Source organism: Streptomyces tateyamensis (assembly GCF_003205575.1).
Classification (GTDB): domain Bacteria; phylum Actinomycetota; class Actinomycetes; order Streptomycetales; family Streptomycetaceae; genus Kitasatospora; species Kitasatospora tateyamensis.
Genome location: NZ_PYBW01000080.1, coordinates 1 through 55,656, shown reverse-complemented (window position 1 = coordinate 55,656; position 55,656 = coordinate 1). Strand labels below are relative to the sequence as shown.

The following is a 55,656-nucleotide window of genomic DNA, read 5'->3' as shown; positions in this document are numbered from 1 at the left end:
AGGACTCCGCCCAACGGCGGGTCGAGCTGCGCCTTCACCGTCTCGTACACAGCGACATGGCCACCCCTGCTCGTGGCACGGAGACCCTGGTTCATCAAGACCGCCGCAAGCGCCTTGCGCGCGGCGTCGTACGCGAGGCTGTACGCGCCGACCGGGTCGACGTCGAGGAGCAGCTTCGCAGAGGCCAGGTGCTGCCGCGCCTGAGTCAACTCCGCCTGGGCATGCTCCGCAGACGCCGGCACCCTCTCGACCTCACGTCGTTGGATCAGGTCGTCAACGGTCGCACGGCCCTGTTCCCAGCGGTTCACGCGCCATCCTCCTTGTGCAGCGTCAGGCGGACCAGCGGTCGCTCGCGAACCGAGGTGAGGAACGGTTCGGCGCTCTCCGAGGCCCAGGCCAGCGGGGAGATGCGGTGGACGTTGACCTCCCGGTGCAGCTCTCGCGACGCCTGCTCGGCGACGTCGAAAAGCTCGTCCGGGTCGGGCTGCCCGACGACCAGGACATCGACATCTCCTGGGATCGGACCGGGCTCCCCCTCGTAACGGGCCGCCCACGAACCGTAGATGTATGCCTCCTCGACTCCGTCGAGAGTCGAGAGGATCACCGTGAGTCGAGGTGGCGGAGCTGGCAAGCTCGCGCAGCGACCGGTCCCCCACCCGGCTGCCCCACGGGTCGCCGGCGAGATGCGCCTCCCGCACCTGCGCGAGTAACTGCTGTGGTCCGCCAACCCTGCCTTCGTCAGGGGCTGTGGCACAGCCCCCGCACCGATCAACCCGATCGAGCGTAGTACCCCTGATCCGCCGCCACTGTCCGGGGCGATGGCGATAGCCTGCCCCCGCAGTACACCGTCGTCTGTCTCCGCGAAGGTCCGCCATGTCACCCGTGTCCCGCAACCGCAGGTCGAACACCAAGAAGCAGCAGGGCAACAAGAAGCGTTCGGGCAACCCGGCGTCCCCGAAGAACATCCCCACCCCGCGCGAGCCGCTGGACCTGTCGGGCCTCCGCGCCGGCAACCCCTTCGGGGATCCATCCGGCCTGTCGTTCCTGCAGCGCCTCGCGGGCGCGGGGTCGGCACGACCTGACTGGTTCGGGCCGTCCATCGAAGGCATCCTCGACGAAGCCGAGGTGTTGCTCGACGCCCAGGGCCCGCGTCAGCTGGAGGACATGACGGCTCGCCTGCTGGGAGCTCACGTCCACAAGGCCGTCCAGGACGAGCACTCCCTCTTCCTCGGCAACTGGGTCGAGGAACTGATCGCCGTGGCGGAGCGACGGGCCCGGCTGCCGGTCGCCGGGGCGCCCGGCAGCCGGGCCGCCAACCTGCTCCTGCACGGCCTGACTTCGGTCGGCTCACCCGCGGTCGCGCACATGGCGGACGCAGCACTGTCCCGGCTGCAACCGGTCGTAAACGGCGCCGACAGCGGGGAGGACTGGCCGGACTGGCTCAACTCGGCAGCGAAGCCACTGATGACCGGAGACGTGTGGACGATGCGCGACGTGTACGGCTCACGGCTCGGCGTCATCGCGGCCACCAACTACCCGAACGGTGCCGACCCGGCTGTCTACCTCTTCGACATCGACGCCTGCGGCTTCGTCGTGCTCGCCGGAGGCGGCACCTTCGACGACGTGCAGCAGGCCGCCGCAGCCTGGCGCACCGCAGTCGGCGCGGCAGCCGCCGACTGCGTCCCGCAACCACTCGACAAGGCCCACACGGAAGCGCTGCGCTGCCTCATCGAGGTGGACCTGAGTGAGATCACCATCCGTGGGACGGAGTCGCGGGCGGTGTGGGACGAGTGGTTCCGTGCCCTGCGGCGCATCCACGACCTGTCCGACACCCTGCAGCGGCACGGCAGCTCACTGCCGACGCCCCTCAACCTCTACCAGGACATCGACGTCACGCCGACGGTGGAGGCGTTCTCCGCCTGGCTGCGGCAGGAGCACGGCGAGGAACCTGACCCGGAGGCCGTGGAAGCGCTGGTCGGCGAGTGGCTGGAGGGCGCCCTGCCCGACACCGCCGACTCGGTGTCACCACATCGGATCGAGCACCAGCTCGGGCTGATCAACGACTGGATCCCCGACCACCCGGCCACCATCGGGGCCAAGCGGCTGCTGCCGCACTGGGTGCGGTTCCTCGCGCAGCGGGCGAAACTCCCCGACACTGCGGCCGCCGCCGCCCTCGCGACGCTGGCCACCGTGTCCGGGGGCGGCCACCGGGCTGCCGAGCACTGCCGCGACGTCCACTGACCGCGCTGCCAACACAGGACGGGTCGAGCTGATCTGACACCTTCATCGCGTCTCCTCGGCCCCTACGTCGCGTTCTCGCAGGTCAGCATGTGATAGGTGAAAAAGGATTGACTGAGGTGACCAGCGCGCCCAGGCGGATCCGCTCAGTCGCCACCGCTGCGGCGGTCAGGGTCGGAACCGCCCCGAACCACGGCGCGTCCCGGAACGACCGCCAGGAGAGTCTGACCTTCGGCGCATATCGCAGTATGCTTATTTCATGCCCGCCACGACACGCATTACGGTCACCCTCCCCAGCGAGCAGGTGGCCGAGCTGAAGAAGCTCACGGACAACGTCTCCGGCTACGTCGCCGAGGCCGTGGCCCGCCAGATCCGGCACCAGCTACTAGGTGAGGAGCTGCGCCGCTACGAAGAGGAGCACGGGTCGTTCACCGAGGAGGAGCTGGCTGCGGCGAATGCCAGGATCTTCGGCTCGACCAACCACGACAGCTCAGCGAACGCCGCGTGAGCAACCGCATCGAGACCGTCGTGCTGGACTCTCAGGGGCTGTCCTCCTGGGTCTCGCAGGACCGTGGCACACTCGCGCTGATCCGATCCTTCCACTCGATGGCGGCTGATCTGGTGGTCGGCGCCAACACCATCGTCGAGGTGGTTCATGCGCGCGTGAACACTCCTCGGCTGAACTGGGTACTCTCGCAGGTCAAGGTCGAGGCAGTCACCGAACAGGCGGCGCGAGCCTCCGCCGAACTGCTGAAGCAGACCGGCGTGCATGGACACAAGTACGCGATCGACGCGACCGTCGCCGAGATGGCACTCCGTCAGCCAGGACCGGTGGCCATGCTCACCTCGGACGTCGATGACATGGCCAAACTCTGCGGCAGCCGCGTCCGGCTCATCGCCGTCTGAGCCCTGACGACATTTCCGCGGTCAGCTGCCGTCTCGGCGGTGGTCAGCCGGTCGTCGCACCCGCCTCCGTCGACGGACCGTCGAGCAGGTGGCTCATCGTCTCCGCGGCGTGCACTGCCGCTTCGCCACAGCAGTTGTTGAACAGGACGTGTACCTCGTCCGCCTGTTCGGCCATGGCGCGGATGGCCGGAGTCCAGGAGGTCAGCTCCTCGGGCGCGTACGTGTGGCGAAACCGCTCCTCCTTCGTGCCGGTCCCCCACGCGCGGTTGCGTCCGTGGAAGCGCACCACTGCCAACCGGGCGGAGGTGACCGGGGTGACCGGGGGTATGGAGGTGGGCAGCGACTGCACCGTGTCCACCGCCACGGCGGCCATCTCCAGCTCGGCCAACAGGCCGAAGGTCGCGGCGAAGTGCTCGCCCCGCCACCACCCGGGATGCCGGAACTCCACTGCCACCGGCCATCCCGCGGTGCGCTCCCGGCACTGGCGCAGAATCGATGCCGCCGCGGCGCCCGGCGCCAACCACGGGGGGAACTGGAAGAGCAGGGATCCCAGGCGTTCCGATCGGCGCAGCGGTTCAAGGGCTCCGCTGAAGCGGCTCCACACCTCGTCGAGCAGCCCGGGGTCCGCCTCCGGCCTGCCGCGCCTCTGGGCGAAGGCGGGTCGCAGATCGGCGGGCAGTGCGCCCGGGTGCGTCGGATGCCCGGTGAGCAACGAGAACGCCTTCACGTCGAAGCGGAAGCCCGCCGGTGTGCGCTCGGCCCAGAGGAGGCTGTTCCGGGTACTGGGCAACGCGTAGTAGGTGGCGTCCACTTCGACCAACGGGAACCGCGTGGCGTAGTACCGCAGTCTGGCTTCCGGGTTGCGGTGCCCCTCCGGATACCAGCCACTGCCCACAAGCTCTTTGTCCGTCCAGGAACACGCGCCGACGCGGATCTCTCCCATGCGCCTCGTCTGCCCCGACCCGAGCCGCCGACTCCGCGCGGACAAGGGTGATCCAGCTACGCCGGCGTTGTTGCCGCTCCTACCCACCCCGTTCCGGGGGGAGATGCCGGCCTGACTCGGTTCGGTGGCCGGGAATGCCCGTGCACCCGGGCGGGAGGGGCCGACCGGGTGCACGAGGTGAGGGGGTGTCAGTGCACGATGGCGTGCGAGATCTCGCAGCCGCCGGCGCCGTTGTTGTAGTCGTTGGCCCAGGTGCCCTGCATGGCGAAGGAGCCGGTGGCGAGGGCGACGTTCTGCGAGCCGCCGACGCCGCCAGTGCCCTTCCAGGCGCACTTGTCGGCGTTCTCCTGGCCCGAGGAGTCGGTCCAGCCGCCGGCCGGGTTCTGGTCGGTGACGGTCTCGGCGTACTCGTGGCCGAAGACCATGGTCACGCCGTCCAGGGTGCCCGCGCTGCCCGCGTTGACGTAGTTCTGGCCGCAGGAGGTGCCCATGTCGGTGACGTAGGGGTCGTTGGTGAACGCCACGTCGCCGTAGGGGGAGGAGGCCGCGCCGCCGCTCAGGGTGGTGTCGCCGTTGTAGTCGTGCCAGGCGCAGAACTGGCCGGTGGAGGTGTTGAAGCCGTCCGGGTGGGTGCCGGTCGGGGAGAGCACCACGTACTGGACGTTCCGGTTCGAGGCCGCGGTGGTGTTCCCGAAGTGGCCGGCCGCCTTGATGGCCTCCTGGGCCAGCTGGTTGCCGGTGGCCTGGCTGGGCGCCGCGGCCGACTCGTCGACCCAGAGGCCGGCCAGCGCGCCACCGGTCGGGTAGCCGACGTGGGTGCCGCTGGTCCCGCAGGAGGTGGCGCCCGTGGCCACGCCCTCGCAGTACTGGGTCATCACGCCGGACCAGGTCTCGCCGTTGGTGCCCAGGCCCTTGAAGAGCTGCTGGGCACGGACGCCCACGCCCATCGGGTCGCCGGACAGGGTGGTGTAGCCGTTGGCGTCGGTGCCCTGGGTGCCCCACTGGGTACCCATGAAGACCAGGTAGACCTTCGGCGCGCCGGTGGTCACGCCGATGCCGTCGACGCCGCCGCCGTACTTCAGGTTGCTGGTGCGCTTGCCCGCGGTGGCCGCGTTGGCGGCGCCCTTGGCGTTGACCACGCCGTGCCGGTACGGGTGGGAGTTGCCGGCGAACTCGTCGGTCGGCTGGTTGGCCTGGGCCGGGGCGGCGGCGAAGGCCGCGCCGGCCAGCATCAGGGAGGTGAGCCCGGTCAGGGCCTTGATCCGAGACTGGCGGTGCGTGGGGGAAGTGCCCATGGGTGAGGGTGCCTCTCTCCGGTCGGCCGCGCGCCGAAGGGGGATGCGGCGGCCGAGCATGGGGGTGACATGGCGCGGGCGGGCATTCGGGTCGGCCAGAGCCAGCCCGAACTGCCGGGCCGCCACAGGGAATTCGACGGCCCATCGCCCGATGGCCGGTAGCAAAGCAGAGCAGCTGAATTGCCGTCAACGGCCAGGTGCACGATCCCTGGGAATTGCGAAAGGAATCTGCGGAAATACCGGCCTTGAACCGAAGTTGATGCGCGTAGCGGGTATTCCATAAACAGCAAGGAGGAGCCGCTGAACTGTATGCGGGTCAGTCGCGGGCGTAGGCCCCGGCCAGCCGCAGCAGCCGGGCCGTCTCGGTGTCGAAGTCGAGCTCGGCGATCTCGGTGTCGCCCGCCGCGGCGGCCCGGTGGCCCGGGGCCTGGCCGCTGCGCCGACGGGTCGCGGCGGCGTGCAGCCAGCGGGCCTCGGCCGCGGGGTCCGCGTCCACCGGCAGCGGGGTCTCGGCGTAGCCGGCCAGCACCAGCGCGGCGTCCCGGATCTCGATCACCAGCCGGTGCAGCCGCACCCGGGGCGCCCGGCCCAGCCGCGCGGTGAGCACCACCTCCGGGACCGCCGCGGTCAGTGCCGCCCAGAGCGGGGCCAGCCGGCGCGCGGTGCGCCAGTCGCGCAGCGCGCGCAGCGCCACCCCGCCGGCCGGGATCACGCTGCCCAGCAGCACCAGGGCGATCGCCGCCCACTCGATGGAGTAGAGGGCGTCCTCGCCGAGGAACATCGGGCGTTCGAACAGCTGGGCCAGGATCTGGCAGACCCGCAGCACCGAGTAGCAGAAGCCGGCCGCGGTGCCCAGTGCCAGCACGGTGAGCCCGGCGCGCAGCGAGCGGGTGGCGGCCCGGCGCACGTTGCCGGCGAACAGCCAGCAGCCCAGCCCCATCGCGGTGCCCAGGTAGCCGGCCACGATCGCCGCGTAGCAGGCGGCCGGGACCGAGCCCGGGTAGCCCAGGTAGAAGTCGGCCGTCTCGCTGGGCTGGTCGACCAGGGAGAAGTTGACGGCCAGCGCGGCCCCGGCGGCGGCCAGCACCACCAGGGCCGGCCGGCGCAGCCGGCGGGCCAGCTCCGGGCGGGCGGTCTCGGCCACGAAGGTCAGCGAGGCCTGGCAGGCGACCAGGCCGATCAGGTGCTTGCCCAGGATCACCAGGTTGTGGATCCCGGTGCCGCCGTCGATCACCCGGGTGGGCAGCGGCAGGCCGAGGGTGACCAGCCCGGCGGCCCCGGCGAAGGCGGTCCACAGCGCCCGCTTGCGCGGCTCGCGCAGCGCGGTGGGCAGCCGCCACAGGGTGACCAGCCAGAGCAGCACCAGGATGGCCAGTTTGACGGCGGAGGGGTGCGGTGGCAGCTGGTCCCCCGGGTGGCCACCGGTCACGAGCGGCGCACCGGGTGGCCGAAGGCGTCGTCGAGGCGGGCCAGCACCTGGCCGGCCGGCGCATCGGCGCCGGCCCGGGTGGCCCGCTCCAGCAGCAGGGTGGCCAGCGACTCGGCGTCGGCCTCCTGGCGGCTGCTGTAGCCGCTGCGGGCCAGCAGGGCCAGCACCCGGTCGGTTCGCAGCCCGAGCTCCGCGTCGGTGGCGGCCCGGTCGGCCAGCGCCCGGGCGGCCGGCTCGGCCCGCTCGGCGGGGGTGGCGGCCTCGGGGGCGGTGTGGTCGAGCAGCATGTGGGAGATCTCGTGCAGCACGATCTGGGTCTTCAGGATCGGGGCGGCGCCGGCCTCGTAGAAGACCAGGTCGACCTCGTCCAGGCCGAGCCAGAGCCCGCACGGCAGGTCACGCCCGGCGGCGTTCGCCAGCGGGACCAGGCGCAGCGGGCGGCCCCGCTCGGCAGCCACCCCGGCGCAGAACTCGGCCAGTTGGAACGGCCGGGGCACCGCGATCCGCTCCACCAGGGCGGTCAGCTCGGACCTGGGGCGCTTGCGCCACCTCATGGCCGCCCTGCCCTCTTCACCGCTGCCACTGCCACTCCTGCCGACCCGGCGGTCGGACCGCCTCTCCCGACACGATCGAGCCAGAAGCATAAGCGCTCGGTCGAGTTGTGGTCACATGTGGTGCACAAGATCACCAGAAACGATCACGAGGTCAGCGCCGGGAGCCCCGACGGCCCACCTCGGGCAGCCCCTCCACCGCCCTGACCTGGTCGACGATGGCCCGCAGCCCCTTGAGCGCCCGCGGCGAGAGCCCGGCCAGCCGGAAGGCCACTGCCCGCACGTCCCGGTCGGCCAGCACCCCGGCCAGCTCCGCCTGCTCACCTTCGGGGGCGCCCGCGACCCGCTCCGCCTTGAGCTCGCGCACCCGGGCGTCCACCCGCTCGGCCACCGTGTCGTCCAGGAAGTAGGCGGCCGGCACCCCGAAGAAGGCGGCGATCGCCTCCAGGGTCCGGACCGTCGGGTTGGTCTTGGCGCCGGTGCGGATCTGCTGCAGGGTGCCGTGCGAGACGGTCGGGCCGTCCGCCCCGGCCTGCTCGCGGATCGCCTGCGCCACCTCGTGGTAGCTGAAGGGACCGCGCCCCGCGGGGTGGATCTCGCGGAACAGGTGGTCCAGCTTCTCGGCGATCGAGCGGCTCGGCGCCTGCCCACGCTTCGTCATCGCCGCTCCCTCGTCGGTGGGTTCCACGGTGTCGCCCCGCCCCCTTTGATACCAGTATCCACCGTAGTAGATGCACCAAACGACCGGATCGTCTCGTTCCGACCCGACCAATCACGGTTGACAGCCCAGGGAGGGTTCAGCGTATGTTCGACTGGCGATCGTCCAACAAAATAGACGGCCGCCAGGACGGCGCACGGTCACACGGGGGTTGACCGCGCGCCGTCACCTTTTTCCGGCGGGCTCCCCGGCGGCGCTCCCCGCCGGATTCAGGCCGGTGCGGGCCTGCTGCGAGGATGAACGGGTGACCCAGCCAGCCGTACGCCCCCGCCTGATCGCCACCGACCTCGACGGCACCCTGCTGTGCCAGGGCGGCTCGGTCTCCACCCGCACCGCGGCGGCGCTGCTGGCCGCCGAGCGGGCCGGCCTGCGGGTGGTCTTCGTCACCGGCCGCCCGCCGCGCTGGATGCAGCTGCTGCGCGAGCACATCGGCGGCCACGGGGTGGCGATCTGCTCCAACGGCGGCGCGGTCTACGACGTGCCCGGCGAGCGGCTGCTGGAGACCTTCCCGCTGGCTCCCGAGACCTCCCGGCAGCTGGTGCGCGAGCTGCGGGCGGCGCTGCCCGGCACCGCCTTCGCCTTCGAGTACCCGGGCGGCTTCGCCCGCGAGCCGCAGTACGAGGTGCGGATGTGGGGCGACGACGCACCGCACCTGATCGCCCCGGCCGAGCAGCTGCTGGAGCAGGCCGGCCCGCGGCAGTCCTACAAGATCCTCGCCAAACACCCGGAGCTGGCCCCGGACGAGTTCCTGGCCCGCGCCCGGGCGGCGGTGGGCGGCCTGGCCGAGCTGACCCGGTCCAGCCCGGTCGCGCTGCTGGAGATCAGTGCGCCGGGGGTGACCAAGGCCGCCACCCTGGCGCGCTGGTGCGCCGAGCTGGGCATCGACCGCAGCGAGGTGGTGGCCTTCGGCGACATGCCCAACGACCTGGAGATGCTGGCCTGGGCCGGCACCTCCTACGCGGTCGCCAACGCCCACCCGGACGTGCTGGCCGCAGTCGCCCAACACACCGTCAGCAACCAGGAGGACGGCGTCGCCCAGGTGCTGGAGGCGATCATCGCCGGACTGTGACCCGGGGATCGACAGCCTGACGACCTGACGACCTGACGGCCTGACGGCGGCTCAGCCGAAGCGCCCGTTCACGTAGTCGGCGGTGCGCTGGTCGACCGGGGCCGAGAAGAGCTGCTCGGTCGGCCCGGCCTCCACGATCCGGCCCGGCGTGTCGTGGCTGGCCAGGAAGAACGCGCAGGACTGGGAGATCCGCTGAGCCTGCTGCATGTTGTGGGTGACGATCACGATGGTCAGCCGGCCGCGCAGCTCCGCGATGGTCTCCTCGACCCGGCGGGTCGAGGTCGGGTCCAGCGCCGAGCACGGCTCGTCCATCAGCAGCACCTCCGGCTCCACCGCCAGCGAGCGGGCGATGCACAGCCGCTGCTGCTGGCCGCCGGAGAGCGCCCCGCCGGGCGTGCCGAGCCGGTTGCTCACCTCGTTCCACAGCCCGGCCCGGCGCAGGCTGTCCTCGATCAGGTGCTCGCGGTGGTCCCGGCCCACCTTGATCCCGGCCAGCTTGAGGCCGCTGGCCACGTTGTCCGCGATCGACATCGCGGGGAACGGGTTGGGCCGCTGGAAGACCATGCCGATCCGGCGGCGCACCTCGGCCGGGCGGCGCCCGTGGGCGTACACGTCCTCGCCGTTCAGCAGCACCTCACCGCCGAGCTGGGCGCCGCGGACCATCTCGTGCATCCGGTTGAGGGTGCGCAGGTAGGTGGACTTGCCGCAGCCGGAGGGGCCGATCAGCGCGGTCACCTGGCCGGCCGCCATCTCCAGCGAGACCCGCTCCAGCACCTTGTGCGCGCCGAACCAGGCGGACAGGTCGCGGGTCGCCAGGCCGGAGAGCCGGGTCGGCTCGGTCTCGCCGGCCTGGCGGGGGACGGTGGTGGTCATCGGGCGGGTCCTTCCCTAGGGAGCAGCGTCGACTGGGGCACCGGGCGCCTCAGTAGAGGTTGGGCAGCAGGGCGGCGGCGTTCTCGTAGCAGGCCCACAGCAGCGCGGCCAGCACCGGGGTGAAGGCCAGGTAGGCGGCCCGCCGGTGCCAGCGGCGCACCGCCAGGGTGGCCAGCAGCACGGCCCCGAGCAGCCCGGCCGACCAGAGCTGGAGCGCGGCCAGCGCCCCGGTGTCCTGGGCCAGCGCGTGGTCGGCGGCGAGCTGCGCCGGGCGGCCACGCTGACCGGGCTGCGGGGTACCGTCCAGGCGGGCGCCGATCAGCACGGTGCTGGTCGGGACCCAGCCGGAGTCGCTGGTCACCAGGACCAGCCGGGCCGGCGCCCCCGCGTCCAGGATCGGGTGCGCGCCGTCCCCGTAGGCGTTCACGGTGTAGCTGAACTGTCCCTGACCGGTGGTCACCTCGATCTTGTCGCCGACCCGCAGCTCGCTGATCCGCCCGAACGGCGAGCCGAACGAGGTGCCGCGGCCGAACAGCACCGCGGCACCGGACTGGCCGGGCAGCGCGGTGTCCCGCCGGTGGCCCGGACCGCGCATCAGGTCGCGCCCGGTAGTGCCCTCCACCACCACGGCCTGGTGCAGGCCGATCCGCGGGATGTCCAGCACCGCGACCGGGTCACCGTCCGGCGCCGGGCCGGTCGGGGCCAGGGCGTTCGCCAGCTGGTAGCGGAAGGTCTGGTACGAGGTGGACTGGTAGTGCCCCTCCTGCAGCGGCGAGAGCGCCAGCAGGTAGACCGCGAAGCCCAGCAGCAGGCCGGAGAGCAGGGTCGCGGCCCAGCCCGCCTGGGCCAGTCGCGGGCGCCCGCGGCCCGACGGTGCGTCAGGCGCACTGGGCGCGCCGGGCACCGCGGGCAGCACCAAGGTGTCGTCCTCGGCGGTCGGCCGGTCGACGGCGGGGGCGGTCATCGGTCGCTCCCGCTCGGCGCGGCGGCCCGGCGCCGGCGCAGCCAGCTGCCGAGGAACGGCGGGACCAGCACCACCGCGAGCAGCTCCAGCGCGGTCAGCGTGGTCAGCGTCCACTCCTGCGGCCGGCCGCCGACGTTGACCACGCTCGCGGCCGCCTGGGTGGTGCCGGAGCCCGAGCCGGACCCGTTGCCGACCACCTCGCCGGTCTGCGGGTCGACGGTGTCGCCGCCCGTACCGGCACCGGTGCCCCCGTCCCCGGCACCACCGGAGCCGCCGCCGCCCGAGCCGCCGCCGGAGCCGCCCGAGCCGCTGCCGGAGCCGCGGGTGCCCGAGCCGCCGGAGCCGCCGCCGGAGCCCGACCCGGATCCGCCGCTGCCCGCGGGGGTAGCCGAGGGGTGCTCGCGGTCGCAGGTCAGCGGCATGCCCACCGCGTCACAGCCGTTGGGCTGCGGCGCGTTGTCCAGGATGATCAGACGGCCGCTGCTGTCGAAGGTGGGGTTGGGGCAGTTGTTCAGCGTGTTGGGGTCGACGTTGCTGTTGTGCCCGGGGATGTGCAGCATCTGCAGCAGCCCGCCGCGGACCAGGCCGCGCGGGATCGGCGAGTAGCCGATCGAGTCGATGCCGCTCTTGCCGGTGGCCTGCCCGGCGCAGAGCACGTAGGAGAGGTACTGGCTGAGCGCCGCGCCCTTGTCGTTGTTCCAGCGCGGCAGTGGCAGCAGTGCGGAGTTGTCGCGCGGCACGATCAGGTAGCTGTAGCTGGAGACCGGGTAGGAGCGCGGATCGTTGTTGCTGTAGACCTCGTCCAGGTTCTGCTGGAGGTAGTCGGGGTCGTCCGGCGAGGTCGAGTCGTCCACCCCGCGGATCTTGGCCTTGGTCAGCGCGACCGCCACGTTGGAGGCGGTCGGCAGCACGTAGAAGCCGCCCGGGTTGCGGACCTTGACCACGGGCCAGCCCGCGGTCAGCGCGAAGGCGTACTCGTCGTAGCCGATCGCGCCGAGGCCGGCCGGCTGCATCACGTAGTGCGCCACCTGGTCGGAGCCGTTCTGCGCCAGCATCCGGCCGCCGGCCGGGAAGAACTCGGTGTAGTCGCCGCAGGGGACGCCGTTGACGCCGGAGCAGTAGGCGTCCCACTGGGCCTTGTGGGTGTGCTCCATCCACCGGGTGAACTGGGCCGTGGCGCCGGAGCCGTCGGAGCGGATCACCGGGGTGATCTGCAGGTGCGGCAGGGTGCGGCCGTACTCGGCGGTGATCTTGGGGTCGTCCCAGTAGGTGATCTTGCCGGTGAAGATGTCGACCAGGTTGTCCGGTGACAGCCGCAGGTCGGTCACCTGGGTGTTGCCGATCTTGAGGTTGTACATGAAGGCGGTGCCGCCCGCGGTGATCGGCACGTACGAGTAGCGGTAGACCGGGTTCTCCCGGTTGCCGGTGCCGCCCTTGTGCTGGTCCTGGCTGGCGCCGCCGTCGTCCGCGGTGCGGAACGGCACGTCCGAGGCGGTGAAGTCGTCCTGGCCGTTCTCCCACTGGTTGCGGCCCGCCGCCGAGCCGTTCGGGGTGAAGTTGATGGTGATCCCCCGGTCGGCGACATCGGTGCGCCACTTCTCGATCGCGGGGCCGGCCCAGCTGGAGCCGTCGGCGTTCAGCGAGGCGGCGGCGTGCGCGGGCGTGCTCTGCCCGACCGCCAGGCTCAGCGCGGTGAGGGCGAGGACCACCAGCAGCGCCGGGCCGCGGCCGGCGCCGCGCAGCAGCGCGGCCGTCCGGGCGGCGCGGGTCGGGCGGGCGGCGCGGGTCGGGCGGGCGGACGGGACCGAAGTGGGCTTGGCTGCCCGCGGCATGGCGAGTCCTCCGATGGGGGTGCGGGATGTGCGGTCCTGCCGGTCGGCCGACCGGCCGGCCAGTCGGCGCTGCTGACGTCGGCTCAGCTCGCCCGGGCGGCCGCCGCCGATCAGCCGGGCGGTGACGAAGAGCACCAGCACCAGCACCATCAGGGTGAGCGCCCCGGCGAAGCCGCGGGCCACCATGTCCGGGTACGGCTGGCGCACGTAGTTCCAGATGTAGAGCGGCAGGCTCACCTGGTGGCCCTCGAAGGCGTTCGCGTTCATCCCGGCCGTGAAGCCGGCGGTGAGCAGCACCGGCGAGGTCTCGCCGACCCCGCGGGCCATGCCGAGGATCACCGCGGTGGCGAGGCCGCGGCGGGCGGTCGGCAGCACCACGCTCCACACCGTGCGCCACTGGCTGCCGCCGAGCGCGTAGGAGGCCTCCCGCAGCGTGCCCGGGACCAGCCGGATCACCACCTCGGCGGCCCGGGTGACGATCGGCATCATCATCACGGTCAGCGCCAGCGAGGCGGCGAAGCCGCTGGCCTGCAGCCCCAGCGTGAGGATCACCACGCCCAGCACGAACAGGCCCGCCACGATGGACGGCAGCGCCGTCATCGCCTCGACCAGGGTGCGCACCGGGCCGGAGGCCCGCCCGCCGATCTCCGAGAGGTAGACGGCGGCGGCGATGCCCAGCGGCACCGCGAACAGGGTGGCCAGGCCCAGTTGCTCCAGCGACCCGACCACGGCGTGCAGCGCGCCGCCCGAGGTGATCGGCGAGACCGCGGAGGTGCGGCTCATGTCCTCGGTGAGGAAGTTGCCGTGCAGCAGGGCCGGCAGCCCGCGCAGCGCGATGAAGACCAGTTGCTCGACGATCAGCAGCACCAGCAGCACGCCCGCCGACCAGCAGACCAGCGTGACCAGCCGCTCGCGCACCACCAGCGGCGGCCACTGGACCAGGCCGATCAGCCAGCTGAAGCCGAGGAAGAAGACGTACCAGCAGCCCAGGAAGCCCTGGGCACCACTGAACGGCAGCACCCGCTCGTAGAGCAGCCAGTCCAGAGCCAGCGAGCCGCCGAGGGCGGCGAACAGGCTGAGCACCTCGGCCTGGGTGACGCCGCCGAGCCGGCGCCGCCGCTCGGGGCGCTCCGGGACCGGGGCGGGCGGGCCGGCCGTCTGCTGCCGGGGAACCAGGGTGTCGGTCATCGGCTCAGTCCGCCGTGACCGCGCCGGAGCGCGAACGGCTGACCAGTACCCCGGCCAGCAGGTTGACCAGCAGGGTGATGGCGAACAGCATCAGCCCGGCCGCCATCAGGGCGGACAGCGACTGGCCGTCCGACTCGCTGAACCGCAGCGCGATCAGCGCCGAGATCGAGTTCGCCCCGGCCTCCAGCACGTGACCGGTGAACTTGAACGAGGGCGAGATGATCAGTGCCACCGCGATGGTCTCCCCCATCGCCCGGCCGAAGCCCAGCATCACCGCGCCGATCACGCCGCCGCGCCCGAACGGGAGCACCACCGAGCGGACCATGCCCCAGCGGGTGCTGCCCAGCGCGTAGGCCGCCTCCCGCTCCCCCTGCGGAGCCTGGGAGAAGACCTCCCGGCTCAGCGCGGTCATGATCGGGACGATCATCAGCGACACGACCAGGCCCGCCATGAAGGTGGAGGAGGTGTAGGAGGTGCCGATGTCCCCGGTGCGCACCTTGAGGAACGGCAGCACCCCGCCCAGGTGCAGCGCCGCCCAGCGCACCAGTCCGAGCACCCGCGGCTGGAGGAAGTAGACGCCCCACAGGCCGTAGACGATGCTCGGCACCGCGGCCATCAGGTCGACCACCGAGACCAGCGCCCCGCGCAGCCGCACCGGGGCGTACTCGGCGATGAAGAGCGCGGCGACCAGCGACACCGGCACCGCCAGGACGAGCGCGACGACCGCGATCAGCACCCCGTCCGGCAGCACCGCGGCGATCCCGAAGACGTGCGCGGACGGGCTCCAGCGCTGCTGGGTCAGGAAGTGCCAGCCTGCCGTGCTCAGCGCGTCACCACCGCGCAGCAGCAGGAAGAAGGCGATCAGGCCCATCAGCAGGAAGACCGAGTACCCGGACACCTGGAGGCCCAGGCGGTAGATCCGGTCCGCCCGGCTGACCGGCGCGGTGATCACTCGTGGTTGATCGTGTTCGGGCGGTGGCGGGACGGACGGGGACAGCTGGGCGGTGGTCATCGCGGTTGGACTCTCCGGACTCCGGGGCGTGGTGGACGGGGCGGCGGGAGCCGCGGCGCGCGCGGGCTGCCGCGGCGGGCGGGTCAGCCGCCGATCAGCCGGCGCAGCCGGGTGAGCACCCGGCCGCCCGCGGCGGTGCCGGCGAGCAGCAGCGCGGCCGGACCGCCGACCAGCAGCACCCCGCCGGCGATCAGCACGGTCGGCAGCAGCATCCGGGCCAGGCCCGCCCGGTCGGGCGCGGGCGAACCGGCCGCGATCGGGGCGATCGAGGTGGTGCGGGAGGGCGAGGCGGCGGTGCTGGGCCGGGGCGTGGTGGCCGTGCCGCCGGTACTGCCGGTGCTACCCGTGCCGCCGCCCTGTTCCGCTCCGGTGCCCTGGCCGCCGGCGGAGCCGCCGCCGGTGCTGGTTCCGGTATCGGCGGCACTGGTCGGTGCGACCACGGTCGAGCCGTTGCCGGTGCCCGACTGCGGCGCCGGGGAAGCCGGCTTCTGGTTGCCGGGCAGCGCCCCGTCCTGCGCGGCCACGTGCGTCAACGCTGCCCGGGCGTCGGCCAGCTGACCGGCCGTCAGGCCCAGGTAGCCCGGCCCGAGCTTGCCGGGGTCGCGGCCGTAGAGCTGCCCGCCGCCCGGGTCGGTGACCTTCTGGAAGAACCGGCTGACGGTGAGCGCCTTGGCGTCGCCGAGGCCGCTGGTCGGCAGCATCGCGTACTGCACCGTGGTGAGCGGGTAGGCCGCCGCGTCCTTGGCGAAGCCGGTCTGCGGCACGCCGTAGGGCAGCAGCCGGGTACCGGTGGCCGGGTCGGTGGCCATGTCGTCGACGGCGGCCTGCATCGAGGTGGCGGTCGGGGCGACGAAGCCGCCGGCCGGGTTGCGCAGCTCCGCCTCGGGGAGGCTGAAGGCCTTGGCGTCAGCCGTGTCCAGCACCGCGATCAGCTGCCGGGTGCCGACCGTCGAGGCGGGGCAGCGCGGGTGCGACCCGCTGCCGTCCAGCACCGGGCTCAGGCAGGTCGGGGTCGCGGTGAGGAAGCGGCGGGCGGCGTCGTCCAGGCTGCCCAGCACCGGGCTCCACTCGTACTGCTTCTCGTGCTCGTCGATGGTCCGGCCGTTCTCGACCTTCTGGAAGCCGGTGTTGTCCTGCGGGATCAGCAGGTCGGTCGGGTAACCGGAGAAGGCCGGGCGCAGGTAGAAGGGGTCCACGTGCATCCCCCACTCGTCCACCTCGCCCTGCAGGAACCGCTGCGCGTCGTTGTCCGCGGCGATCCACGAGGTCAGCTGGTAGATCATGTCGCTGGACTGCCCGATCACGATGGGCAGGCTGCTGGGGTTGTGGATGTCGCAGCTGGGCCACTGGGCCGGGGCGATTGCGCTCGGCGGGTTCAGGGTCAGGAACTCCGGGTCCTCGAAGAGGCACCGCGGGTTGCCGGCGATCGAGGCCGCCTGCACGCTCGGCGCCACCTGGGCGTAGGACTGGGTGAGCTCCTTGGCCAGCAGCCGGGCGTCGAGCCGCAGGTGGGTGATCTGGCGGCCGGTGCCCGGGTCGTCGACCGCGAAGACCACCGAGATCCCGGAGTCGGCCAGCGGCGCGTAGACGTACGGCCGCGGCGCCGGGCCGGTGTCCGGCCGGGCGGTCAGCGCCACCTCGGCCCCGCCGCCCTGCAGGAAGGCGCCGCGGGCCTGCGGCTCGGCGAGCGCGGTGTAGCCGGCGTAGATCGGCGAGCCGCCCAGGCAGGCACCGGCCCGCCACTGCTGCAGCGCGCGCTGGGCCATCGGCAGGCCGGCCGTGGCGAAATCGGTGGTGGCGGCCTTGCAGCTGGACGCGGTGGGCGCGAAGGAGAGCGGGACCACGGCGCGTTCGTTCCAGGCGCAGGCCTCGCCGGTGGCCAGGCCGGTGGTGGCGTTGCTGCCGACCAGCATGCTGTCGGTGGCCAGCGAGACCGAGTCGGTGGTGTCGAAGCTGTGGTCGGCGCAGTTGATGGCCCCGGTCGGGTCGCCGTTGATCAGCGCGCCGATGCCCGCGGAGTCGCCGCCGTAGTTCGGCTCGACCACCAGCGAGCAGGCGTGGGCGGCGTCGCAGCCGAGCGAGCTGCTCTGCACGCTGGACCAGACCTCGATGTCGGCCGAACCGGTGCCGTCGGCGCCGGTCACCGCGATCGCCATGTTCGAGGGCAGGTCCGGGCTGGTGACGCCGGGCGCCGGGCGGTTCTGCTGGAAGCCCAGCGCGGGGTTGCCGCCGTAGACCGTGGAGCCGTAGCAGTCGGTCGGCTTCGGGTTCACGCCGCGGCACTGGTAGACCCGCACCTGGTACATCTTGTTGATGTCGAGCAGGCCGGGCACGGTGGTCGGGACGCCGTTCTGGACGGTGGTGGTGAACCCGGTCCAGCTGACGTGCACCACCTGGTCGACCAGGTTGTCCACCTGCGAGACCGTCACGCTGCCGTTGGGCCCGTACGTCTGGGTGTCCGGCTGCCAGCGGGCCGGCCCCTGCACCGTCTTCGCCCCGCTGTCCGCGTGCGCCTGCGGCACCGTGCCGGCCCCGGCCGGGAGCAGGGCCAGCACCGCGAGCAGCGACCAGGCCGCGGTGGCGGCCAGCCAGGCTCGGGACCACCAGCCGAGCCCTCGCGGACTCCGGTCTCGGACTCTCATCAGGACACCTCCGGCGGTGCGCGGTGCGGCTGCGCGAGGGGAACGGACATGCGAATGGACCCACAGATGCTGTGGGTCCATTCGCCCATTACGACATGACTGCTGATGCCGGTTCAGATGTACGGGGCCCCAACCGGGGCACAACCGGCCACCGCCGCAAGAGCGTTGGCGATTGCCCGGTCCGCCGGGTCAGCTGCCGGCGGTGAAGGTCAGGGTGGCGGTGCCGGTGTGCTGGCCGGCGGTGAAGAAGGCGGTGCCCAGCTTGGTGTCCGCGTACTGGGCGCCCGCGGCGTCGATCTCCAGGTCGTCGGCGGTCAGCAGCTGGACGCCCGCGTTCTTGGTCACCGTGGTGTTGCCGACCGGGTCGAGCAGGCTGACGGGAGCGCTCTCACCCAGCGGCACCCCGGTGACCGCCCAGTTGTCCGCGCTGAAGGCCAGGTTGTTGAAGACCGCGGCCTTGCCGGTGTGCAGGTTGACCAGCAGCAGGCCGCCGCCGAGCTGGATGTTGCCGTAGTACCCGCTCAGGTTCGCCGAGCCGCCGGTCACCGGGAAGCTGGCGGACAGGCCGGTGGCCGCGTCGTAGCCGGCGGTCGCGTTCGGCAGCGCCACGGCGATGATGCCGTTCGCAGCGGCCTGCTTGAGGAAGGTGCTGTCCTCCTGGATCACCAGGCTGCCGGTCGGCGCGGTGGTGGTGGTCGCGGCGAGGGCGGAGTCGCTCATCGCGGTGGCGGACAGGGCGGCGACGGCCACGGCGGCGACGGTGAGGCGGACGCTGGTGCGGGACATGATGATCTCCTTCGTGCACGGGCCTGGGCTGCGAACGGCCCGGCGGCCAGGGGGAGTCCCCTGGCCGCCGGCGGTTGAACTCGGTGCGGTACTGCGGGTGGTGCGACTGGAGCGGGAGGCTTCAGCTGCAGGTCACAGGTGGGTGACGCTGCCGCAGGCGCCCACGGCCAGGGTCTGGAAGCCGTAGCTCTGGATGTCGGCCTTGGCGGTGGCGTTGGTGCAGATCCAGCCGGTGGTGCCGAAGATGGCCTTCAGCGCCGGGTTGGCACCGGTGCCGGTCCACTCGCCGTCACGGACCACGTTGTAGACCACGCGGCCGTACGCGGTGGCGGTGTAGCTGGAGTTCAGGGTGTGGGTCCCGGTCACCGGGGCGACACCGTCGGTGTTGCGGACGGTCAGCGGGCCGGGGGCGTCGGTCGAGGTGGTGTGACCGCCGTAGACCTGGCCGATGTAGTGGGCCGCGGAGTAGGGGACCAGCGCGTTGGAGTCGGTGAACACCGAGTCGGTGCCCTCGTTCTCCTCCGGGGTGTACGACTGCACGCAGGCGCCCGGGGTGATCGCGGTGCCGCCGCCGACCGCCTTCAGGAAGAAGGAGCGGGTGCCGGAGTTGATCTGCGGCAGGTATGCCTTGATGGTGGCGTTCGGGCCGGTGTAGCCGGAGATGTCGGTGATCTGGTTCCAGTTGGTCTTGGAGCAGGTGTAGATCGCCGCCAGGTCCGCGGTGGTCAGGTTGGCCGGGGCGTTGCCCGCCGAGTTGGCCGCCCAGGAGACGCCGTCCTTGGCGAAGGCCACGAAGTCGTCGGTGGTCAGGTCACCGGTCTGCGGGGCACGCGAGGAGCGGGCGAAGTTCACCGTGGCGCTGGTGTTGGCGTTCAGCGCGGAGATGCCGGCGCCGGAGCCGTTCGGGCGGGTGATCGAGGTGGCGCCCGTCTTGGTGGTGATCGGGCTGCTGCCCGTGGCGTCCCAGCTGTACAGGCGCGGCGAGGTGGTGTCGCCCTTGCCGGTCAGGAAGGCGTTGTAGTCGGTGGAGAGCTGGCCCAGCACGGCCTGCGTGGTGTCCGAACCCACGCCCACGACGTCCGCGGCGTTCGGGGTGACGGACGGGTCGGCCAGGGCCGAACCGGCGGCCACGGTGGCCAGCGAGGTGGCGATCGCGAGGGTCGCGAACAGCTTGGCAGCGGTGTGACGCATGGTGCAATTCCTCCGGTGGGAGAGGGACGCATGGCGTTGTCGGGACCGGATCGGTCCCGCACCGGTGGGCCGCCGATCTCCCGGCCCGTCCGGCGGGACTGATCCTCATCCGTCGCCGTCCACCCCGGAAGCACCCCGGTCAGCTGGCCAAGTGCCGGTGAATTCAGAGGTTTTGTCGACTTGGAGGTTTAGTTGCTGGCCCCCTGCGGTGGTTCGTGCACCGGGCGACCGGGTGCCGCGCCCCGCACACCGCCGTACGTTCTTCTCGCGGTGGCGGGTCGGGTCGCCCGCGGCAACCTCCAGGCCACCGAACCGCCGCCCCCGCCACGACGAGCGGCCCGGGGGATCTCCCCCGGGCCGCTCGTCCAGTGCCGTGCCGTGCGGTGCCGCCGGCCGTCGAACCGTCACCAGGGCCATCGGCCGTCCTGGCCGCCGGTGCGCAACTCCCTTTCCAGCGCGCTGAGTCCGGCCTTGAAGCTGACCACGCCCTGGCGGCACTGGTCGCGCCTGAGGTAGCCGCGGGCGCTGCGGGCCACCGGCTCCTCGCTCTGCGGGTCAGCCCGGGTGCTGCGCGGCGGCAGGTAGGCCGACCAGCCCCAGGCGCGGGCCGCGTCCTGCCCGAAGGCGTACCGCAGTGAGGCCCGCTCGATCAGCAACTCGCGTAAAGCGATGACCAGTTCGGCCTCGGAGCGGTAGAGCCGGGCGGACACCGCGAGCTGGCGCCCGTTGCCGGCCGCCATCGACCAGCCGACCAGCCGCCCGGTCCCCTGCACCGCGAGCAGCCGCGGCCCGCGGGACCGTGCGGCGCCCGGCACCGGACGGTCAGACATCGTCGTCACGGGGCACCGACGGGGTCAGCGGAACGCGCGGCGGTCCGGGGGAGCGCTCCCGCTCCGGCGGTTCGACCGGCAGCCGCTCCACCAGCGCGACGAACCGCCGGAAGGCGTTCTGGCAGGTGGCGTACCGCTCGTAGGCCCGGCTGCTGCGGGCCTCGGGCAGCCCGCGCGGCCCCGGCACCACCCAGATCCAGCCGATCCCGTCCCGCACATGGGTGATCCGGGCGGTCAGCTCACCGACCTCCGCCCGCAGCGCCGCGAAGGCCCGGTGCACCTCCGGCACAGTGTCGAAGACCGGCGCGGACACTGCCACCACCCGACCGTTGGGCGCCTTCAACTGCCACTGGTAGCGGCCGTTGGCCGCCCGTTCCACCTGGAAGCCGCCCCGCAGGGACTGCGCTTCCGTCCGCCCCCCGCCGTCCTGGCCCACCCTGGCCCCACCCGCCCCAGTCCCCGACCCCCGGGGCGCCGCTGGCGGCCAGGGCGGTGGGTGTCGCGTAGAGATCTCGTGCTCGGTTTCCGAGCAGGTCAACCGTATGTGTGCTGACCTGGGCACAGCGCGGTTCGGCAGGTCTATTGGCCGGGAAGTTCTCCCCCGTTAATCTTCAGCGGATCTGCAAGTCTGGCAGGGGAGTTGACGATCCGGCAGCTCGGCGGCGGGGCACGGAGAGCGGTTGCCGGAACTCAGCCGAGCCAGCCCGAGACGTCCAGTCGGAAGAGCGGGGAGGGCACCATGGCCCGCAGGTCCTGCTCCATGGCCCGCACCCGGTCGGCGCCCAGCTCGGCCGCCCAGCGGGCCCGCACCTGCTCGAAGAGCTCGGCGGAGCGGGCCAGCAGCTCGGTGCCGCGCGCGGTGCGCACCACCAGCCGGCCGCGGGCGTCGCGCGGGTCCGGCACCCGGGCGGCGTAGCCCAGCGCCTCCAGCCGGTCCACGGTCTTGCCGGCCGCCTGCTTGCTGATGCCCAGCCGACGACCGATCTCGCTGGCGGTGGCACCCTGCGGGCCGACCGCCTGCAGCGCGAAGCCGTGTGCGGGCCGCGCCTGCGGGTGCCCCTCGCGGGCGAGTTCGGCGTGCAGCTCGTCGATGATCGAGCGGAATCCGGCGAAGAGCAGCAGCGGCAGCTCGAACCCGTAGCCGTCGGTCTCGGTCATGGCCGCGCTCCTTGCATCGATAGACAACCTGGTTTACCTTTTTAGTCAACCGCATTGTCCATTTTACGGATCTGCGAAGGACCCCGCCATGACCACCGCCACGAACCCCTTCCCCGACCACACCCTCGACACCGCGCCCGCCGCGGCCCGCCCGACCATGGCCGCGATCACCCGGCACCTGGGCCACCTGCCCGCCGCCGTCGCCCGACTGGCCAACTCGCCCGAACTGCTGGAGGCCTTCACCAAGTCGAACGCGCTGTTCACCGCGAGCACCCTGGACCCGCTGGCCCGCGAGGTGCTGGTGATGACCGTCGCCACCCGCAACGAGTGCCACCTGTGCGTGGCGATGCACACCGACCTGCTCCACCGGCTCGGCGCCGCACCGGAGTTGATCGAGGCGCTGCGCGACGGCCGAGCGCTGCCGGACGCCCGGCTCCAGGCGGTGCGGCAGTTCACCCTGGAGGTGCTGGCCACCACCGGCGCGGCCTCGCCCGAGGCGCTGGCCGCCTTCCAGGCCGCCGGGTTCACCACCCGCAACGCGCTGGAGGTGGTGCTGGGCATCGGCACCTACACCATGTCCACCCTGGCCAACCGGCTGACCGGTGCCCCGGTGGACGAGCGGCTGGCCGCCCACGCCTGGACCCCGGCCGCCCACTGACCGTCAGAGCCGGGCCGACCAGCGCACCCGGGTGCCCCGGCGGCCCGGGCCCGGCTCGTGCCAGGCCGCGCCGCCCAGGCTCTCGGCCCGCCGGCGCAGGTTGGCCAGCCCGCTGCGCCGCCCGCCCTCCGGGATGCCCACCCCGTCGTCCGTGACGGTGAGCAGCACGCCGGGGCGACCGGGCCGCAGCGGGGCCTGCGGGTCGCCGGAGGCCGGGTGTCCGGCGGAGTCCAGGTAGACCGTGGTGTCCAGCTCGACGCTGACCCGCGAGGCCCGCGCGTGCCGGGCCGCGTTGGAGAGCATCTCCCTCAGCGCGGCCATCAGTTGACGGGCCGTACCGTCGCTGATCAGGTCCTCCACCGGCCCGCTGAAGGCGAGCGAGGGCCGGAAGCCGAGCGCGGCCGCGGCCTGGCTGCACTCGCGCAGCACCCTGGCCCGCAGGGTGTCCGGTTCGTCCTCCTGCTCGTCGTGCTGCAGCGCGTAGATGGTGGTGCGGACCTCCTGGATGGTCGCGTCCAGTTCGTCCACCGCGGTGGCCAGCCGCTGCTTGACCTCGGGCACCACCGCCCGGCGGGCCGCGCTCTCCAGCATCATCCCGGTGGCGAAGAGCCGCTGGATCACCAGGTCGTGCAGATCGCGGGCGATCCGGTCGCGGTCCTGGAAGACCGCCAGCCGCTGCTGGTCGCGCTGGCCCTCGGCCAGCCGCAGCGCGAGGGCCGCCTGCGCGGCGAAGGTCGCGGCCAGCTGCTTCTCGGACTCGGCGAAGCCCCGCGCCCCGCGCTCGCGCCAGAGCACCAGTGCGCCCACCGTGCGCCCGGCGGAGACCATCGGCAGCGCCATCGAGGGCCCGAACCGGCGGGCCGCCCGCATCACCAGCGCCGGGTCCTGGGACATGTCCTCGATGAACACGCTCTCGCCGTCGCGCAGCCGGGCCGCGTACCCGGTCCCGGGCACCAGTTCGCCCTCGACCTGGCCGGCCGCCGCCCCGGAGGCGTGCGAGACCCGCAGCCCGCCGTCCCCGGTGGGCAGCATGATCATCCCCAGCGCCGCGTCCGCCAGCTCGCGCACCCGCTCCACGGCCACCCCGAGCGCCGAGTGCGCCTGGTCGCCGCTGAGCAGGGCGGTAGCCAGCGCCGCCGCACCGGCGATCCACCGCTCGCGGCGCCGGCCCTCCTCGTACAGCCGGGAGTTCTCGATCGCCACCCCGGCGGCGGCGGCCAGCGCGTGCAGCACCTGGGCGTCCTCCGGCGTGAACCCGCCGCCGCCGCGCTTCTCGGTCAGGTAGATGTTGCCGAACACCTCGTCGCGGATCCGGATCGGCTCACCCAGGAAGGAGCGCATCGGCGGGTGGTGCGGCGGGAAGCCGGCCGAGCGGCGGTCGACGGTCAGGTCGTCCAGCAGCAGCGGCTCGGGCTTGTCGATCAGCGCGCCGAGGATCCCGCGCCCCTGCGGCAGGTCGCCGATCCGGGCCGCCGTCTGCTGGTCGATGCCGACGTGGATGAAGTCGGAGAGCCCGCTGCGGTCCGCCGCGACCACGCCCAGGGCCGCGTACCGGGCGTCCACCAGCTCGGCCGCGCCCTGCGCGATCCGCTCCAGGGTGGCGTGCAGGTCCAGGCCGGAGCCGACCGAGACCACCGCCTCCAGCAGCCGCTGCATCCGGTCGGTCACCGCCGCGGCGGACTGCAGCCGTTCGGAGACCTCGGTGACCAGGGTGTCCAGGCCCAGCGAGGAGATCTCCGGCACCCGGTGCGGAGGTGGCGGGGGCCGGTCCTGGGGCTCGTCGGCGGGGAGGTCCATGGCAACGAGGGTAATTCGGTGTGATTTGTTCCGCCGGGAGGCGCGGTCAGGCCGCGAGAGTGCTCCGCGCGGCTCGCCGCGACGGTACGGAGGTCAGGCCGCGACGGTACCGGGCGCGAACCGGTCCGCCGCCTTCTCCAGTTCCCACATCGCGCGCAGCCGCCCCTGCGGACGGCCCGTCAGCTCGGCCCAGCTGCCGCGTTCCACCACCCGGCCCCGCTCCAGCACCAGGATCTCGTCCACCTCGCACAGGCCCGCGAGCCGGTGGGTGATCAGCAGCGTGGCCCGGTCAGCGGTGGCCGCCAGCAGGTCCGCGGTGAGGGCGTCGGCGGTGGCCAGGTCCAGGTGCTCGGCCGGCTCGTCCAGGATCAGCAGCGGGAAGCCGGCCAGCAGCGCCCGGGCCAGTGCCAGCCGCTGGCGCTGGCCGCCGGAGAGCCGGGCACCGTGCTCGCCGACCATGGTGTCCAGCCCCTCGGGCAGGGTGGCCGCCCAGTCCAGCAGCCGGGCCGCGGCCAGCGCCGCCCGCAGCTCGGCCTCGGTCGCGTCCGGCCGGGCCAGCCGCAGGTTCTCCCGCAGCGAGCTGTCGAACACGTGGGCGTCCTGGGCGCAGAGCCCGATCAGCGCGCGCACCGCGTCGCCGTCCAGCGCGCGGCTGTCCACAGCCTGTGGACGGCCGGCCGCCAGCGTGACGGTGCCGGACCGCTGCTCCAGCAGCCGCAGCAGCACCTGGGCCAGCGTGGTCTTGCCCGCGCCCGAGCGGCCGACCACGGCGATCCGCCGGCCGGCGGCCAGGTCCAGGTCGACGCCGTCCAGCGCGAGCCCGGACTGCCCGGGCCAGCTCGCCCGCAGGCCGCGCACCGCGAGCGGGAACGGGTCGGCGGGCGCGGCGGCCGGCTCGGCCGGCTCGGCCACCGGGTCGGGGGTGTCCAGCACCTCGACCAGCCGCCCGGCCGCGGCCCGGCTGCGCTCGCGCACCAGGACCGCCGCGGGCAGCGGGGCCACCGCCTCGAAGGCGGCCAGCGGGGCGAGCACCAGCACCGCCAGGCTCAGGCCGTTCAGCTCTCCGGCCGCCACCGCCCGGATGCCGGCGGCCGCGCAGGCGGTCACGGTCAGGCCGGTGAGCAGCGCGGTCAGGCCGGCGCCCAGTGCGGTGGTGGCGGCGGAGCGCGCGGCCAGCGCGGTCAGCGCCCGGTCGGCGGTGCGCACCGCGGCCAGCCGGGCCGGCAGCGCGCCGGCCACCGTCAGCTCGGCGGTGCCGGTGCAGGTGTCCAGCACCGCGGTGGCCAGCGCGCCCCGGGCGGGCGCCTGCTGACGCTCCGTCCGGGCGGACAGCCGCGCCGCCAGCGCCGGGACGGCCAGGCCCGCCAGCGCCAGCCCGAGCGCCAGCAGCGCCCCGGCCGCCGGCAGCAGCAGCGCCAGGCCCGCCGAGACCGCCAGCGAGACGGTCAGGCCGACCGCGGCCGGCAGCCGCCAGCGCAGGTACCAGTCCTGCACCGCGTCCACGTCCGCGACCAGCCGGGAGAGCAGGTCGCCGCGGCGGAAGGCGGGCAGCGCCGCCGGGGCCAGCCGCTCCAGCCGCTGGTGGACCGTCACCCGCAAAGCACCCAGGGTGCGCAGCACCGCGTCGTGCGAGACCAGCCGCTCCGCGTAGCGGAAGGCGCCGCGGCCCACCCCGAAGGCACGCACCGCGGTGACCGCCATCATCAGGTACAGCACCGGCGGGTGGGTCGAGGCCTTGGAGATCAGCCAGCCGGAGGTGCCCAGCAGGGCGACCGCGCAGCCGAGGGCCAGCGCACCCAGCAGCACGGCCAGCGCGAAGCGGCGGCGAGGCCGGCCGGCCTCGGCGGTGCGGAAGAGGCGGGAGATCCGGCGCAGGGCCGGTCCCTGGCCGGCCGGCAGCACGGGCAGCTCGGGCAGCGGGGCGGGCGGTTCGCCCACCGGCTCGGGCGGGCCCGGCAGTTCGGCGCCCGCCCGCTGCTGGGCCGGCACCGCCGCCGCGGCGGGCGCGGTCAGCGCCACCCGCTGCTCGGCCAGTTCCAGCAGCGCGGGCCGGTGCGCCACCAGCAGCACGGTGCGGGCGGGGTCGGCGGTCAGCGTGCGCACCGCCTCGACCACGGCGGCCTCGGTCTGCGGGTCCAGGTGGGCGGTCGGCTCGTCCAGCAGCACCAGCGGACGGTCGGCGAGCAGCGCCCGGGCCAGGGCCAGCCGCTGGCGCTGACCCGCCGACAGGCCGGCCCCGCCCTCCCCGAGCACGGTGCCGGGCGCGGCGAACTCCAGCACACCGGCGGTGGCCAGCGCCGCGTGCAGCTCGTCCGCCCCGGCCCGCGGCCGGGACAGCCGGACGTTCTCGGCCACCGTGCCGGCGAACAGTTGCGGGCGCTGCGGCACCCAGGCGATCTGGGCCCGCCAGCTCGCCGGGTCCAGCTCGGCCAGCGGGTGCTCGCGCCCGTCGGCGGTGCGCACCGTGACGGTGCCGGCCTGCGGCGCGGTGAAGCCGAGCAGCACCGAGAGCAGGGTGCTCTTGCCGGCCCCGCTCGGGCCGGTGAGCGCGGTGGTGCGGCCCGGTGCCAGCCGCAGCGAGACGCCGTCCAGCGCGGGGGCGGGGGCGCCGGGGTGCGTGACCGTCAGGCCGTCCAGCAGCACGCAGGCACCGGCCAGCGCGGGCGCCGGGCGGGTGCCGGCGGCCGGGCCTGCGGTCTCCAGCACCTCGAAGACCTCGCCGGCCGCGGCCAGCCCCTCGGCGCTGGAGTGGTAGAGCGCGCCGACCTGACGCAGCGGCAGGTACACCTCGGGCGCCAGCACCAGCACCAGCAGCCCGGTGCGCAGGTCCAGCGAGCCGTCCACCAGCCGGAAGCCGACCGAGACCGCGACCAGCGCGACCGAGACGGTGGCCAGCAGCTCCAGCGCGAAGGAGGAGACGAAGGCCAGCCGCAGGGTGCGCAGGGTGGCCCGGCGGTACTCCTCGGTGATCCGGCGCACCGCCTCGGCCTGGGCCTTGGCCCGGCCGAACACCTTGAGCGTGGGCAGGCCCGCCACCACGTCCAGGAAGTGGTGCGAGAGCCGGGCCAGCGAGCGGCGCTGACGGTCCATCCGACCCTGGGTGGTCCAGCCGATCAGCACCATGAAGAGCGGGATCAGCGGCAGGGTGCCGGCGATGATCGCGGCGCTGGGCCAGTCGGCGCCCAGGATCCGGGCCAGCAGCACCACCGGGACCACCACCGCCAGCGCCAGCTGCGGCAGGAAGCGGGCGAAGTAGTCGTCCAGCGCGTCGATGCCCCGGGTGGCCAGCGCGACCAGTTCCCCGGTGCGCCGGCCGGCCAGGTAGCCGGGACCCAGCGCGGTGGCCCGGTCCAGCAGGCGGGCCCGCAGCTGCTCCTTGACCCTGGCCACCGAGCGGTGCGCGGCCAGCTCGGTGAGGTAGGCGACCAGCGCCCGGCCCACCGCCACGGCTGCCAGCAGGGCCAGCGGGGTGCGCAGCGGGGCCAGGCCGGCGCCCTGCTGGAAGCAGCGCACCACCAGCTCGGCGATCAGGGTGGCCTGGGCCAGCAGCAGCCCGGCACCCGCGGCGCCGAGCAGCACCGAGGCGGCCAGGAAGCCGCGGGCCGCCCGGGCCTGGGCCGGCAGTCGGGGGTCGACGGGTCGCATGACGCTGCCTTCCGGTGAGGGGGCTCAGCCCTGTTCGGCCGGGATGTGCTGGACCCCGATCCGCTTGCGGAACACCCAGTAGGTCCACGCCTGGTAGAGCAGCACGATCGGGGTGAAGACCGCGGCCACGACGGTCATCAGCTTGAGCGTGTAGGGCGAGGAGGCCGCGTTGGTCACGGTCAGGCTGTAGGCCGGGTCCAGGGTGGAGGGCATCACGTCCGGGAAGAGGCTGAGGAAGAGCATCGCGACCGCGGCCACCACGGTCAGGCCGCTGAGCAGGAACGCCCAGCCCTCCCGGCCGGCCCGCAGCGCGAGCAGCGCGCCGACCAGTGCCAGCACCGCCACTACCAGGGCCGCCAGGCTCCAGCCGTCGCCCCGGTGGGCCTGGGTCCAGACCAGGAAGACCAGCGCCAGCACCGCGGTCAGCAACCCGAGCTGCTGGGCCAGCACCCGGGCCCGCAGCCGGATGTCACCGACCGTCTTGAGCGCGGTGAAGACCGCCCCGTGGAAGGTGAAGAGCGCCAGGGTGACCAGTCCGCCGAGGATCGCGTACGGGTTGAGCAGGTCCCAGAAGGAGCCGACGTAGTTCTTCTCCCGGTCGATGTCCACGCCGTGCACGATGTTGGCGAAGGCCACCCCCCAGAGGAAGGCGGGCAGCAGCGAGGTCCAGAAGATGGCCAGCTCCCAGCTGCGCTGCCAGCGCTCGCCGGTGCGCTTGTGCCGGTACTCGAAGGCCACGCCGCGCACGATCAGGCAGACCAGGATCACCAGCAGCGGCAGGTAGAAGCCGCTGAACAAGGTGGCGTACCAGTCCGGGAAGGCGGCGAAGGTGGCGCCGCCCGCGGTCAGCAGCCAGACCTCGTTGCCGTCCCAGACCGGCCCGATGGTGTTGATCAGCACCCGCCGCTCGGCCCGGTCGCGGGCCAGCAGCCGGGTCAGGATGCCGACCCCGAAGTCGAAGCCCTCCAGGAAGAAGTAGCCGATCCAGAGCACGGCGATCAGCAGGAACCAGACGTCGTGGAGTTGCATGTCGATCCCCTGGTTCTCAGTAGGCGAAGGCGAGCGGCCGGTCGGCGTCCTCGTCCGGGGACGGGCCGCGCAGCGTGGGGTCCTTGGCCGGCGGGCGCTCGGCCACGTCGGGGCCGGCCTTCGCGTACTTGACGAGCAGTCTGACCTCGATCACCGCGAGGATCGCGTAGAGCGCGGTGAAGACGATCAGCGAGGTCAGCTGGGTGCCGGTGCCCACGTTGGGGGAGACCCCGCTCGCGGTGGTCATCAGGCCGAAGACCGCCCAGGGCTGGCGGCCCATCTCGGTGAAGATCCAGCCGAAGCTGTTGGCGATCAGCGGGAACCCCATGGTCCAGATCCCGATCCGCCAGCTCCACCTGGTCAGCGCCGGGCCGAGCTCGCGGTGCTTGGTGAGCATCAGCCGGGGCGGCTCGTCCGCGCCGGTGCGCTTGTCCGGCGCCAGCCAGAACTTGCGACGGGTGGTCCACAGGCCCAGCAGCCCGGCCGCGAAGGAGGTCATGCCGAACCCGATCATCAACCGGAAGCCCCAGTAGGTGATGAAGATGTTCGGGATGTAGTCGTTCGGGTTGCCGCCGTACTTGGCCGCCTCGGCCTTGGCGGTGTCGGTGATGCCCGGCACCGCGGAGCTGAAGTCGCCCTTGGCGAGGAAGGACAGTATCCCGGGGAACTCCAGCTCCACCGAGTTGTGGCCCTCGTTGACGTTGCCGATGGCGAAGATGGAGAACGGGGCCGGGCCCTGGGTGTCCCAGAGCGCCTCGGCGGAGGCCATCTTCATCGGCTGCTGCTCGAACATCACCTTGGCCAGCGAGTCGCCGCTGATCGCGGTGCCCAGGCCCGCCACCACCGCCAGCACCAGGCCCAGCCGCAGCGAGGTGCGCATCGAGGCGACCTGGCGCCCGTCGCTCCGCTCGGGGCGGCGCTTGGCCTTCCACAGGTGGTAGGAGGCGATGCCGACCATGAAGGCGGCGCCGGTCAGGAAGGCGGCGGTCAGGGTGTGGAAGACCACCACCAGGGTGGTGTCCTGGAACAGGACCTTGGAGATGTCGGTGAGCTGGGCCTTCTTGGTGACCGGGTCGATGGTGTACCCGTTCGGGTGCTGCATCCAGGAGTTGGCGGCCAGGATGAAGTAGCCGGAGAGCATGGTGCCGACCGCGACCACCCAGATGCAGGCGGCGTGCAGCTTCTTCGGCAGCTTGTCCCAGCCGAAGATCCACAGGCCGACGAAGGTGGACTCGAAGAAGAAGGCGATCAGCGCCTCCATCGCCAGCGGCGCGCCGAACACGTCGCCGACGAAGCGCGAGTAGTCGGACCAGTTCATCCCGAACTGGAACTCCTGCACGATCCCGGTCACCACGCCCATGGCGATGTTGATCAGGAAGAGCTTCCCCCAGAACTTGGTGGCGTGGAAGTACTTCTCCTTGCCCGTCCGCACCCAGGCCGTCTCCAGCCCGGCCACCATGGCGGACAGGCTGATCGTCAGCGGGACGAAGAGGAAGTGGTAGACGGTGGTGACACCGAACTGCCACCGGGCGATGGTCTCGTGAGCGACTGCTAGCTCCACTTCGGCCTCTTCCTTGCCGAGAACTGTCCGATCTGACCTGGTTTCACCCAGAATCCTGCCTCAGCAAGCCGACAAAAGTGCGCTTTGCCGTCAAGCACACCAATCCATGTCAAAGCTTGCGAGCTTGTGAACGTGAACACGTTCACAAGCTTGATGACAGTATGACCTACGGATTTTCTGGTGAATCCGGCGGGGGTGTGTGTCCTGCCTTACACCGGCTGCGCACCACCCGGACGGGGGTCGACCGGGCCCGGCGGCGAACTCAGTCCGCGGCCGCGCGCGGCAGCAGCACCTGGAAGACGGCGCCCTCGCCCGGGGCGGTGCGCAGGGTCAGGGTGCCGCCGTGGGCCCGGGCGAACCCGGAGGCGATGGCCAGGCCGAGCCCGGCGCCGCCACCCTCCTGCCGGCTGCGCGAGACGTCCACCCGGTAGAACCGCTCGAACACCCGGTCCGCCTGATCCTGCGTCAGCCCGGGTCCGGAGTCGGCCACTTCCAGCACGCAGCCGTCCGCCACCGCGCCCACCCCGATCCGCACCGCGGTGCCCGGCGGCGTGTACTTGACCGCGTTGCCCACCAGGTTGGTGACCACCTGGCGCAGCCGCGCCTCGTCCCCCAGCACCGCCGCCGCCCCCGGCGCACCCAGCCCGCCGGGTCCGGTCAGCGCCACCGGCCGGCTCGGGTCCAGCGCGGTCAGGTCGTGCAGCGCGTCGGCGGCCAGCGTGCGCAGGTCCATCGGGGCCAGGTCCAGCGGGCGCTCCTCGTCCAGCCGGGCCAGCGTCAGCAGGTCCTCGACCAGGCCGCCCATCCGGACCGCCTCGGCCTCGATCCGGTCCATGGTGCGCTTCACCTCGGCCTGCGAGCCCAGCGCGCCCATCCGGTAGAGCTCGGCGAAGCCGCGGATCCCGGCCAGTGGGGTGCGCAGCTCGTGCGAGGCGTCCGCGACGAAGCGGCGCATCCGGGCCTCGGAGGCGGCCCGGGCCGCGAAGGCGGCCTCGATCTGGTCCAGCATCCCGTTCAGCGCCAGCGAGAGCCGGCCCACCTCGGTGCCGCCCGGCAACTCGGGCATCCGGTAGGAGAGCTCGCCGGCCGCGATCAGCTCGGTGCCGCGCTCGATCCGGCGCAGCGGCAGCAGCCCGGCCCGCACCGCGAGCGCGCCCAGGCCCACCGCGAGCACCAGCACCGCGCCGCCGATCACCAGGAAGGCGACCCGCAGCTTCTGCACGGTGGAGTCCACCTCGTCCAGCGAGACGCCGACCAGGACGTAGGAGGTCGGGCTGGTGCCGGTGGCCGCGGGGTTGCGGGTGACCGGCTCGACCAGTACCCGCCAGGGGCCGCCGCGCTGGCCGGGCACGTCGAAGGGGCGGCCCAGGTGGGTGGCGAGCAGCTTGGGGGTCAGGTCCGCCAGGACCGGCTCGGGGTCGGTGGCCGCCATCGGCTGGCGCAGCACCCGCTGCACCTTGCCGTCGGCGTCGAGCATCCGCACCTCGTACTGGCTGGGCAGGTACGGGTTGCCGCGCTTGACGGCCAGTCCGCTGCTGGACGGGTCCACCGCGAACGGCGACACGCTGCCGTTCAGGCCGCGCTGGCCGCTGCGGTAGGAGGCCTGGCTGCCCAGGCGCTGCAACTGCTGGTCGATCCGGCCGGTCAGCTGCGAGCGCACGGTGCCCAGCACCACCACGTCGCTGACCCCGAGGCCGGTGAAGACCAGCACCAGGGAGAGCGCCAGCAACCGGGACCGCAGCGAGAGCCGGCCGGTGAAGCCCCGCAGCCGGCGCAGCGGCACGCCCACCTCAGTCCTGCGACTGCTGCGGCGGGCGGCGCAGCGCGTAGCCGATGCCGCGCACCGTGTGGATCAGCTTGGGGCCGTGGTCCGGGCCGGAGTCCAGCTTGCGGCGCAGGTACGAGATGTACGACTCGACGATGCTCAGGTCGCCGCCGAAGTCGTAGGCCCAGACGTGGTCCAGGATCTGCGCCTTGGAGACCACCCGGCCGACGTTGGCCATCAGGTAGTGCAGCAGTTTGAACTCGGTGGGCGAGAGCGAGACCGGCTTGCCGTCCCTGGTCACCTCGTGCGCCAGCGGGTCCAGGGTGAGGTCGGCCACGGTGAGCCGGCCGTCCTCGGCCGGTCCGCCGGCCCGGCGCAGGATCGCCCGGATCCGGGCGATCAGCTCCTCCAGGCTGAACGGCTTGGTCACGTAGTCGTCGGCACCGGCCGCCAGGCCGTGCACCTTGTCCTCGGTGCCGTCCTTGGCGGTCAGGAAGAGCACCGGCAGGTGGTCGCCGGGACGCGGGCGGCCCGGCCGGGCGGCCAGGCCGGCCGGGTTGGCGATCTGCTGGCGGCGGGTCTGCTCGCGCAGCCGCTCCACCACGGTGAAGCCGTCCAGGTCGGGCAGCATCACGTCGAGCACCACCAGGTCCGGGCGCTCGACGGCGATCGCGGCCAGCGCCTCCTCGCCGGTGCCGGCCGACTCCACCCGGAAGCCGGAGAAGCGCAGCGAGGCGGAGAGCAGTTCGCGGATATTCGGTTCGTCGTCGACCACCAGCAGGAACGCCTCGCCGCCGGCGCGGGTGGCGCCCGGGGCGGCGGGAGCGGAGGTGACGGGTGCGATCCCTGACATCAGGGGCGGGCCTCCCGGTCCTGGGCTTGTCGTCCGATCGGATGATGGGTTCGGAGGTTACGCGAAGTCCGTGAGAAATGCATGAGCCGGACGGCCGCCGCGGTGCAGGCGGTGGCCGTCCGGCCCGGGCCGGTTCAGGCCACGGCCTGCCCTGCGGCGGCGGCCGCCTCGGCAGCGGCGGCCGCCCGGGCCGCCCCCTTGGCCTGGGCCCGGCGGGCGTAGCTGATGGTCCAGAAGACCAGGGCGGCGGTGACCACGTACGGCAGGATGTTGTTCACCGCGACCGCGGTGGCCCGCGAGGTGCCGTAGACCACCACGATCCGCAGCGCCGCCTCGGCCAGGTAGGCCAGGCCCCAGCCGATGGTGAGGTTGCGCTGGACCGTGCGGAAGCTCTCGAACTGCCACAGGCCGTTCCACCAGGCCGCCTGCTCGGGGGTGCCGTCGGTGGCGAACTTGCGGCCGAAGTAGAACATCAGCGGCCGCGGCGCGAGCAGCGTCACCAGGCAGAGCACGCCGAACAGGCCGGTGATCGCGGAGTCCTTGGCCAGCAGCAGCTGGGCGTCGTGCGGACCGATCAGCGAGACCACGCCGGTCAGGGCGACGAAGAACATCGAGACGATGGCGAACTCGTCGACCCGGCGGTGCCAGGCCAGGTAGATCGCGATGTCCAGCACCGGGCCCAGGCCCGAGAGCAGGATCGCGGTGAAGTCGCCGGCTCCCTGCGAGCGGGCCTGGTTGTAGATGAGGATCGGCGCCACCACGTTGAAGGCGATGCTGATCAGCCAGCCGAGAGCGGCCGCCCGGCCCTTCCGGGCAGGGGCGGGCGGAGTAGCGGCAGTGGACAAGGTGGTTCCCCCGGGAAGACGTGTCAGACGGCACGGTGACAACGGGACCGGTGCCACGGCCATTCTGTCGGACGTTCAACTTGCCCGCCTAGGCCCCGAGGTCTGGAAATGCGGAAGGTGACCGCTCGTCAGCCAGTGATCTGACGGGCAGCCACCTTCCCCGGGCGCGCCTCAGCCGCCGCTCTTCGGGCCGCCGCCGCCCGGGCCGCCGGCTCCGCCGCCGAAGCCGCCGCCGAAGCCGGTGGTGCTGCCGCCCTCGACCAGCTGGGAGGCGCTGTAGCCGCCCGAGCCGTCGGGGGTGCCGACCACCGTGACGCTCTGGCCCGGCTGCAGGTCGGCGACCTTGCCGTCCTGGGTGACCGAGACCTTGGTGGAGCCGCCGGTGGTCACCTTGACGATGTTGCCGTTGGCGTCGGTCAGGTAGACGGTGCTGCCGTCCACCAGCTTGACCGTGCCGCGGGTGAAACCGCCCTGGCCGCCACCGGCACCGGCGCCCGCCCCCGCGCCGGACCCGCGCCGACCGGCAGTGCCGCCGGTCGCGCCGTTCTGACCGCCGGCCCGCTGCGCCGCTGCCGCCGTGAACGCGGCCCGGCCGGAGCCGCCGGAGGTGTTGCCGTTGTTCTTCTGGTACCAGGCACCGCCGGTGAAGGCGGCCACCGCGATCACCCCGCCGGCCAGCGCCAGGCTGAGCCAGGGCAGCTTGCGCCGCGGCGGGGCGGCCAGCTCCGCGCTGATGTCGCGGGCGTCCGGCGCGGTGGACAGCAGCTCGATGTGCGCGGCCGCCTGCGGGTCGAGCGCCGACTGCGGCTCCAGGGCCACCGCGGGCAGCCGGACCGTGTCGGCCCGCACCAGGTCGCTGTTCTGACTGGACATGGGATTCCTCACTCGTGCCGCAGGGCGTCGATGGGTCGCAGCGAGGCGGCCCGATTGGCCGGGTAGCTGCCGAAGAAGAGGCCGATGGCGACCGCGATCCCGAAGGCGCCGAACACCGAGGAGGGGATCACCACCGGCTTGATCCCGACCACGCTGAAGTGCGAGCCGATGATCCCGACCGCCACCCCGAGGCCGGCGCCGAGCACCGAGAGCAGGGTGGACTCGGTGAGGAACTGGCCCAGGATCACCGCCTTGGGCGCGCCCAGCGCCTTGCGGATGCCGATCTCCCTGGTCCGCTCGGTCACCGTGACCAGCATGATGTTGGTGATCCCGATCCCGCCGACCAGCAGCGAGATCGCGGCAACCGCCCCGAGCAGCACGGTGAAGGTCTGACTGGTGGACTCCCGCGCGGACAGCAGCGAGGTCTGGTTGCTGACCCGGAAGTCCAGCTTGCTCGGGTCGGTGAGCTGGTGGGTGCCCATCAGGATCTGGGTGATCTCGGACTGGGCGGCTGTGGTGGTGTCCGCCGAGGTCGCCTGGACCAGGATCTGGCTGACCGAGCCGAAGCCGGTGAAGGCGTTCTGCACGGTCGGCAGCGGGGCGATCACCACGTCGTCCGGGTCGTTGAAGCCGGTGGCGCCCTTGGTGGCCAGCACCCCGACCACGGTGAACGGGGTGCCACCGAGGCTGATCTTCTTGCCGATCGGGTCCTCGGAGTCGAAGACCTGCTTGGCGGTGGTGGAACCGATCACCGCGACCTTGCGCGAGTTCAGCACGTCGTCGTTGCTGAAGTAGTCGCCGGTGGCGATCTTCTGGTTGGCGGTCTCGAAGTACGCCGGGTAGGTGCCGATCACCTGGCCCGGGGTGTAGGAGATGTCGCCGTAGACCGCGGCGGCCGAGGTGGTGACCACCGGGGCCACCGACTTCACGTCCGGGGCGTTGGCCTGGTCGGCCAGGGCCCGGGCGTCCTCCACGGTCAGCTTCTTGACGGTGGAGGCGGTGCGGGCGCCGCCGCCGGCCCCGGAGGAGACGGTGAGCGAGTTGGTGCCGAGCGCCGTGATCGAGTTCTTCACCGCTGCCGAGGAGCCGTTGCCGACCGCCAGCAGCAGGATCACCGAGGCCACGCCGATCAACACGCCGAGCATGGTCAGCCCGGAGCGCACCTTGTTGGCCGCCAGTCCCGCGAGCGCGAATCTGATCATCTGCCAGAGGATCACCGGGCACCCCCGATCAGCTGCCCGGCCTGCCGGGTGGCCGACTGACGGGCCGCCAGCACCGGCGGCGGCCCGTCGACCGGGCCCTGCCGCAGATCGGAGACGATCTGACCGTCCACCAGCCGCAGCACCCGCTTGGCGTGCGAGGCCACCTCGTTTTCGTGGGTGATCAGCACGACCGTTCGTCCGGTCGCGTTGAGTCCGTCGATGATCGCGAGCACCTCTTCGGTGGAACGGCTGTCCAGGTTTCCGGTGGGCTCGTCGGCCAGCAGCATGGCCGGCGCGGTGACCAGGGCCCGGGCCACCGCGACGCGCTGCTGCTGGCCGCCGGAGAGCTCGTTGGGCTTGTGGTCGGCCCGGTCGGCCAGGCCCACCAGGGCCAGCGCCGCCTCGGCCCGGCGCCGCCGCTCGGCGGCCCGCACCCCGGCGTAGGCCAGCGGCAGCTCCACCTGGGCCATCGCGGTGGTGCGCGGCACCAGGTTGAAGGACTGGAAGATGAAGCCGATCTTGCGGTTGCGGACCAGCGAGAGCTGCTGCTCGTCCAGGTGGCCGACGTCGGTCCCGTCCAGCAGGTAGCGGCCCGTGGTGGGCACGTCCAGACAGCCCAGGATGTTCATCAGGGTGGACTTGCCGGAGCCGGAGGAGCCCATCACCGCGACGAAGTCGCCCTGCTCGATGTCCAGGTCGACGCCGAGCGGGCTGCCGTCCACCGGGTCCTCCGGGCCGCGCAGCGCGTGCACGGTGGCGTCGCCGTGGCCGTAGGACTTGGTCAGGCCGCGGACCCGGATCACCGGCGGCGGCGGGCCGGCCGGGGTGACGGCGGCCGCCGGCTGCGGCTTGCGGGACCGACGGGCCATCAGTTGCCGCCCCGGCTGCCGGAGGACACCTTGGCCCCGGTGCCGCCGCCCGTGCGGCCGCCGCCGGCGCCACCGCCGAAGCTGCCGGGGAAGGAGCCGCTCGGGAAGCCGTTGCTGCCGCCGGTGGTGGTCGGCACGATCTCCACCTTGTCGCCCTCGTTCAGGCCGGAGACCACCTGGACGGTGGAGTCGCCCTGGACGCCGACGGTGACCGGGACCCGGGAGCTGGTGCCGTCCGGCTTGACCACGGTGGCGGTGCGGCTGGTGCCGGTGCCGGACAGCGCCGCGGCCGGGACCGAGAGGGCGTTGTCCGCCTCGCCGGTGACCACCGAGATGGTGGCGCTCAGGCCGGTGCGCAGCTTGCTGGTGTCGCCGTTGATCTGCAGCACCGCGCCGTACTGGACCGCGCCGCTGCCGCTGCCGCTGCTCGAACTGGGCAGCGAACTGACCGAGAGCACCGAGGCGTTGAGCACGGTGTCGGACTGCGCGTTGAGCGTGACGGTGGCCGCCTCGCCCTTCTTCAGCTTGAGCGAGTCCAGCTCGGAGAAGGAGGCGGTGACCTGCATCCCGGTCGGGTTGGTGACCACGATGAAGCCGGACGGGGTGCTGCTGGAGCTGGAGCCGGTGCCGGACTTGCTACTGGTGCCGGAACCGCTGCCGCCGGAACCGGAGCTCGCCCCGGTGCCCGAGACGGTGTCGCCGACCTTGCCGCCGACCGAGGCCACCGTGCCGGAGACGGTCGCGGTCAGCGTGGTGCCGGCCAGCGCGGCCTGGGCGTTGGTCACGTTGGTCTGCGCGGTGGTGACCTGCTGCCGGGCCTGGGTGACCTGCTGCTGGGCCTGGGCGACCTGGGCGTCGTCCACCTTGGTGGTGGTGACGGTGGTGTACTGCGGCTGCGGGACGCTGCCGGTGCCGCCGCCGTTCCCGCCGCCGTTCCCGCCGCCGCCCGCGGCCGGGCCGGCCGTCGCGGGCGGCGCGGTCGGCGCGGTGGCGCCGCCGGAGGGGCGGTTGCTGGTGTAGGAGGACTGCACCACGCCGTTGCCGTTGACCGGGACCTGGCTGCTCGTGGTGGTGCCGGCCTGCGCCTTGGCCAGGTTCGCCTGCGCGGCGGTGAGGCCGGCCTGGGCGGTGCTCAGCGCGCTGTTCGCGGCGGCCACCTGCTGCTGGGCGGCCGTGGTGTCCACGGTGGCGAGCACCTCGCCCTGGGTGACCGTGTCGCCGACGGCCACCTTGACGGCGGTCAGCCTGCCGCCGGTGACGAAGTCCAGGCCCGCGTCGGTGGGCGAGGAGAGGGTGCCGGATCCGGACACCGTGGCCAGGACGGTCCCCTTGGTCACGGTCGCCGTGCGGGTGGCCGACTTGCCGGCCGCCGCGCTGCTGGTGCTGTTCACCGTGGTGTAGGCCAGCACACCGCCGACCAGCAGGGCCGCGCCGAGCACTGAGTTGACGAGGACGGCGCCGCGCCGTCGGTGGAGGACCTTCATGACGCACAAGGTTCGCCCGCACCTCTTGCGAAGTCCTGGGCGCCGCCTGAGTGCGGGCTGAACCGGCCGGGGCCGCCGGTTACCGACAAAATCGGACGAACGGTCCGGCACGGCACCCACGTCAAGGACGGTGTTGGCGCAACTCCCAGCAAGTTCCCAGCCACCTGGGGCACCGCATTCACCCCCGCCCCGGCGGGGTACGGATCCGGGCATGACCGAACTGAGCAACAAGCAGCTGATGCTGGCGGGCCAGTGGTACCGGCCGGACGATCCGGAACTGGCCGCCGACACCCGGCGACGGATCGAGCTCTGCGCCCGCTACGACGCGGCCCAGCTCGCCGAACCGGCCGAGCGGCAAGCGATCCTGGCCGAACTGCTGGGCGAACTGGGCGAGGAGGTACGGATCCGGGCGCCGTTCCGGTGCGACTTCGGCTACCACGTGCGGATCGGCGCGCGCAGCTTCGTCAACTTCGGCGCGGTCTTCCTGGACGCCGCGCCGATCACCCTGGGGGCCGACGTGCAGATCGGGCCGAACGTCCAGCTGCTGACGCCCGCCCACGAGCTGGACCCGCAGCGGCGCCGGGCCGGGTGGGAGCGGGCGCTGCCGGTGGTGATCGGGGACAACGCCTGGCTGGGCGGCGGGGTGATCGTCTGCCCCGGGGTGACGATCGGCGCCGACACCGTGGTGGGCGCGGGCTCGGTGGTGGTGCGCGACCTGCCGGCCGGGGTGCTCGCGGTGGGCAACCCGGCCCGGGTGGTCCGCCGGCTCGTCTAGGGGTGTCCCTACAGTTCGATCTGGTAGCGGATGAAGCCGCGGTTGTCGGCCAGCCGGTCGTAGAGCAGCCGGGCGGTCGCGTTGGTCTCGTGGGTCATCCAGTAGACCCGCAGGCACTCGCGCTCGCGGGCGAACTCGGCCACCGCCTCGATCAGCGCCCGGGCCACCCCCTGGCCGCGGGCCTCGGGCGCGGTGAACAGGTCCTGCAGGTAGCAGACGTCCGGGCCCGAGGTGTTGGCGTGCACCAGGAAGTGGGTGAGGCCGACCAGCCGGCCGTCCAGCTTGGCGCCCAGCGCGTGGATCCGGTCATCGGCCTGGAAGCCCGCCCAGGACCGGTCGAAGGTCTCGGCCGGCTCGGTCCGCCGGTAGAAGTCCAGGTAGCCGCGGAACAGCTGCTCCCAGGCCGGCCGGTCGGCGGGGGTGAGCTTCTCGATCGTGATCATCCAGCGATCCAAGCAGAGCCGGGCGGGCCGGCCAACAGGATTCCCCGCCGGCCGGCCCGCCCGGGCGCGCACGGTGCGTCAGGCCGGGCGGCGGACCTCCACCACGCGGAACCGGTTGGCCACGAAGGCGGCGTCGGTGTACGCGGAGTTGGCGGCCGGGTTGGCGCCGGTGCCGTGCAGGTCGGAGAAGGCTGCGGTCTGGTTCGGGTAGACCCCGCCGGTCAGGTTGAGCGAGAGGCAGACCCCGGTGTCCAGGCAGGCCTGCACCAGCTCGTGCTCGACCGCGGGCGAGGTGGTGTAGCCGGTGGCCGTCATCGCGCCGTGCTCGGTGACGCTCTGGCGCAGCAGGTCCACCGCGTCGGTGGTGGAGTCCACCGCGACGGCGAAGTAGACCGGGCCGAAGCACTCGGTGAGGAAGTGCGCCCGGTCGTCCGGCTTGTGCGCCTCGACCTTGATCAGCGCGGGGGTGCGGATGGTGGCCCCGGGGAACTCGGCCGACTCCACCACCCGCGGGGCCAGCGCCAGGTCGCCGTACTCGCCGCCGGCGGCGGCCGCGCTGCGCTGCAGCACCCCCGGGTTGACCACGGCGCCCAGGATCGCCGCGGCCCGCGCGTCGTCCCCGAGCAGGCCCTCGATCGCGGCGGCCAGGTCGGCCACCACCTCGTCGTAGGACTTGTCCCCCTGGTCGGTGCTGATGCCGGTGCGCGGGATCAGCAGGTTCTGCGGGGTGGTGCACATCTGGCCGGTGTACAGCGACAGGGCGAAGGCCAGGTTGTTCAGCATGCCCCGGTAGTCGTCGGTCGAGTCGACCACGACGATGTTGACGCCGGCCTTCTCGGTGTAGACCAGGGCCTGCTTAGCGTTCTCCTCGAGCCAGACGCCGAACTCGGTGGAGCCGGTGTAGTCGATGATCCGCACGTCCGGGTGGAGGGCGAGGGTCTTGGCGATGCCCTCGCGGTCCCGCTCGGCGGCCAGGGTGACGGTGTTCGGGTCGAAGCCGTACTCGGCCAGCACGTCGCGGGCGATCCGCACGGTGATCGCCAGCGGCAGCACCGCGCGCGGGTGCGGCTTGACCACCACCGGGTTGCCGGTGGCCAGCGAGGCGAACAGGCCCGGGTAGCCGTTCCAGGTCGGGAAGGTGTTGCAGCCGATCACCAGCGCGGTGCCGCGCGGGACCGTGATGAACTCCTTGGTCAGCACCAGCGGGTCGCGCTTGCCCTGCGGCTTGGTCCAGCTCGCGGTGGCGGGCAGCTTGGCCTGCTCGGCGTAGGCGTAGGCCACCGCCTCCAGACCGCGGTCCTGGGCGTGCGGGCCGCCGGCCTGGAAGGCCATCGCCGCCGCCTGTCCGGTGGTGTGCTGGACGGCCAGCGCCATCTCGTGCGAGCGGGCGTTGATCCGGGCCAGCACCTCGAGGCAGACCGCGGCGCGGGCGAGCGGGGTGGCCGCCGCCCAGCCGGCCCGGGCGGCCGCGGCGGCGGTGAGCAGCTCGTCCACGTCGGCGCGCGGGTAGCTGATGCCCAGCTCGATGCCGAAGGGGGAGGCCTCGGTGGCCACCGGCTCGCCGGCGGCCGGCTGGCCGGGCAGCTCGAAGGTGGTGCCGAGCAGCGCCTCGAAGGCCGCCTTGGCCTCGGCCGGCGCGCCCTCGCCGTAGGCCTTGGGGAACTCGGGGTAGGGCGACCAGTAGTCCCGCTCGGTGAGCGCGGTCAGCGCGCGGGACAGGGTCTCCTGGTGACGCTCGATCAGTTCGTCGACGGCGGCCATGCGGCGCTCCTAGCGGTTACGGCAGTCCAGTGCCTGACGCTCCTCAGCGTAACCGAACGATCGGTCGGGTCAAGAGTGCCGCCCGGATGAAGGCCGCCCGACCGGCCGGGGATACTCAGGGGTATGGCCGACACCCCGAACCGCACCACGTACACCGTCGAATCGCTGCTCGCGGTGACGGTGCAGGTCTTCAACGCGCGCGGCTACGACGGGACCTCGATGGAGGACCTGTCCCGGGCGGCCGGCATCTCCAAGTCCTCGATCTACCACCACGTGCGCGGCAAGGAGGAGCTGCTGCGGCTGGCGGTCGGGCGGGCGCTGGACGGGCTGTTCGGGACCCTGGACGAGCCGGCCGCCACCTCCGGGCGGCCGGTGGACCGGCTGGAGCACGTGGTGCGCCGCACCACCGAGGTGCTGCTGACCGAACTGCCCTACGTGACCCTGCTGCTGCGGGTGCGCGGCAACACCGGCACCGAGCAGTGGGCGCTGGAGCGGCGGCGCGACTTCGACCACCGGGTGGCCGAGCTGGTCCGGGAGGCGGTGGCCGCCGGCGAGCTGCGCGCGCAGGTGGAGCCGCGGCTGGCCACCCGGCTGCTGTTCGGCATGATCAACTCGATCGTGGAGTGGTACCGCCCGGGCTCGCCGCAGGCCGACGGGGTGGCCGAGGCCGTGGTCCGGCTGGCCTTCGACGGGCTGCGGGCGTAGGGCCCACCCCACGGCTCAGGCCGGCGGCACCCGGTCGGTCTCCTCGAAGACCAGCAGGGTCTGGGTGGACAGCACCCCAGGGATCGACTGCACGCTGCCCAGCACCAGCTCGCGCAGCGCCCGGTTGTCCGCCGTGTGCACCAGCATCAGTACGTCGAACTCGCCCCCCACCAGAGCGATGTGCGCCACCCCCGGCAGCTCCAGCAGCTGCTCGCGCACGCTCCGCCAGGAGTTCTGCACGATCTTCAGGGTGACGTAGGCGGTCGCACTCTGCCCGGCTCGTTCGTGGTCGACCCGGGCGGTGAAGCCGCGGATCACCCCGTCCTCCATCATCCGGGCGATCCGGGCGTAGGCGTTGGCCCGCGAGACGTGCACCCGTTCGGCGACCGAGCGGATCGAGGCCCGGCCGTCCTGCTGGAGCAGCCGCAGGATCGACCGGTCGACCCGGTCCAGGCTGCGGTCCGGGTGGGGCGCCGGGGACTGCTGGGTCACCGGATGCGGCACGGGGTGCGCGCCCTGGGCCGGCAGCGCGACCCGCCCGGCCGCCGCTGTGGCCATTTGTTCAGCGCCCATGTGCCCAAGCCCTCCGATGATGGACGTGCTGCTTTCAGCAGACTGCCGGAGCGGCCGAATGTCCAGCACCTTCACCGTGCTGTGGCCACAATGAAAAGACAACCGAACAATCGGTTGGGAGGCAATCCCCCAGTTCCTGCTGCTCCTGCTGCCCTCCCCACCCCTTGGAGGTGCCCGATGACCGTCCTCGACCACCGGCCGACCGCGCCGGTACCAGGCTGGCTGCCCGGCGCGACCGCGCCGCGGACCGATCCCGCGCCCCTCCTGCCCGACCCCGCCCCGGTGCGGGTGCTCGGCACCCCCGAGCTGGCCGGGTACCGGCCCGCGCTGCTGCGCGAGCTGTACCGCCGCCTGGTGGTCGGCCGCCGCTACAACCAGCAGGCCACCACGCTGACCAAGCAGGGCAGGCTGGCCGTCTACCCCTCCTCCACCGGCCAGGAGGCCTGCGAGGTGGCCGCGGCCATGGTGCTGGGCGAGGACGACTGGCTCTTCCCCAGCTACCGCGACACCCTCGCCGTGGTCGGCCGCGGGGTCGACCCGCTGGAGGCGCTGACCCTGCTGCGCGGCAGCGCGCACACCGGCTACGACCCGAAGGCCACCCGGACCGCCCCGCTCTGCACCCCGCTGGCCACCCAGGCCCCGCACGCGGTCGGCCTGGCGCACGCGGCCCGGCTGCGCGGCGAGCCGGCGGTGGCGCTGGCCATGCTCGGCGACGGCGGCACCAGTGAGGGCGACTTCCACGAGGCGCTGAACTTCGCCGCGGTGCTGAAAGCGCCGGTGGTCTTCCTGGTGCAGAACAACGGCTACGCGATCTCGGTCCCGCTGACCAAGCAGTCCGCCGCCCCGAGCCTGGCCCACAAGGCCGTCGGCTACGGGATGCCGGGCCGGCTGGTGGACGGCAACGACGCGGTCGCGGTGCACACGGTGCTCGCCGAGGCGGTGGAGCGGGCCCGGTCCGGCGGCGGACCGACCCTGGTGGAGGCGCTCACCTACCGGCTGGAGGCGCACACCAACGCCGACGACGCCACCCGCTACCGGCAGGGCGAGGAGGTGACGGCCTGGCAGCAGCACGACCCGATCCTGCTGATGGAGCGTGAGCTGCGCGCCGCCGGCCTGCTGGACGACGCGGCGGTGGCCGCGGCCACCGCCGAGGGCGAGCAGTTGGCCGCCCGGATGCGCACCGAGTTCCACGCCGAGCCCACCCTGGACCCGGCCTCGCTCTTCGCCCACGTGTACGCCGAACCGACCAGTCAACTTCGCGAGCAGGCCGAGCAGCTGGCGGCCGAGCTGGCGGCGGAGGCGGAGCAGTGAGCCTGGTGACCGAAACCCGCACCGCCACCATGGCCCAGGCGCTCAACAGCGCGCTGCGGGACACGATGCGCGAGGACCCGACCGTGCACCTGCTGGGCGAGGACGTCGGCCAGCTCGGCGGCGTCTTCCGGATCACCGACGGCCTGGCCGCCGAGTTCGGCGCCGACCGCTGCCTGGACACCCCGCTGGCCGAGGCCGGCATCCTGGGCACCGCGATCGGCATGGCGATGTACGGCCTGCGCCCGGTGGTGGAGATGCAGTTCGACGCCTTCGCCTACCCCGCGATGGAGCAACTGGTCTCGCACGTCGCGAAGATGCGCAACCGCACGGCCGGCAGGCTGGCGCTGCCGATCACCGTCCGGGTGCCGTACGGCGGCGGGATCGGCGGGGTCGAGCACCACAGCGACTCCTCCGAGGCGTACTACGCGAGCACCCCCGGCCTGCACGTGGTCACGCCGGCCACGGTGGGCGACGCCTACGGGCTGCTGCGCGCCTCGATCGCCTCCGACGACCCGGTGGTCTTCCTGGAGCCCAAGCGGCTCTACTGGTCCAAGGACGAGCTGGACACCGCCGCCGCCGTGGCGCCGGTAGGGCGTGCGGTGCTGCGCCGCACCGGCCGCTCGGCGGTGCTGATCACCTACGGCCCCTCGCTGCCGGTCTGCCTGGAGGCGGCCGAGGCGGCCCGCGCCGAGGGCTGGGACCTGGCGGTGCTGGACCTGCGCTCGCTGGTGCCGTTCGACGACGCCACGGTCTGCGAGGTGGTCCGCTCGGTCGGCCGCGCCGTGGTGGTGCACGAGTCCACCGGCTTCGGCGGGGTGGGCGCGGAGATCGCCGCCCGGGTCACCGAGCGGTGCTTCCACCACCTGGCCGCGCCGGTGCTGCGGGTCACCGGCTTCGACATCCCCTACCCCCCGCCGATGCTGGAGCACCACCATCTGCCCGGTGTGGACCGGATCCTGGACGCGGTCGCCAAGCTGCAGTGGGAGGCGTGACGGTGATGCCGATCGTGCGCGAGTTCACCCTGCCCGACCTGGGGGAGGGGCTGACCGGGGCCGAGGTGGTGCGCTGGCTGGTCGAGGTCGGCGAGGTGATCGCGGTCGACCAGCCGGTGGTGGAGGTGGAGACCGCCAAGGCGGTGGTGGAGGTGCCCTGCCCTTACGGCGGGGTGGTCACCGCGCGGTTCGGCGAGGAGGGCGAGGAACGGCTGGTGGGCCAGCCGCTGGTCACGGTGGCGGTGTCGCCGGAGCCGGGCACCGACGTGCCGGACCCGCAGCCGGAGCGCCCGCTGGTGGGCTACGGCGTGGCCGAGGGCGGCAAGGGCGCGCGGCGCCGGCGGCTGGGGGCGACGGCTGTGGCGGCTTCGGCAGCGGCGGCTCCGGCAGTGGCTCCGGCGGTGGCTCCGGCGGTGGTCGCTGCTCCGGCGGTCGTACCCGTCATCTCGCCGCTGGTGCGCAAGCTGGCGCGCGAGCACGCGGTCGACCTGGGCTCACTGACCGGCAGCGGGCCGGACGGGCTGATCATGCGGGCCGACGTGAACCGGGCGATCGAGACCGCGGCGGTGCCGGTGGCCGCCCCGGCGGTTCCTTCCTCCCCCGACTCCGTCCCGCTGCGCGGCCTGCGCCGCACGGTGGCCGAGAAGCTGACCCGCAGCCACCACGAGATCCCGGCCGCCACCTGCTGGGTGGACGCGGACGCCACCGAACTGCTCGCCATCCGGGCCCAGATGAACCAGGCCGACGCGCCCAAGGTCTCGCTGCTGGCCCTGCTGGCCCGGATCTGCGTGGCCGCGCTGGCCCGCTACCCGGAGCTGAACACCAGCGTGGACCTGGACGCCAACGGCGCACCGGCCGCGATCCGGCGCCACCCCGCGGTGCACCTGGGCTTCGCTGCCCAGAGCGACCGCGGCCTGGTGGTCCCGGTGGTGCGCGACGCCCAGCAGCTCACCACCGAGCAGCTCGGCGCCGAACTGGGCCGGTTGACCGCCGCCGCGCGGTCCGGCTCGCTCACTCCGGCGGAACTGACCGGCGGCACTTTCACGCTGAACAACTACGGCGTGTTCGGCGTCGACGGCTCCACCCCGATCCTCAACCACCCCGAGGCAGCCATGCTCGGCGTCGGCCGGATCATCGCCAAGCCCTGGGTCCACGAGGGCCGGCTGGCGGTCCGTCAGGTCACGCAGTTGTCGTTCACCTTCGACCACCGCGTCTGCGACGGCGGCACGGCCGGCGGCTTCCTGCGGTTCGTCGCGGACTGCCTGGAGCGTCCGGGGATGCTGCTGCGGCAGGTCTGACCGGAGTGAACTGTCGGCCCGGCGGGGGCATGGTGTCCTCGTCGGGCTTGGTCAGTCGGACGGTGGCCACGACCCCGAGGGCAACGCTCGCGAGGGCGAGGGCGAAGACGATCGCCAGGGCTGCGAGGATCAGGGTGTCCTCGGTGCCGGGCCTCACCGGCGGATGCCGATGAGGCGGTAACCGAGGCGTGCCCCGAGGTCCTGCACCAGGTGGTCGGCCTGCTGGTGGGTGAGGGCGAGGAGGAGTTGCTCGGCGGGACCGACGTGGATGTCGAGGTCCACGGCGGCGCGGAGCTGGACTGCCGCGTCGGGCACGGACTCGACGTCCAGGTGGGCGAGGGTGGTGCGCTCGGTGTGGATTGGCTGGGTGACCAGCGGGATCACGATTCCCATGTGCCGTTCCCCTCCGCTTGTCCGACGAGGGCCAGGAGGTTGAGCAGGGTGCTCACGGGGGCGTTGCCGAACTTCACCAGGGCGTGCCCGTCGACCGAGCCGCCGTTGGTGCGGGCGGAGCCCCAGCGCAGGCCGAACTTCTCGCCGCGCTGCTGGAGTTCGCGGATCAGGCCGGCGATCTGGGCATCGGTGTAGTCGAGCAGGGCCGGGTCGGTCGGCGCGAACGGCTCGCGGCGGGCGGCGGTCACGCGGCGGAGTCCAGCTCGAACCAGACCCGTCTTGCCCCCGCGCTCGTGCGGGGCCGCGCCGAACCGGTGGGTGAGCGAGCGGACCAGGTGCAGGCCCCGGCCGGACAGCTCGTACGGGTCGGCGGAGCAGGCGCGCTGCTCCGGGAGGGCGGGGCACTCGTCGGCGACGGACACCCGGAGCGTGCGGAGCGCCCCGTCGGCGAGGAGCACGACCACGACGACGGGCGCGGGGCTGCCGCCGTGCTTCCACGACGAAGAGCTCGTGCAGCGCGAGCTCGGCGTCGGCGATCAGGACCGGGGCCCAGCCGGCGGCGGTGAGGAGGTCGCGCAGCTCCTGCCGGGCGGCGGACCAGTCGGGGGGTTCGGGGGCAGGGGTGCAGAAGGGCATGGCGGAGCTCCAGGGTGAGGGGGTGTGGATTCGCGGTCGGCGGATGCGTCACCGTGAGCCAGGCCGGGATCCGGTTGCTCTGCGGTGCAGTTCGGGACAGCAGGCGCCTACTGCCGCGAAGACGGGCGTTACTGACGATCCGTCGGATCAGTACAGCGACAACCGTAGCGCAGGTGCGGGTAAATTTACCCGCCTCAGTACGGGGTTCCCTCGTCCGAGTGACAGCTGGCCCGCTGGGCAGCTCGCGCGGCACACTGACCCGACGAGAATCGAGAGGATGCCATGGCCAGTCGCACCAGCCCAACGCTCCGTCAGCGACGCGTGGGGACTGAGCTGCGGAGAATGCGCGAGCAGGCCGGCTTCGGAGGCAGCCAGCTCGCGCGCCTGCTCGGCGTCACCCCTGCGCATGTCACACAGTTGGAGAGCGGCAAGACCACTGTCAGCGTGGAGCGGCTGTACGCGATCGCCAGGGTGTGCATGTGCGACAACCAGCCCCTGCTCGATGCGCTGGCTGACATCATCGCGGACCGGAGCAAGGGCGGCTGGTGGGAGGAGTACCAGGGAGCCCTCCCGATCGACTTCCTTGAAGTGGCGGAACTCGAAGGCCACGCCAGAGAGATCGTCGCGTTCAACATGGCCTTTGTCCCAGGGCTGCTTCAGACACGTTCATACGCCAAGGCCTTGTTCGCAGGAGAGCTCGTTCCTCTTCGCAGCCAGGAGATTGACCTCAGGGTCGCCTTCCGACTGCGCAGGCAGCAGGAAATTCGCTCCTGTGAGACGCCGTACCGAGCGTTGGTGCACGAGGCAGCCCTGCATGGTCACTATGGCGGGCGTGACGTACTCCTCGACCAGCTCGCCTCCCTCATCGAGAGTTTCGAGCAGCCGGGCACCTCGATCAGGGTCGTCCCCTTCGAGGCGGTCACCTTCCCGGTCCCGAGCGAAGATCTTGTTCGTATGGCGGGCGACGTGCCAGAACTGGACACGGTCCAGGTCGACGCCTCCTACGGCGCCCACATCCTTGATCAACCCGCACGGCTCGCACGCTACCGTGCGACCCTTGAGCGCATCGAAGCCATCGCTCTCTCAGAAGATGACTCACTGGGCTTCATCCGCTCGACCATGAAAGAGGTTCAACGCAAACATGGCTAGCTCGTCGTGGCAGAAGTCCAGCTACAGCGCCAACGCCAACGAGTGCGTGGAAGTCCGCACCACTGACGGCCTGATCGAACTCCGCGAGTCCGACGAGGGCGACATCATCGTCCGCACCACCCCCACCAAGTTCGCCAAGTTCCTCCAGGGCGTCAAGGCCGGCGAGTTCGACCACTTCGCCGGCTGACACGCCAACGGTCGGGCCGCCCGCGCGTGAGCCCGGGCGGCCGACCGTTGGTTCAGCCGATCACGTTTCCCGGCTCGTCCAGCCAAGCCCGGTGCTCGCCTGCCACCGTGACCGTCAGGCCGAGCCGCGACAAGTGCGGCCGATCGCGGTGCTGCCACCACCGGTAGGCGGCCGTCACCTCCTCCCACAGGTTCCGGGGCCCGGACTGCGACACCGCGTGATCGCCCAGCCAGTCCGCGAGGCGGCAGTGGGCGTACGACGTCCCGTCCCAGACCTCGAAGCGGCCGGTGCCGAAGCGGTCGTAGGAAGCCCAGACGCTTTGCCGGAACAGCCCGGGCACCCGCAGGCCGATCGCGAACGCTGCGTCCGTGTTGTCCGCAAAGTCGGCCGGATCGACTTCCGAGGCGCTGTACCGAACGGTGTCGATGCTGAACTCTCCGCTGTCGGGCCGCTGGTCGCGCACCCACATGAACGCCACGTCCGCCACGAACGGGCCTGCGGCCGACCTGCCGTCCGCAGCGACCGTGAGCCGCGCGAGCGCTCCGTTGCACAACGCCGTGCCGTACGGGGCCAGAATTACCCCGCCCGGTTCGCACTGCTCGATCAACGCCCCCGGCACCCGCTGAACGGCTGCCGTCAGGTGGATGCGCTGGAACGGCGCCCCGGCCGGATCGCCGATCATGCCGTCCCCGGTCACCACACGGGGCCGCAGCCCCATGGCGTCGAGCCGAGCACGTGCCTGGGCCGCGAGTTCGGGATCCACCTCGATGCTGACGACCTTGTCACCGCCGAGCCGGTGGGACAGCAGGGCCGCCGTCCACCCCGTGCCGGTACCCACCTCAAGCACCCGAGTGCGGTCAGCCACATCCAGGTGGTGGAGCATCGTCGCCACTACCGTCGGCATGGAGCTGGACGAGGACGGCATCTCCGTTCCCTCGTACAGCTGCGTCACCAACGGCTGGTCCGTGCAGACCAGTTCGCACCAGCGCGCCGGGTCGGTGCCCTGGTCGATCCACTCGCCCGCGTGGTAGATCCGGGCCGGGGTGAACCGGCTGCGGGGCAGGGCGCGGAAGGGCACCTCCCATTCCTCCGACAGCACGCCGGACCTGCGGAGTCCATCGGTGAGTTCGTCCCAAGTCATCGACACCACCTACTGGCCCGGCTTGGGCGGATTGCTCGGCGGCGCGTCCCGGTGACCGTCATGCGGGGCCGTGTCCGGCGCACCGGAGTGCCCGCCGCCCGACCCACCGCCCGCCTGACCGGGTCCGTCCTTGCCTCCGCCTCCGCCGTCAGCCAGAAGTCGCGATCCGGCAACCCGGCTACTTCCTGCCGGGACTTGTCGATGATGCCGATGGACTCGCCGGCTGCGACGTTGCCGGGGTACCACGCGAGCTCGTACCGGAGGTAGTCCGAGAGCGGGGAGCTGAGCACGTGCACCCGGGCCAGCTGCTTGCCGTGGTCCGTCATGGAACGGACCCATGGGTTGTCCGCGCTCTCCGAGGGCAGGGGCCGGCCGGCGAGGAAGTCGGCGAACTCCTCACGCTCCTCTTCCACGTCGTAGACGGCCAGGGTTTCCAGCCGGAAGGCCGTCCGCTCGAAAGTCCGGAAGAGTCGGCCGAAGTCCTCACCCCTGAGCACTGAGGTACGCCTCCAGTCGAGTGCGGAAATAGCTCTCCAGCACCTCAGCCGGAATCTCGACCGCCGTCTCACCGACCGACAGGTTCAGCTCTGCCAACCGGGCCGGGTCAGTAATCCCGTACCCCTGCACCACGTAGTGCCCATCCTCGGTTCCCCACAGCGTCGGGCATGTCCCGTTCTTGCATGAGCCTTCCCCGGACAACCAGCGCAACATCATCTGCCCCCACGCGTCGTCAGCGGCTCCCCCATCGCATTCGATGCTCCCGAAGCGGACACCGACGGTCAAGGACCGGATCTTTCCAACACAGGAATGGCGGGCGAGGACCCGCCGAACGCGAAACGGAACTCCACCCCACGACGTGAGGAGGGTTCCGAGAAACGCGCTGCTCCCGGTTCACGCGGGTGTCACCTCTTCCGCGACCCACCATCGAGTGCAGCCCGGGGTGTCCTCGATGACGATCCCCCGTTCCTGCAGGGCCTTGCGGATCTCGTCGGCTTCCTCGAACCTCCGTGCCTGGCGTAGTTCGCGCCGGCGGGCCAACTGGGCTTCGATCTCGGCGTCACCGCTTCGGCTGTCCAGGTTGAAGGCGTCGAAGAGGTCGTTGAGGTCGCTGAGCAGTTCCAGGGCGGCACGGCCCGGGGGCTCCTCCCGCCTGTTCTGCTCGCGGATGTAGTCGAACAGGACGGCGAGTGCGCCGGGAGTGTCCAGATCGTCGTCCAGCCGCTCGTAGAGGTCTTCCCTGACCCTGGCGGCCAAGCCGGCCCCGGCGGTGCTCTCCTCGCGGTCGCGGTCGATCAGGCGGGCGAAGTTCTCCACCCGGCGGCGGGCGGCTCGGGCCTGCTCGATCGTGGTGTCGTTCAGCTCCATCGAGGAGCGGTAGTGCTGGCTGAGGAACGCGTAGCGCAGGGTGCGGAAGTCGGCGACCTTGAGGATGTCCCTGATGGTCAGGAAGTTGCCGGCGCTCTTGGACATCTTGGCGCCGTCCACGCGCAGCAGGCCGGTGTGCATCCAGTAGCGGGCCAGCGGCTCGCGCCCCGATGCGGACTCCATCTGGGCGATCTCGGCTTCGTGGTGCGGAAAGATGAGATCGACCGCGCCTCCGTGGAGGTCGTACTGCGGGCCGAACAGCGCTTCGGTGATGGCGGTGTCCTCGATGTGCCAGCCGGGCCGGCCTTCTCCGAGTGCCGTGGCCCAGTACGGTTCGCCGGGCTTTCGGGCCTTCCAGAGCGCGAAATCGCCGGGGTTGCGCTTCTGCTCGTTCTCGTCCACCCGGGCAAGGGAGTCCTCGGCCGTCACCTCGGTGCGGCCGGAGAGCTTCCCGTAGCCGGGGAACGTGGCCAGGTCGAAGTACCAGCCGTCGTCGAGTCGGTAGGCGTGGCCTCGCTCGATGAGCTGCTGGACCTGGGCCACGATCTCGTCGATGTGGTCGTGGGCCCGGCCGAAGACGTCGACGTTGGTGTTGTGCAGCGCCGCCATGTCGTCGAAGTAGTGCTGCTCGAACTCGGTGGCCAGGTCGCGCGCGTCCACGCCCAGTTCGCCGGCCCGGCGGATGATCTTGTCGTCCACATCGGTGAGGTTCTGCGCGTAGGTGACCTGGTAGCCGCGCTGCTTGAGGTAGCGCGCGACGAAGTCGAACTGGGTGTAGGTCTTCGCGTGGCCGACGTGGCTCAGAGCGTAGACAGTCGGGCCGCAGACGAACATCCTGACCAGCCCCGGCGCCGAGGGAACGAACTGCTCCTTGCGCTTGGTCAGCGTGTTGTACAGCCTGATGGCCATCTCGCCCGTTCCCTCCTCCAGCGGTCCGAAAACTTGCCGACCGGCCCCAGAGACCGACGAATGCGATCGAGCAAACTGTTTGACGTCTCATCAGTCGCCGGGCGGCCATCGAAGCCTACTGCCGGATTCCTACCGAAATGTTTCATCCTGATCGGTGTATCCGGGAACCGGCCTTCCGGCAGCGGCCGGCACCTTGATCGCCGAGATCCGCTTAACCGCCGCGCTTCCCGGGCAGGTCGGGGACGCGCCTGTGCGGCGTGCCGGTCCACCACGGGGGATCGGGTTCCGATGTGTTCCGATGCGCTTCGAAGGGGTCCCACCATGCTCCGGATGTCCCGTACCACCCGCCTGGCCGCTCGCCCGGTGGCCGTCGCCGCGATGGCCTTCGCGGTGCTCGCCACCGGGGCGGCCAGTGCGTTCGCCGAGACGTACGTGCTGCGCGACTCGAGTCCCACCATGGTGACCGGCTCGGCCGGGCTCTGCTCGATGAACCGCTACGAGATCGAGGGGTACAACGGGGCCTCGCACGAGTACGCGCAGGGCACGGCGTCGCTGGCCGGCGGCACCGCCTGCTGGGTCTTCATCCGCCAGTCGAAGGACGGCGGGGCGACGTACACCCAGAGCGACCTGGTGTGGGTGCCCGCCAACGGCTCCGCCTCGACGCCGGTCTACTACGACGGGCCCGGTTACTGGGACCAGGTCTGCGTCCAGGTCCAGCGAGGCACCTGGTGCGACGGCTGGTACTGACGGCCGGTACTGGCGCAGGTGCCGTTCGGCGGGTCGCGGCGGGCGAAGGCGGGAGCCTAGCGCGCGCGGCGGCCCGCCGTCCGGCGTTCCGGGGATTTGTCGGATCAGCTGTACGGCCGTGCCACGCTACCCGAGGCGTTGCTGGGACGACCGGAGGCGAAACGATTCTCTTGAGCACCCGTCAGGTAGCAGTGAAGTCGCTCTCCGCGCTGCTGGTCCGCTCCGGTCAGGGATCGGCTGCGGCCACCGCGGTGCCGGGGATGGTCGAGCCCGAGCCGACGGCCGAGGAGGCCGCACCCGTCGCGCCCGTCGTGCCCGCGCCCGAGCCGGTGCCAGTGCCGATGCCCGCGCCGGTGATCCCGCCGATGCCCAGTGAACCACCCGCCGTACCACCGGCCTTCGCGCTCGCGCCAATCGAGCAGCCGTTCGAGCAGCCGATCGGGCACGCGGTCGAGCAGGCGGCGGCGCACCCCGTCGTGGAGCCGCTGTTCAGCTGGGCGCCCGGGCTCAACTGGGCCGGCCCCGGGGACCAGTGGAGCCAGGCCTGGACCGGCCAGGGCCTCGCCGCGCTCCCGCCGGCCCCGGCGCCCGCCGCTCCGCAGGGGGCCGACCTGCCGCCCACCCCGCACGACCTGGAGCTGATCCGCAGCACCCTGTCCATCGTGGAGCCGGTGGCGGACCGGGCCACCGCGCACTTCTACGCGCTGCTCTTCGTCCACCACCCGGACGTCCGCTCGATGTTCCCGGCCGCCATGGACGTGCAGCGCGACCGGCTCTTCCGGGCCCTGCTGCTGGCCGCGCGCAGCGCCGACGACCCGGCCGGGCTGACCGCGTACCTGGCCAACCTCGGCCGCGGCCACCGCAAGTACGGCACCACCACCGCGCACTACGGCCCGGTGGGGGAGTGCCTGCTGGCGGCGCTGGCCAAGTACAGCGGCAGCCGATGGGACGCCGAGACCGAACTGGCCTGGCGTCGGGCGTACGGACTGATCTCCAGCATCATGATCAACGCCGCCGAGCAGGCCGCGGCCAGCACCCCGCCCTGGTGGCAGGCCGAGGTGGTGGCGCACCAGGTGCGCGAACGGGACGTGGCGGTGCTGACGCTGCGCACCGACCACCCGTACCCGTACCGGGCCGGCCAGTACACCACCCTGGAGACCCCCTGGTGGCCGCGGGTCTGGCGGCCGTTCTCGTTCGCCACCGCGCCGCGCCCCGACGGTTTGCTGACACTTCACGTCAAGGCGGTGCAGAGCGGCTGGGTGTCCAGCGCGCTGGTCCGCCGGGCCCAGCCCGGGGACGTGCTGCGGCTCGGTCCGCCGACCGGGTCGATGGTGGTCGACCACACCGACGGCGCCGACCTGCTCTGCCTGGGCGGCGGCACCGGGATCGCACCGGTCACCGCGCTGGTCGAGGAGGTGGCCCAGCACGGCGCGAACGGTCGCGGGGTGGAGGTGTTCTACGGCGCCCGGCGGACCGAGGACCTCTACCAGCTGGAGGTGCTGCGCGAGTTCGAGCGGCGCAACACCTGGCTGACGGTGCGTCCGGTGGTCTCCGAGGAGGTGGTCCGCCCGGGCAGCGGGCTGTCCGGGCTGCTCGGCGACGTGGTGGCCCAGCTCGGTCCGTGGGACGGCTACCGGGCCTACCTCAGCGGCCCGGCGGCGATGGTGCGGCGCTCGGCCAGCATGCTGGTCCGCTCCGGGGTCCGGCTGGAGCACATCCACCACGACCTGGAGCTGTGACACCTGGCCCTCGAAAACCCTGGCCGGCAGCGGCTCACAGGTCGGGGGCCAGCAGCGCGCGGATGCCCTCGATGTTGGCGGCCAGGTAGGAACGGAGCGAGGGCGGCACCAGGTTGACCGCGGTGACCCCTTCCCGGGTGAAGGGCAGCCGGACGATCTCGTACTCGCCGCGCGGCTGGTCCACCTCGGGGCCGTGCCGGCGCCCGGGGTCCATCGAGGCCAGCCGGCAGACGAAGAAGTGCTGCACCTTCACCCCGTGCGGGTGCAACAGGGTGCCGTCCTCGTGGTGGGAGTGCGCGACGGTGTCGACGAAGGCCGGGACCACGTCCACCACCTTGCCGCCGAGTTCCTCGTCCACCTCGCGGTGCAGCGCCTCGGTGACGGTGCGGTCCTCGGGCTCGACGCCGCCGCCCGGGGTGATCCAGTACGGGTTGCTGCCCGGCCTGGTGCGCTTGATCACCACCAGCGCGGCCGGGCCGTGCCGCGGGTCCTCCTGGTCCAGGTCCAGCAGGATCGCCCGGGCGGTGCGCTTGACCACCGGCCGGAGATGGGGGGTCGGTCCCGGATGAGGAGTCGGTTCCGGATGGAGTGCCGGTCCCGGCGCCGCAGGCACAGGAGTCACTGCCGTCACCTCCGCAGGCGTTGTGCGGGAGCATCCCGCAGGCGGCGGGTGCCGAAACTCGCACAGGCGGACGAACGGGAAACCGGTGGTATCCGCCCGACCGCGACGCACCAGCACAGCAACCGACAGCGAACCGCATGCCCGGCCGGAGCAGGACCGCACGGAGGTGACGGCCCGGGCAGAACGAGAGGTACGGGCGCATGCACAGCACTGTCCAGGGGCACGTGGTGATGAACCTCGTGGTCTCCCGCGAGCTCTCCTTCCGCCTGGTGGTCGATCTGGAGTACGACCCGACCGACCCCTACGCGGTGCGGCTGACCTTCCACCTGCCCGGGGACGTGCCGGTCAGCTGGGTGTTCGGGCGGGAGCTGCTGCTCGACGGCATCAGCCGGCCCACCGGGGAGGGCGACGTGCGCATCCGCCCGGTCGGCGAGGAGCTGTCCGAGGTCGGCATCCTGCTGTGCTCGCCGGACGGCGTCGCGCAGTTGCGCTGTGCCGCCCCGCCGCTGGCCGCCTTCCTGGCCCGGGCCGACCGGCTGGTGCCGATGGGCCGGGAACTGGCGGAGGCCGCCCTGGAGGCGAAGCTCGCGGACATCCTCAGCGGGGGCTGCATCGGCTGAGCGCCGCCGGACGTGGTGCGGGCCCGGCTCCTGGAGGGGAGTCGGGCCCGCACCACGCTCAGCTGGATGCTCCTATAGACGTCA

The 55,656-nt window shown here is 72.5% G+C and carries 53 protein-coding genes (1 of these 53 only partly in view); 15 read left to right on the top strand and 38 right to left on the bottom strand.

Features of this window, described 5'->3' with window-relative positions; translation table 11 throughout:
• Both C7C46_RS21175 and C7C46_RS21170 read right to left on the bottom strand, forming a co-directional pair.
• Positions 1-308, bottom strand: the 5' portion of a protein-coding gene (locus C7C46_RS21175; protein ID WP_220040664.1) for a hypothetical protein. The gene continues 211 nt to the left of window position 1, outside the view; 308 of the gene's 519 nt are visible here — the first part of the coding sequence; the start codon lies at positions 306-308; its stop codon lies beyond the left edge, outside the window.
• The gene (locus tag C7C46_RS21170) at positions 305-604 is read right to left on the bottom strand and encodes a nucleotidyltransferase domain-containing protein (RefSeq protein ID WP_220040663.1); all 300 of its coding nucleotides are present in this window, start codon (positions 602-604) and stop codon (positions 305-307) included. Before C7C46_RS21170 ends, C7C46_RS21175 begins: the two co-directional genes overlap by 4 nt.
• Positions 605-882: 278 nt before the next feature.
• Between C7C46_RS21170 and C7C46_RS21165 the strand changes: the two genes are divergently transcribed.
• The 3 genes from C7C46_RS21165 (at position 883) to C7C46_RS21150 (ending at position 3,144) form a co-directional block, all read left to right on the top strand.
• Complete coding sequence (locus C7C46_RS21165; RefSeq protein WP_110671456.1) at positions 883-2,241, top strand: hypothetical protein; 1,359 nt, start codon at positions 883-885, stop codon at positions 2,239-2,241.
• A 256-nt stretch (positions 2,242-2,497) separates the two neighbouring features.
• A complete protein-coding gene (locus tag C7C46_RS21155) occupies positions 2,498-2,746 on the top strand; it encodes a type II toxin-antitoxin system CcdA family antitoxin (RefSeq protein WP_110671455.1) in 249 nt (82 codons plus the stop codon).
• Positions 2,743-3,144, top strand: a complete 402-nt coding sequence (locus C7C46_RS21150) for a DNA-binding protein (protein WP_110671454.1) — start codon at positions 2,743-2,745, stop codon at positions 3,142-3,144. The genes C7C46_RS21155 and C7C46_RS21150 overlap by 4 nt, the downstream gene beginning before the upstream one ends.
• Before the next feature lie 43 nt (positions 3,145-3,187).
• Here the strand turns inward: C7C46_RS21150 and C7C46_RS21145 are convergent, their stop codons facing one another.
• The 5 genes from C7C46_RS21145 to C7C46_RS21125 form a co-directional block, all read right to left on the bottom strand.
• Entirely contained in the window at positions 3,188-4,087 is a 900-nt protein-coding gene (locus C7C46_RS21145; RefSeq protein WP_110671453.1) for a DUF72 domain-containing protein, read from the bottom strand.
• 188 nt (positions 4,088-4,275) lie between these two features.
• The gene (locus C7C46_RS21140) at positions 4,276-5,382 is read right to left on the bottom strand and encodes a hypothetical protein (RefSeq protein ID WP_110671452.1); all 1,107 of its coding nucleotides are present in this window, start codon (positions 5,380-5,382) and stop codon (positions 4,276-4,278) included.
• Between the two features lie 316 nt (positions 5,383-5,698).
• On the bottom strand, positions 5,699-6,811 hold the full coding sequence (locus C7C46_RS21135) for an MAB_1171c family putative transporter (protein WP_110671451.1): 1,113 nt from the start codon (positions 6,809-6,811) through the stop codon (positions 5,699-5,701).
• Entirely contained in the window at positions 6,808-7,365 is a 558-nt protein-coding gene (locus tag C7C46_RS21130; protein ID WP_110671450.1) for a hypothetical protein, read from the bottom strand. The genes C7C46_RS21135 and C7C46_RS21130 overlap by 4 nt, the downstream gene beginning before the upstream one ends.
• 151 nt (positions 7,366-7,516) lie before the next feature.
• The gene (locus tag C7C46_RS21125; RefSeq protein ID WP_110671449.1) at positions 7,517-8,023 is read right to left on the bottom strand and encodes a helix-turn-helix domain-containing protein; all 507 of its coding nucleotides are present in this window, start codon (positions 8,021-8,023) and stop codon (positions 7,517-7,519) included.
• Between the two features lie 301 nt (positions 8,024-8,324).
• On the opposite strand from C7C46_RS21125, the gene C7C46_RS21120 reads away from it, so the two are divergent.
• Positions 8,325-9,149: an HAD family hydrolase gene (locus C7C46_RS21120; protein ID WP_245984654.1), complete on the top strand. Its 825-nt coding sequence runs from the start codon at positions 8,325-8,327 to the stop codon at positions 9,147-9,149.
• A gap of 51 nt (positions 9,150-9,200) precedes the next feature.
• Here C7C46_RS21120 and C7C46_RS21115 read toward each other — a convergent pair whose 3' ends face one another.
• The 10 genes from C7C46_RS21115 to C7C46_RS21065 all read right to left on the bottom strand — a co-directional run bounded on the left by C7C46_RS21115 (position 9,201) and on the right by C7C46_RS21065 (position 21,625).
• Positions 9,201-10,022 carry a phosphate ABC transporter ATP-binding protein gene (locus tag C7C46_RS21115; protein WP_110671447.1) on the bottom strand — a complete coding sequence of 274 codons (822 nt, stop codon included), beginning with the start codon at positions 10,020-10,022 and terminating at the stop codon, positions 9,201-9,203.
• 49 nt (positions 10,023-10,071) lie between these two features.
• Positions 10,072-10,986 (bottom strand): sortase, encoded by a 915-nt coding sequence (locus C7C46_RS21110; protein ID WP_110671446.1) that lies wholly within the window; start codon positions 10,984-10,986, stop codon positions 10,072-10,074.
• Positions 10,983-14,006, bottom strand: coding sequence for a phosphate ABC transporter permease PstA (gene pstA, locus C7C46_RS36680; RefSeq protein WP_146259160.1), 3,024 nt, complete (start codon positions 14,004-14,006; stop codon positions 10,983-10,985). Before pstA ends, C7C46_RS21110 begins: the two co-directional genes overlap by 4 nt.
• Positions 14,007-14,010: 4 nt before the next feature.
• Entirely contained in the window at positions 14,011-15,018 is a 1,008-nt protein-coding gene (gene pstC, locus C7C46_RS21095; protein ID WP_110671445.1) for a phosphate ABC transporter permease subunit PstC, read from the bottom strand.
• Positions 15,019-15,101: 83 nt separating this feature from the next.
• Positions 15,102-17,660: a hypothetical protein gene (locus tag C7C46_RS21090; protein ID WP_110671444.1), complete on the bottom strand. Its 2,559-nt coding sequence runs from the start codon at positions 17,658-17,660 to the stop codon at positions 15,102-15,104.
• 189 nt (positions 17,661-17,849) lie between these two features.
• A complete protein-coding gene (locus tag C7C46_RS21085; RefSeq protein ID WP_110671443.1) occupies positions 17,850-18,446 on the bottom strand; it encodes a hypothetical protein in 597 nt (198 codons plus the stop codon).
• A gap of 132 nt (positions 18,447-18,578) precedes the next feature.
• Positions 18,579-19,637 carry a PstS family phosphate ABC transporter substrate-binding protein gene (locus C7C46_RS21080; protein WP_110671442.1) on the bottom strand — a complete coding sequence of 353 codons (1,059 nt, stop codon included), beginning with the start codon at positions 19,635-19,637 and terminating at the stop codon, positions 18,579-18,581.
• Positions 19,638-20,041: 404 nt separating this feature from the next.
• Positions 20,042-20,467, bottom strand: a complete 426-nt coding sequence (locus tag C7C46_RS21075; protein WP_146259159.1) for a hypothetical protein — start codon at positions 20,465-20,467, stop codon at positions 20,042-20,044.
• On the bottom strand, positions 20,460-20,903 hold the full coding sequence (locus C7C46_RS21070) for a YegP family protein (RefSeq protein ID WP_110671440.1): 444 nt from the start codon (positions 20,901-20,903) through the stop codon (positions 20,460-20,462). The genes C7C46_RS21075 and C7C46_RS21070 overlap by 8 nt, the downstream gene beginning before the upstream one ends.
• 254 nt (positions 20,904-21,157) lie before the next feature.
• Positions 21,158-21,625: a MarR family winged helix-turn-helix transcriptional regulator gene (locus C7C46_RS21065; protein ID WP_110671439.1), complete on the bottom strand. Its 468-nt coding sequence runs from the start codon at positions 21,623-21,625 to the stop codon at positions 21,158-21,160.
• 88 nt (positions 21,626-21,713) lie between these two features.
• Between C7C46_RS21065 and C7C46_RS21060 the strand changes: the two genes are divergently transcribed.
• Complete coding sequence (locus C7C46_RS21060) at positions 21,714-22,283, top strand: carboxymuconolactone decarboxylase family protein (RefSeq protein WP_110671438.1); 570 nt, start codon at positions 21,714-21,716, stop codon at positions 22,281-22,283.
• 3 nt (positions 22,284-22,286) lie between these two features.
• On the opposite strand, the gene C7C46_RS21055 is transcribed toward C7C46_RS21060, so the two are convergent.
• The 11 genes from C7C46_RS21055 to C7C46_RS21000 all read right to left on the bottom strand — a co-directional run bounded on the left by C7C46_RS21055 (position 22,287) and on the right by C7C46_RS21000 (position 38,206).
• Positions 22,287-24,080 carry a sensor histidine kinase gene (locus C7C46_RS21055; RefSeq protein ID WP_110671437.1) on the bottom strand — a complete coding sequence of 598 codons (1,794 nt, stop codon included), beginning with the start codon at positions 24,078-24,080 and terminating at the stop codon, positions 22,287-22,289.
• A 93-nt stretch (positions 24,081-24,173) separates the two neighbouring features.
• Positions 24,174-27,725 (bottom strand): thiol reductant ABC exporter subunit CydD, encoded by a 3,552-nt coding sequence (gene cydD / locus C7C46_RS21050; RefSeq protein ID WP_110671436.1) that lies wholly within the window; start codon positions 27,723-27,725, stop codon positions 24,174-24,176.
• 24 nt (positions 27,726-27,749) lie between these two features.
• A complete protein-coding gene (cydB, locus tag C7C46_RS21045; RefSeq protein WP_110671435.1) occupies positions 27,750-28,754 on the bottom strand; it encodes a cytochrome d ubiquinol oxidase subunit II in 1,005 nt (334 codons plus the stop codon).
• A 16-nt stretch (positions 28,755-28,770) separates the two neighbouring features.
• Positions 28,771-30,315 (bottom strand): cytochrome ubiquinol oxidase subunit I, encoded by a 1,545-nt coding sequence (locus C7C46_RS21040; RefSeq protein WP_110671434.1) that lies wholly within the window; start codon positions 30,313-30,315, stop codon positions 28,771-28,773.
• Between the two features lie 262 nt (positions 30,316-30,577).
• Entirely contained in the window at positions 30,578-32,104 is a 1,527-nt protein-coding gene (locus C7C46_RS21035) for a sensor histidine kinase (RefSeq protein WP_245984652.1), read from the bottom strand.
• Between the two features lies 1 nt (position 32,105).
• Positions 32,106-32,933 (bottom strand): response regulator transcription factor, encoded by an 828-nt coding sequence (locus tag C7C46_RS21030; RefSeq protein WP_110671433.1) that lies wholly within the window; start codon positions 32,931-32,933, stop codon positions 32,106-32,108.
• 134 nt (positions 32,934-33,067) lie between these two features.
• Complete coding sequence (locus tag C7C46_RS21025) at positions 33,068-33,778, bottom strand: VC0807 family protein (protein WP_110671432.1); 711 nt, start codon at positions 33,776-33,778, stop codon at positions 33,068-33,070.
• A 171-nt stretch (positions 33,779-33,949) separates the two neighbouring features.
• Entirely contained in the window at positions 33,950-34,651 is a 702-nt protein-coding gene (locus tag C7C46_RS35160) for a hypothetical protein (RefSeq protein ID WP_181442446.1), read from the bottom strand.
• Positions 34,652-34,659: 8 nt separating this feature from the next.
• Positions 34,660-35,853 (bottom strand): ABC transporter permease, encoded by a 1,194-nt coding sequence (locus C7C46_RS21010; protein WP_245984650.1) that lies wholly within the window; start codon positions 35,851-35,853, stop codon positions 34,660-34,662.
• An 11-nt stretch (positions 35,854-35,864) separates the two neighbouring features.
• Positions 35,865-36,722, bottom strand: coding sequence for an ABC transporter ATP-binding protein (locus C7C46_RS21005; protein ID WP_110671428.1), 858 nt, complete (start codon positions 36,720-36,722; stop codon positions 35,865-35,867).
• Positions 36,722-38,206: an efflux RND transporter periplasmic adaptor subunit gene (locus C7C46_RS21000; protein ID WP_181442445.1), complete on the bottom strand. Its 1,485-nt coding sequence runs from the start codon at positions 38,204-38,206 to the stop codon at positions 36,722-36,724. The genes C7C46_RS21005 and C7C46_RS21000 overlap by 1 nt, the downstream gene beginning before the upstream one ends.
• A gap of 211 nt (positions 38,207-38,417) precedes the next feature.
• On the opposite strand from C7C46_RS21000, the gene C7C46_RS20995 reads away from it, so the two are divergent.
• Positions 38,418-38,981: a sugar O-acetyltransferase gene (locus C7C46_RS20995; RefSeq protein WP_110671426.1), complete on the top strand. Its 564-nt coding sequence runs from the start codon at positions 38,418-38,420 to the stop codon at positions 38,979-38,981.
• A gap of 8 nt (positions 38,982-38,989) precedes the next feature.
• Here C7C46_RS20995 and C7C46_RS20990 read toward each other — a convergent pair whose 3' ends face one another.
• A complete protein-coding gene (locus tag C7C46_RS20990; RefSeq protein ID WP_110671425.1) occupies positions 38,990-39,424 on the bottom strand; it encodes a GNAT family N-acetyltransferase in 435 nt (144 codons plus the stop codon).
• Between the two features lie 78 nt (positions 39,425-39,502).
• Entirely contained in the window at positions 39,503-41,185 is a 1,683-nt protein-coding gene (paaN, locus tag C7C46_RS20985; protein ID WP_110671424.1) for a phenylacetic acid degradation protein PaaN, read from the bottom strand.
• 123 nt (positions 41,186-41,308) lie between these two features.
• Here paaN and C7C46_RS20980 point away from each other — a divergent pair, with 123 nt between their 5' ends.
• Positions 41,309-41,890, top strand: coding sequence for a TetR/AcrR family transcriptional regulator (locus C7C46_RS20980; protein ID WP_110671423.1), 582 nt, complete (start codon positions 41,309-41,311; stop codon positions 41,888-41,890).
• A gap of 15 nt (positions 41,891-41,905) precedes the next feature.
• Here C7C46_RS20980 and C7C46_RS20975 read toward each other — a convergent pair whose 3' ends face one another.
• Positions 41,906-42,463 carry an Lrp/AsnC family transcriptional regulator gene (locus C7C46_RS20975; protein WP_245984648.1) on the bottom strand — a complete coding sequence of 186 codons (558 nt, stop codon included), beginning with the start codon at positions 42,461-42,463 and terminating at the stop codon, positions 41,906-41,908.
• Between the two features lie 177 nt (positions 42,464-42,640).
• Here C7C46_RS20975 and pdhA point away from each other — a divergent pair, with 177 nt between their 5' ends.
• From pdhA to C7C46_RS20960, 3 genes are read left to right on the top strand one after another with little or no spacing between them, the layout of a single operon-like run.
• Positions 42,641-43,774: a pyruvate dehydrogenase (acetyl-transferring) E1 component subunit alpha gene (pdhA, locus tag C7C46_RS20970; RefSeq protein ID WP_110671421.1), complete on the top strand. Its 1,134-nt coding sequence runs from the start codon at positions 42,641-42,643 to the stop codon at positions 43,772-43,774.
• Positions 43,775-43,803: 29 nt separating this feature from the next.
• Positions 43,804-44,766 carry an alpha-ketoacid dehydrogenase subunit beta gene (locus tag C7C46_RS20965; protein WP_110671461.1) on the top strand — a complete coding sequence of 321 codons (963 nt, stop codon included), beginning with the start codon at positions 43,804-43,806 and terminating at the stop codon, positions 44,764-44,766.
• 5 nt (positions 44,767-44,771) lie between these two features.
• Positions 44,772-46,064, top strand: coding sequence for a dihydrolipoamide acetyltransferase family protein (locus C7C46_RS20960; protein ID WP_110671462.1), 1,293 nt, complete (start codon positions 44,772-44,774; stop codon positions 46,062-46,064).
• A 153-nt stretch (positions 46,065-46,217) separates the two neighbouring features.
• Here the strand turns inward: C7C46_RS20960 and C7C46_RS20955 are convergent, their stop codons facing one another.
• Positions 46,218-46,457 carry a hypothetical protein gene (locus C7C46_RS20955; RefSeq protein ID WP_110671420.1) on the bottom strand — a complete coding sequence of 80 codons (240 nt, stop codon included), beginning with the start codon at positions 46,455-46,457 and terminating at the stop codon, positions 46,218-46,220.
• Positions 46,445-46,915 (bottom strand): ATP-binding protein, encoded by a 471-nt coding sequence (locus C7C46_RS20950; RefSeq protein ID WP_146259157.1) that lies wholly within the window; start codon positions 46,913-46,915, stop codon positions 46,445-46,447. The genes C7C46_RS20955 and C7C46_RS20950 overlap by 13 nt, the downstream gene beginning before the upstream one ends.
• Before the next feature lie 460 nt (positions 46,916-47,375).
• Here C7C46_RS20950 and C7C46_RS20945 point away from each other — a divergent pair, with 460 nt between their 5' ends.
• The gene (locus C7C46_RS20945) at positions 47,376-48,242 is read left to right on the top strand and encodes a helix-turn-helix domain-containing protein (RefSeq protein WP_110671418.1); all 867 of its coding nucleotides are present in this window, start codon (positions 47,376-47,378) and stop codon (positions 48,240-48,242) included.
• A complete protein-coding gene (locus tag C7C46_RS20940) occupies positions 48,235-48,429 on the top strand; it encodes a DUF397 domain-containing protein (RefSeq protein WP_110671417.1) in 195 nt (64 codons plus the stop codon). The genes C7C46_RS20945 and C7C46_RS20940 overlap by 8 nt, the downstream gene beginning before the upstream one ends.
• Positions 48,430-48,481: 52 nt before the next feature.
• On the opposite strand, the gene C7C46_RS20935 is transcribed toward C7C46_RS20940, so the two are convergent.
• The 4 genes from C7C46_RS20935 to cysS all read right to left on the bottom strand — a co-directional run bounded on the left by C7C46_RS20935 (position 48,482) and on the right by cysS (position 51,844).
• A complete protein-coding gene (locus C7C46_RS20935; protein WP_110671416.1) occupies positions 48,482-49,570 on the bottom strand; it encodes a methyltransferase domain-containing protein in 1,089 nt (362 codons plus the stop codon).
• A complete protein-coding gene (locus tag C7C46_RS20930) occupies positions 49,567-50,067 on the bottom strand; it encodes a DUF6879 family protein (protein WP_245984646.1) in 501 nt (166 codons plus the stop codon). Before C7C46_RS20930 ends, C7C46_RS20935 begins: the two co-directional genes overlap by 4 nt.
• Positions 50,054-50,353, bottom strand: a complete 300-nt coding sequence (locus C7C46_RS20925; RefSeq protein ID WP_220040662.1) for a hypothetical protein — start codon at positions 50,351-50,353, stop codon at positions 50,054-50,056. Before C7C46_RS20925 ends, C7C46_RS20930 begins: the two co-directional genes overlap by 14 nt.
• 108 nt (positions 50,354-50,461) lie before the next feature.
• Positions 50,462-51,844, bottom strand: coding sequence for a cysteine--tRNA ligase (gene cysS / locus C7C46_RS20920; protein WP_110671415.1), 1,383 nt, complete (start codon positions 51,842-51,844; stop codon positions 50,462-50,464).
• Positions 51,845-52,174: 330 nt separating this feature from the next.
• Here cysS and C7C46_RS20915 point away from each other — a divergent pair, with 330 nt between their 5' ends.
• Both C7C46_RS20915 and C7C46_RS20910 read left to right on the top strand, forming a co-directional pair.
• Positions 52,175-52,591, top strand: coding sequence for a hypothetical protein (locus C7C46_RS20915; protein WP_146259156.1), 417 nt, complete (start codon positions 52,175-52,177; stop codon positions 52,589-52,591).
• Between the two features lie 170 nt (positions 52,592-52,761).
• On the top strand, positions 52,762-54,330 hold the full coding sequence (locus tag C7C46_RS20910; protein WP_245984644.1) for a globin domain-containing protein: 1,569 nt from the start codon (positions 52,762-52,764) through the stop codon (positions 54,328-54,330).
• Positions 54,331-54,364: 34 nt separating this feature from the next.
• On the opposite strand, the gene C7C46_RS20905 is transcribed toward C7C46_RS20910, so the two are convergent.
• The gene (locus C7C46_RS20905; RefSeq protein ID WP_245984643.1) at positions 54,365-54,868 is read right to left on the bottom strand and encodes an NUDIX domain-containing protein; all 504 of its coding nucleotides are present in this window, start codon (positions 54,866-54,868) and stop codon (positions 54,365-54,367) included.
• 284 nt (positions 54,869-55,152) lie between these two features.
• On the opposite strand from C7C46_RS20905, the gene C7C46_RS20900 reads away from it, so the two are divergent.
• Positions 55,153-55,572 (top strand): SsgA family sporulation/cell division regulator, encoded by a 420-nt coding sequence (locus C7C46_RS20900; protein ID WP_110671412.1) that lies wholly within the window; start codon positions 55,153-55,155, stop codon positions 55,570-55,572.
• Positions 55,573-55,656: the final 84 nt, after the last annotated feature.

Bases quoted from the DNA above. Each gene is read 5' to 3' on its own strand.
- C7C46_RS35160 (WP_181442446.1), bottom strand. From the start codon at position 34,651: ATGTCCAGTCAGAACAGCGACCTGGTGCGGGCCGACACGGTCCGGCTG.
- paaN (WP_110671424.1), bottom strand. From the start codon at position 41,185: ATGGCCGCCGTCGACGAACTGATCGAGCGTCACCAGGAGACCCTGTCC.
- C7C46_RS21000 (WP_181442445.1), bottom strand. From the start codon at position 38,206: ATGAAGGTCCTCCACCGACGGCGCGGCGCCGTCCTCGTCAACTCAGTG.
- C7C46_RS21110 (WP_110671446.1), bottom strand. From the start codon at position 10,986: ATGACCGCCCCCGCCGTCGACCGGCCGACCGCCGAGGACGACACCTTG.
- C7C46_RS21140 (WP_110671452.1), bottom strand. From the start codon at position 5,382: ATGGGCACTTCCCCCACGCACCGCCAGTCTCGGATCAAGGCCCTGACC.
- cydB (WP_110671435.1), bottom strand. From the start codon at position 28,754: ATGCAACTCCACGACGTCTGGTTCCTGCTGATCGCCGTGCTCTGGATC.
- C7C46_RS20935 (WP_110671416.1), bottom strand. From the start codon at position 49,570: ATGACTTGGGACGAACTCACCGATGGACTCCGCAGGTCCGGCGTGCTG.
- C7C46_RS20975 (WP_245984648.1), bottom strand. From the start codon at position 42,463: ATGGGCGCTGAACAAATGGCCACAGCGGCGGCCGGGCGGGTCGCGCTG.
- C7C46_RS21125 (WP_110671449.1), bottom strand. From the start codon at position 8,023: ATGACGAAGCGTGGGCAGGCGCCGAGCCGCTCGATCGCCGAGAAGCTG.
- C7C46_RS20990 (WP_110671425.1), bottom strand. From the start codon at position 39,424: ATGATCACGATCGAGAAGCTCACCCCCGCCGACCGGCCGGCCTGGGAG.
- C7C46_RS21145 (WP_110671453.1), bottom strand. From the start codon at position 4,087: ATGGGAGAGATCCGCGTCGGCGCGTGTTCCTGGACGGACAAAGAGCTT.
- C7C46_RS20915 (WP_146259156.1), top strand. From the start codon at position 52,175: ATGTCCCGTACCACCCGCCTGGCCGCTCGCCCGGTGGCCGTCGCCGCG.
- C7C46_RS20960 (WP_110671462.1), top strand. From the start codon at position 44,772: ATGCCGATCGTGCGCGAGTTCACCCTGCCCGACCTGGGGGAGGGGCTG.
- C7C46_RS20945 (WP_110671418.1), top strand. From the start codon at position 47,376: ATGGCCAGTCGCACCAGCCCAACGCTCCGTCAGCGACGCGTGGGGACT.
- cysS (WP_110671415.1), bottom strand. From the start codon at position 51,844: ATGGCCATCAGGCTGTACAACACGCTGACCAAGCGCAAGGAGCAGTTC.
- pdhA (WP_110671421.1), top strand. From the start codon at position 42,641: ATGACCGTCCTCGACCACCGGCCGACCGCGCCGGTACCAGGCTGGCTG.
- C7C46_RS20980 (WP_110671423.1), top strand. From the start codon at position 41,309: ATGGCCGACACCCCGAACCGCACCACGTACACCGTCGAATCGCTGCTC.
- C7C46_RS21055 (WP_110671437.1), bottom strand. From the start codon at position 24,080: ATGGACCTCCCCGCCGACGAGCCCCAGGACCGGCCCCCGCCACCTCCG.
- C7C46_RS21115 (WP_110671447.1), bottom strand. From the start codon at position 10,022: ATGACCACCACCGTCCCCCGCCAGGCCGGCGAGACCGAGCCGACCCGG.
- C7C46_RS21075 (WP_146259159.1), bottom strand. From the start codon at position 20,467: ATGTCTGACCGTCCGGTGCCGGGCGCCGCACGGTCCCGCGGGCCGCGG.
- C7C46_RS21060 (WP_110671438.1), top strand. From the start codon at position 21,714: ATGACCACCGCCACGAACCCCTTCCCCGACCACACCCTCGACACCGCG.
- C7C46_RS21030 (WP_110671433.1), bottom strand. From the start codon at position 32,933: ATGTCAGGGATCGCACCCGTCACCTCCGCTCCCGCCGCCCCGGGCGCC.
- pstA (WP_146259160.1), bottom strand. From the start codon at position 14,006: ATGACCGACACCCTGGTTCCCCGGCAGCAGACGGCCGGCCCGCCCGCC.
- C7C46_RS21065 (WP_110671439.1), bottom strand. From the start codon at position 21,625: ATGACCGAGACCGACGGCTACGGGTTCGAGCTGCCGCTGCTGCTCTTC.
- C7C46_RS21130 (WP_110671450.1), bottom strand. From the start codon at position 7,365: ATGAGGTGGCGCAAGCGCCCCAGGTCCGAGCTGACCGCCCTGGTGGAG.
- C7C46_RS20900 (WP_110671412.1), top strand. From the start codon at position 55,153: ATGCACAGCACTGTCCAGGGGCACGTGGTGATGAACCTCGTGGTCTCC.
- C7C46_RS21085 (WP_110671443.1), bottom strand. From the start codon at position 18,446: ATGTCCCGCACCAGCGTCCGCCTCACCGTCGCCGCCGTGGCCGTCGCC.
- C7C46_RS21010 (WP_245984650.1), bottom strand. From the start codon at position 35,853: ATGATCAGATTCGCGCTCGCGGGACTGGCGGCCAACAAGGTGCGCTCC.
- C7C46_RS20955 (WP_110671420.1), bottom strand. From the start codon at position 46,457: ATGGGAATCGTGATCCCGCTGGTCACCCAGCCAATCCACACCGAGCGC.
- C7C46_RS20965 (WP_110671461.1), top strand. From the start codon at position 43,804: ATGGCCCAGGCGCTCAACAGCGCGCTGCGGGACACGATGCGCGAGGAC.
- C7C46_RS21090 (WP_110671444.1), bottom strand. From the start codon at position 17,660: ATGAGAGTCCGAGACCGGAGTCCGCGAGGGCTCGGCTGGTGGTCCCGA.
- C7C46_RS20940 (WP_110671417.1), top strand. From the start codon at position 48,235: ATGGCTAGCTCGTCGTGGCAGAAGTCCAGCTACAGCGCCAACGCCAAC.
- C7C46_RS21005 (WP_110671428.1), bottom strand. From the start codon at position 36,722: ATGGCCCGTCGGTCCCGCAAGCCGCAGCCGGCGGCCGCCGTCACCCCG.
- cydD (WP_110671436.1), bottom strand. From the start codon at position 27,725: ATGCGACCCGTCGACCCCCGACTGCCGGCCCAGGCCCGGGCGGCCCGC.
- C7C46_RS21155 (WP_110671455.1), top strand. From the start codon at position 2,498: ATGCCCGCCACGACACGCATTACGGTCACCCTCCCCAGCGAGCAGGTG.
- C7C46_RS21080 (WP_110671442.1), bottom strand. From the start codon at position 19,637: ATGCGTCACACCGCTGCCAAGCTGTTCGCGACCCTCGCGATCGCCACC.
- pstC (WP_110671445.1), bottom strand. From the start codon at position 15,018: ATGACCACCGCCCAGCTGTCCCCGTCCGTCCCGCCACCGCCCGAACAC.
- C7C46_RS20995 (WP_110671426.1), top strand. From the start codon at position 38,418: ATGACCGAACTGAGCAACAAGCAGCTGATGCTGGCGGGCCAGTGGTAC.